The sequence below is a fragment of the Burkholderia crassaminum genome (assembly GCF_964265005.1).
Taxonomy (GTDB): domain Bacteria; phylum Pseudomonadota; class Gammaproteobacteria; order Burkholderiales; family Burkholderiaceae; genus Burkholderia.
In genome coordinates this window covers 1,025,331-1,083,001 of the sequence record NZ_OZ183801.1, presented here as the reverse complement: position 1 = coordinate 1,083,001, position 57,671 = coordinate 1,025,331, and the positions used below count along the sequence as shown (strand labels likewise).

General features: G+C 65.7%; 47 protein-coding genes, 2 tRNA genes, 3 rRNA genes and 1 pseudogene (2 of these 53 cut by a window edge). 37 read left to right on the top strand and 16 right to left on the bottom strand.

What is annotated here, in order from left to right; genetic code table 11:
* The 5 genes from ACPTTF_RS37985 to ACPTTF_RS37965 form a co-directional block, all read left to right on the top strand.
* A protein-coding gene (locus ACPTTF_RS37985; protein ID WP_423372635.1) for a hypothetical protein crosses the window boundary here: on the top strand, window positions 1–61 show its 3' end. The gene continues 167 nt to the left of window position 1, outside the view; 61 of the gene's 228 nt are visible here — the last part of the coding sequence; its start codon lies off the left edge, out of view; the stop codon is at window positions 59–61.
* Entirely contained in the window at window positions 58–213 is a 156-nt protein-coding gene (locus ACPTTF_RS37980) for a catalase (RefSeq protein ID WP_423372591.1), read from the top strand. Before ACPTTF_RS37985 ends, ACPTTF_RS37980 begins: the two co-directional genes overlap by 4 nt.
* Window positions 214–483: 270 nt before the next feature.
* Window positions 484–687 (top strand): DUF1289 domain-containing protein, encoded by a 204-nt coding sequence (locus tag ACPTTF_RS37975; protein WP_423372590.1) that lies wholly within the window; start codon window positions 484–486, stop codon window positions 685–687.
* A 375-nt stretch (window positions 688–1,062) separates the two neighbouring features.
* On the top strand, window positions 1,063–1,518 hold the full coding sequence (parS, locus tag ACPTTF_RS37970; RefSeq protein ID WP_031403156.1) for a type II RES/Xre toxin-antitoxin system antitoxin: 456 nt from the start codon (window positions 1,063–1,065) through the stop codon (window positions 1,516–1,518).
* The gene (locus ACPTTF_RS37965; protein WP_423372589.1) at window positions 1,515–1,994 is read left to right on the top strand and encodes an RES family NAD+ phosphorylase; all 480 of its coding nucleotides are present in this window, start codon (window positions 1,515–1,517) and stop codon (window positions 1,992–1,994) included. Before parS ends, ACPTTF_RS37965 begins: the two co-directional genes overlap by 4 nt.
* A 37-nt stretch (window positions 1,995–2,031) precedes the next feature.
* Here the strand turns inward: ACPTTF_RS37965 and ACPTTF_RS37960 are convergent, their stop codons facing one another.
* The 4 genes from ACPTTF_RS37960 to ACPTTF_RS37945 form a co-directional block, all read right to left on the bottom strand.
* On the bottom strand, window positions 2,032–2,970 hold the full coding sequence (locus ACPTTF_RS37960) for a site-specific integrase (RefSeq protein WP_423372588.1): 939 nt from the start codon (window positions 2,968–2,970) through the stop codon (window positions 2,032–2,034).
* A 78-nt stretch (window positions 2,971–3,048) separates the two neighbouring features.
* Entirely contained in the window at window positions 3,049–3,294 is a 246-nt protein-coding gene (locus tag ACPTTF_RS37955; RefSeq protein WP_423372587.1) for a DUF2165 family protein, read from the bottom strand.
* Window positions 3,295–3,306: 12 nt separating this feature from the next.
* A complete protein-coding gene (locus tag ACPTTF_RS37950) occupies window positions 3,307–4,668 on the bottom strand; it encodes a uracil-xanthine permease family protein (protein WP_423372586.1) in 1,362 nt (453 codons plus the stop codon).
* 59 nt (window positions 4,669–4,727) lie between these two features.
* Entirely contained in the window at window positions 4,728–5,852 is a 1,125-nt protein-coding gene (locus ACPTTF_RS37945; protein WP_423372585.1) for an aryl-sulfate sulfotransferase, read from the bottom strand.
* Window positions 5,853–5,954: 102 nt separating this feature from the next.
* Between ACPTTF_RS37945 and ACPTTF_RS37940 the strand changes: the two genes are divergently transcribed.
* The 11 genes from ACPTTF_RS37940 (at window position 5,955) to ACPTTF_RS37890 (ending at window position 19,069) form a co-directional block, all read left to right on the top strand.
* On the top strand, window positions 5,955–6,911 hold the full coding sequence (locus ACPTTF_RS37940; RefSeq protein WP_423372584.1) for a LysR family transcriptional regulator: 957 nt from the start codon (window positions 5,955–5,957) through the stop codon (window positions 6,909–6,911).
* A 234-nt stretch (window positions 6,912–7,145) separates the two neighbouring features.
* On the top strand, window positions 7,146–9,134 hold the full coding sequence (locus ACPTTF_RS37935; protein ID WP_423372583.1) for a gamma-glutamyltransferase family protein: 1,989 nt from the start codon (window positions 7,146–7,148) through the stop codon (window positions 9,132–9,134).
* Window positions 9,135–9,213: 79 nt separating this feature from the next.
* Window positions 9,214–9,582, top strand: coding sequence for a hypothetical protein (locus tag ACPTTF_RS37930; RefSeq protein WP_423372582.1), 369 nt, complete (start codon window positions 9,214–9,216; stop codon window positions 9,580–9,582).
* A 321-nt stretch (window positions 9,583–9,903) separates the two neighbouring features.
* Window positions 9,904–10,434: a hypothetical protein gene (locus ACPTTF_RS37925; RefSeq protein ID WP_423372581.1), complete on the top strand. Its 531-nt coding sequence runs from the start codon at window positions 9,904–9,906 to the stop codon at window positions 10,432–10,434.
* Window positions 10,435–10,809: 375 nt separating this feature from the next.
* On the top strand, window positions 10,810–11,580 hold the full coding sequence (locus ACPTTF_RS37920) for a hypothetical protein (RefSeq protein ID WP_423372580.1): 771 nt from the start codon (window positions 10,810–10,812) through the stop codon (window positions 11,578–11,580).
* Window positions 11,581–11,737: 157 nt separating this feature from the next.
* Entirely contained in the window at window positions 11,738–12,316 is a 579-nt protein-coding gene (locus tag ACPTTF_RS37915; protein WP_423372579.1) for a hypothetical protein, read from the top strand.
* A gap of 78 nt (window positions 12,317–12,394) precedes the next feature.
* Window positions 12,395–12,937 carry a CbrC family protein gene (locus tag ACPTTF_RS37910; RefSeq protein WP_423372578.1) on the top strand — a complete coding sequence of 181 codons (543 nt, stop codon included), beginning with the start codon at window positions 12,395–12,397 and terminating at the stop codon, window positions 12,935–12,937.
* A gap of 64 nt (window positions 12,938–13,001) precedes the next feature.
* A complete protein-coding gene (locus tag ACPTTF_RS37905) occupies window positions 13,002–14,252 on the top strand; it encodes a metallophosphoesterase family protein (RefSeq protein WP_423372577.1) in 1,251 nt (416 codons plus the stop codon).
* Window positions 14,253–14,255: 3 nt separating this feature from the next.
* Window positions 14,256–17,726: an AAA family ATPase gene (locus ACPTTF_RS37900; RefSeq protein ID WP_423372576.1), complete on the top strand. Its 3,471-nt coding sequence runs from the start codon at window positions 14,256–14,258 to the stop codon at window positions 17,724–17,726.
* Between the two features lie 122 nt (window positions 17,727–17,848).
* Complete coding sequence (locus ACPTTF_RS37895) at window positions 17,849–18,373, top strand: HD domain-containing protein (protein ID WP_166966399.1); 525 nt, start codon at window positions 17,849–17,851, stop codon at window positions 18,371–18,373.
* A gap of 9 nt (window positions 18,374–18,382) precedes the next feature.
* Window positions 18,383–19,069, top strand: coding sequence for a DUF429 domain-containing protein (locus tag ACPTTF_RS37890; protein ID WP_423372575.1), 687 nt, complete (start codon window positions 18,383–18,385; stop codon window positions 19,067–19,069).
* A 171-nt stretch (window positions 19,070–19,240) separates the two neighbouring features.
* On the opposite strand, the gene ACPTTF_RS37885 is transcribed toward ACPTTF_RS37890, so the two are convergent.
* Complete coding sequence (locus ACPTTF_RS37885) at window positions 19,241–19,678, bottom strand: ATPase (RefSeq protein ID WP_164462949.1); 438 nt, start codon at window positions 19,676–19,678, stop codon at window positions 19,241–19,243.
* A 644-nt stretch (window positions 19,679–20,322) separates the two neighbouring features.
* On the opposite strand from ACPTTF_RS37885, the gene ACPTTF_RS37880 reads away from it, so the two are divergent.
* From ACPTTF_RS37880 to rrf, 5 genes are all read left to right on the top strand, one after another.
* Window positions 20,323–21,855: ribosomal RNA gene (locus tag ACPTTF_RS37880) — 16S ribosomal RNA — on the top strand.
* A 62-nt stretch (window positions 21,856–21,917) separates the two neighbouring features.
* A tRNA-Ile gene (locus ACPTTF_RS37875) sits at window positions 21,918–21,994 on the top strand.
* Between the two features lie 87 nt (window positions 21,995–22,081).
* Window positions 22,082–22,157, top strand: a tRNA-Ala gene (locus tag ACPTTF_RS37870).
* A gap of 343 nt (window positions 22,158–22,500) precedes the next feature.
* Window positions 22,501–25,382 (top strand): 23S ribosomal RNA (locus ACPTTF_RS37865).
* 155 nt (window positions 25,383–25,537) lie between these two features.
* A 5S ribosomal RNA gene (gene rrf / locus ACPTTF_RS37860) occupies window positions 25,538–25,650 on the top strand.
* The 16S, 23S and 5S rRNA genes sit together here with 2 tRNA genes alongside, the layout of an rRNA operon.
* A 125-nt stretch (window positions 25,651–25,775) precedes the next feature.
* Here the strand turns inward: rrf and ACPTTF_RS37855 are convergent.
* The 3 genes from ACPTTF_RS37855 to ACPTTF_RS37845 all read right to left on the bottom strand — a co-directional run bounded on the left by ACPTTF_RS37855 (window position 25,776) and on the right by ACPTTF_RS37845 (window position 27,415).
* Window positions 25,776–26,240, bottom strand: a complete 465-nt coding sequence (locus ACPTTF_RS37855; RefSeq protein ID WP_423372574.1) for a GNAT family N-acetyltransferase — start codon at window positions 26,238–26,240, stop codon at window positions 25,776–25,778.
* 111 nt (window positions 26,241–26,351) lie between these two features.
* A complete protein-coding gene (locus ACPTTF_RS37850; RefSeq protein WP_423372573.1) occupies window positions 26,352–26,723 on the bottom strand; it encodes a nuclear transport factor 2 family protein in 372 nt (123 codons plus the stop codon).
* Between the two features lie 92 nt (window positions 26,724–26,815).
* Complete coding sequence (locus tag ACPTTF_RS37845) at window positions 26,816–27,415, bottom strand: hypothetical protein (RefSeq protein WP_423372572.1); 600 nt, start codon at window positions 27,413–27,415, stop codon at window positions 26,816–26,818.
* A gap of 384 nt (window positions 27,416–27,799) precedes the next feature.
* Here ACPTTF_RS37845 and ACPTTF_RS37840 point away from each other — a divergent pair, with 384 nt between their 5' ends.
* The 3 genes from ACPTTF_RS37840 to ACPTTF_RS37830 all read left to right on the top strand — a co-directional run bounded on the left by ACPTTF_RS37840 (window position 27,800) and on the right by ACPTTF_RS37830 (window position 32,485).
* Window positions 27,800–29,305 (top strand): aldehyde dehydrogenase, encoded by a 1,506-nt coding sequence (locus ACPTTF_RS37840; RefSeq protein ID WP_423372571.1) that lies wholly within the window; start codon window positions 27,800–27,802, stop codon window positions 29,303–29,305.
* 81 nt (window positions 29,306–29,386) lie between these two features.
* Window positions 29,387–30,778 carry an aspartate aminotransferase family protein gene (locus tag ACPTTF_RS37835; protein ID WP_423372570.1) on the top strand — a complete coding sequence of 464 codons (1,392 nt, stop codon included), beginning with the start codon at window positions 29,387–29,389 and terminating at the stop codon, window positions 30,776–30,778.
* A 297-nt stretch (window positions 30,779–31,075) separates the two neighbouring features.
* Entirely contained in the window at window positions 31,076–32,485 is a 1,410-nt protein-coding gene (locus ACPTTF_RS37830; RefSeq protein ID WP_423372569.1) for a purine-cytosine permease family protein, read from the top strand.
* 12 nt (window positions 32,486–32,497) lie between these two features.
* On the opposite strand, the gene ACPTTF_RS37825 is transcribed toward ACPTTF_RS37830, so the two are convergent.
* Window positions 32,498–33,748, bottom strand: a complete 1,251-nt coding sequence (locus ACPTTF_RS37825; protein ID WP_423372568.1) for an SMI1/KNR4 family protein — start codon at window positions 33,746–33,748, stop codon at window positions 32,498–32,500.
* A gap of 138 nt (window positions 33,749–33,886) precedes the next feature.
* Window positions 33,887–34,906, bottom strand: coding sequence for an AraC family transcriptional regulator (locus tag ACPTTF_RS37820; RefSeq protein WP_423372567.1), 1,020 nt, complete (start codon window positions 34,904–34,906; stop codon window positions 33,887–33,889).
* A gap of 144 nt (window positions 34,907–35,050) precedes the next feature.
* On the opposite strand from ACPTTF_RS37820, the gene ACPTTF_RS37815 reads away from it, so the two are divergent.
* The 3 genes from ACPTTF_RS37815 to ACPTTF_RS37805 are packed head-to-tail and all read left to right on the top strand — an operon-like array spanning window position 35,051 to window position 38,717.
* Complete coding sequence (locus tag ACPTTF_RS37815) at window positions 35,051–36,718, top strand: acyl-CoA synthetase (protein ID WP_423372566.1); 1,668 nt, start codon at window positions 35,051–35,053, stop codon at window positions 36,716–36,718.
* A gap of 22 nt (window positions 36,719–36,740) precedes the next feature.
* Window positions 36,741–37,508 carry a 3-hydroxyacyl-CoA dehydrogenase gene (locus ACPTTF_RS37810; protein ID WP_423372565.1) on the top strand — a complete coding sequence of 256 codons (768 nt, stop codon included), beginning with the start codon at window positions 36,741–36,743 and terminating at the stop codon, window positions 37,506–37,508.
* A gap of 18 nt (window positions 37,509–37,526) precedes the next feature.
* The gene (locus tag ACPTTF_RS37805) at window positions 37,527–38,717 is read left to right on the top strand and encodes an acetyl-CoA C-acetyltransferase (RefSeq protein ID WP_423372564.1); all 1,191 of its coding nucleotides are present in this window, start codon (window positions 37,527–37,529) and stop codon (window positions 38,715–38,717) included.
* 142 nt (window positions 38,718–38,859) lie between these two features.
* Here the strand turns inward: ACPTTF_RS37805 and ACPTTF_RS37800 are convergent, their stop codons facing one another.
* Entirely contained in the window at window positions 38,860–39,552 is a 693-nt protein-coding gene (locus tag ACPTTF_RS37800; RefSeq protein WP_423372563.1) for a TetR/AcrR family transcriptional regulator, read from the bottom strand.
* 356 nt (window positions 39,553–39,908) lie between these two features.
* Between ACPTTF_RS37800 and ACPTTF_RS37795 the strand changes: the two genes are divergently transcribed.
* The 8 genes from ACPTTF_RS37795 to ACPTTF_RS37760 all read left to right on the top strand — a co-directional run bounded on the left by ACPTTF_RS37795 (window position 39,909) and on the right by ACPTTF_RS37760 (window position 50,653).
* On the top strand, window positions 39,909–41,189 hold the full coding sequence (locus ACPTTF_RS37795) for a Zn-dependent hydrolase (RefSeq protein ID WP_423372562.1): 1,281 nt from the start codon (window positions 39,909–39,911) through the stop codon (window positions 41,187–41,189).
* Window positions 41,190–41,320: 131 nt separating this feature from the next.
* Window positions 41,321–42,658: an NAD(P)-dependent oxidoreductase gene (locus tag ACPTTF_RS37790; RefSeq protein WP_423372561.1), complete on the top strand. Its 1,338-nt coding sequence runs from the start codon at window positions 41,321–41,323 to the stop codon at window positions 42,656–42,658.
* A 64-nt stretch (window positions 42,659–42,722) separates the two neighbouring features.
* Window positions 42,723–44,039, top strand: a complete 1,317-nt coding sequence (gene preA / locus ACPTTF_RS37785) for an NAD-dependent dihydropyrimidine dehydrogenase subunit PreA (protein WP_423372560.1) — start codon at window positions 42,723–42,725, stop codon at window positions 44,037–44,039.
* 106 nt (window positions 44,040–44,145) lie between these two features.
* Window positions 44,146–45,654, top strand: coding sequence for an NCS1 family nucleobase:cation symporter-1 (locus ACPTTF_RS37780; RefSeq protein WP_423372559.1), 1,509 nt, complete (start codon window positions 44,146–44,148; stop codon window positions 45,652–45,654).
* A 61-nt stretch (window positions 45,655–45,715) separates the two neighbouring features.
* Window positions 45,716–47,173 carry a dihydropyrimidinase gene (gene hydA, locus ACPTTF_RS37775; RefSeq protein ID WP_423372558.1) on the top strand — a complete coding sequence of 486 codons (1,458 nt, stop codon included), beginning with the start codon at window positions 45,716–45,718 and terminating at the stop codon, window positions 47,171–47,173.
* A 347-nt stretch (window positions 47,174–47,520) separates the two neighbouring features.
* Window positions 47,521–48,795 (top strand): NupC/NupG family nucleoside CNT transporter, encoded by a 1,275-nt coding sequence (locus tag ACPTTF_RS37770; RefSeq protein ID WP_423372557.1) that lies wholly within the window; start codon window positions 47,521–47,523, stop codon window positions 48,793–48,795.
* 39 nt (window positions 48,796–48,834) lie between these two features.
* Complete coding sequence (deoA, locus tag ACPTTF_RS37765; protein WP_423372556.1) at window positions 48,835–50,151, top strand: thymidine phosphorylase; 1,317 nt, start codon at window positions 48,835–48,837, stop codon at window positions 50,149–50,151.
* 112 nt (window positions 50,152–50,263) lie between these two features.
* On the top strand, window positions 50,264–50,653 hold the full coding sequence (locus tag ACPTTF_RS37760) for a cytidine deaminase (protein WP_423372555.1): 390 nt from the start codon (window positions 50,264–50,266) through the stop codon (window positions 50,651–50,653).
* 26 nt (window positions 50,654–50,679) lie between these two features.
* On the opposite strand, the gene ACPTTF_RS37755 is transcribed toward ACPTTF_RS37760, so the two are convergent.
* From ACPTTF_RS37755 to msrB, 4 genes are all read right to left on the bottom strand, one after another.
* A complete protein-coding gene (locus ACPTTF_RS37755; protein WP_423372554.1) occupies window positions 50,680–51,795 on the bottom strand; it encodes a Rieske 2Fe-2S domain-containing protein in 1,116 nt (371 codons plus the stop codon).
* A 253-nt stretch (window positions 51,796–52,048) separates the two neighbouring features.
* The gene (msrA, locus tag ACPTTF_RS37750) at window positions 52,049–52,744 is read right to left on the bottom strand and encodes a peptide-methionine (S)-S-oxide reductase MsrA (protein ID WP_423372632.1); all 696 of its coding nucleotides are present in this window, start codon (window positions 52,742–52,744) and stop codon (window positions 52,049–52,051) included.
* Window positions 52,745–52,867: 123 nt separating this feature from the next.
* The gene (locus tag ACPTTF_RS37745) at window positions 52,868–54,763 is read right to left on the bottom strand and encodes a cytochrome c biogenesis protein DipZ (RefSeq protein ID WP_423372553.1); all 1,896 of its coding nucleotides are present in this window, start codon (window positions 54,761–54,763) and stop codon (window positions 52,868–52,870) included.
* Between the two features lie 35 nt (window positions 54,764–54,798).
* Complete coding sequence (msrB, locus tag ACPTTF_RS37740; protein ID WP_423372552.1) at window positions 54,799–55,329, bottom strand: peptide-methionine (R)-S-oxide reductase MsrB; 531 nt, start codon at window positions 55,327–55,329, stop codon at window positions 54,799–54,801.
* 121 nt (window positions 55,330–55,450) lie between these two features.
* Here msrB and ACPTTF_RS37735 point away from each other — a divergent pair.
* Window positions 55,451–55,681: pseudogene (locus tag ACPTTF_RS37735) on the top strand (DDE-type integrase/transposase/recombinase); the annotation flags it as partial.
* An 86-nt stretch (window positions 55,682–55,767) separates the two neighbouring features.
* Here ACPTTF_RS37735 and ACPTTF_RS37730 read toward each other — a convergent pair.
* On the bottom strand, window positions 55,768–56,028 hold the full coding sequence (locus ACPTTF_RS37730) for a hypothetical protein (protein ID WP_423372551.1): 261 nt from the start codon (window positions 56,026–56,028) through the stop codon (window positions 55,768–55,770).
* 330 nt (window positions 56,029–56,358) lie between these two features.
* Here ACPTTF_RS37730 and ACPTTF_RS37725 point away from each other — a divergent pair, with 330 nt between their 5' ends.
* Window positions 56,359–57,671 carry the 5' portion of a hypothetical protein gene (locus ACPTTF_RS37725; protein WP_423372550.1) on the top strand. 232 nt of this gene lie beyond the right edge of the window, so only the first 1,313 of its 1,545 coding nucleotides appear in the window; the start codon lies at window positions 56,359–56,361; its stop codon lies beyond the right edge, outside the window.

The window sequence follows — 57,671 nt, the reverse complement described above, 5'->3', positions numbered from 1 at the left end:
CGCCATCATCAAGATGACCGGCCCCGCGCCGTTGCTGAATGCCTGGCTGCTCGCGAAGTGATCCCGGAGCAGCGCACGCATGCGAAGAGGGCGGATGCGTACGGCACGCTTACCGTGACGCACGGCATTAGCCGATACACGAGGGCGAAAACCGTCTCGGCGATCGGCAAGCGGGCCCGGATGTTTGCACACGCTTTCGACGCTCGCCGGTGAACGTGGTGCGGAAGGCGCTGTTGTGCAACACCACGCGTCAGATCGCCGGGGTGTCGAAGAACATCCTTCACGACAAATCGGCAACTGCGAGAAGACCGGCTCGGCTTATGGTGTGGACATCACGGTGATTTGGGGGCGGCTGGCGGCGTCCTTGAAGCAAGCGGGACGGGGCGGCGGTGCGGCACCGGCCGCGTTACCGGCGAAAAGGTACCCGTGTATGGGAGCGTGATTCGTTGCGCTGCCGGATTTTCAATCGATACGGGCGCTCCAATGGCTTCCACGCTTCACGACGTACCCGATAGCCCCTGTGTCGGCGTGTGCTCGACACCGTTCGACGATGTCTGCAACGGATGTGGCCGAACGGCCGACGAGGCGTCGCACCGGGTGTTCATGAGCGGCGACGAGAAACGTGCGATATGGGAACGCATCCGATGCGAGGGCACGGCAATGCGTTTCCGTCGCGACAACCGGTGATTTGCCAGAAGCGGCGTTCTGAGTGACGGGGCCGCGCTTGACGAATATCTCCCTGTCCTAGGCGAACCTCTCGCCTTTTTGCAGAAGAATGAACCGGCAAAATGGGAGCAAATGGAATCAGTAAAAAGGTTGTTACGTGACAACCGCACGACGCATTTCCGGACTTTATATACTGAAAAAGTGCATCCCATCACCCAGGCGAATCTTCGATTCGCGACTCGGGCAACTTGCCTCCAGGCGGGCGGGTCACGTTCGTTCCCGCCTTCGCAGACGCTCCGACGCTTGCCACAGGCTCGCTCTCCCTCCCTTTCCCGCAGTCTCCCGCAAGTTTCGGCAAAACGCCTATAATGATTGGGCAAATTGCCGGGAGGCATCATGAGCACCATTGCTTTTCATCCTTCGGGCGTCGCGCATCCGCGTCAGGCCGAATTCACGATTCTCGAACAACTGCTGGCGATCCGCGTCCGATCGGGGGCCGATCTGGCCGAGCTGGCGAGCGCGCGCGTCGACGTCTCAGTGATCGACCGGCTGTCCGAGCGCGGGCTGAAATCGGACGAACTGGCCTTCATCATTCCGCGCCGCACGCTGAGCCACCGTCGCCAGGCGCACGAACGCCTGTCGCCGGAGGAATCCGACAAGGCGATCCGTCTCGCGCGCATCGTCGCACAGGCGACGGCCACGTTCGGCGACCAGGACAAGGCGATGGCGTGGCTGCGCAACGGGCTGCAGCGCTTCGGCGGCCGCACGTCGCTCGACATGGCGAGCACCGAGCATGGCGCACGGCTCGTCGAGGAAGTCCTCACGCAGATCGACGAGGGGTACTTCGCTTGACGACGCTGTGGCGGATCAGCAATTTCGCCGACCTGAAAGGCATCGGCGGGTTGCGCGCCGGCGGGCGCTGGCATTTCGCCGGGCAGCCCGTCGTGTATCTCGCCGAGCATCCGGCGCTCGCGTTGCTCGAGACGCTCGTTCATTTCGAAATCGCCACGGTCGCGCAGTTGCCGAGCGGATACCAGTTGCTTCGCGTCGAGGTGGCCGATTCGGTCGATATCGCCGAAATCGTGGAGAGCGACGCGCCGGACGACTGGCGAACCAACGTCGACTGGACCCGCAGCGCCGGTACCGAGTGGCTGCACACGCAGCCGAGCGCGCTGCTGCGCGTGCCGAGCGTCGTCGTGCCACACGCGCACAACTTCCTGCTGAATCCGCTGCATCCGGCTGCTTCCGAGGCTCGTATCGCCGAAGTCATGCAATCACCGTACGACACCCGGATTCTGCGGCTGGTCCAGTCGAAGCCGGGCGAATAGGGAACCGGGCAGCACGAGGCCCGAGCCTGACGCGGGATCAGCGCTCGTGGGCGGCGCGATCCGCGGCCGCATCGGGCGGCAGCGTCTGCCGGATGCGCGTGACCGTTCGCGTACTGACGAGACCGAGCATCGCACTGACGTCGGCATGCGCGTGGCCGGCAAGCAACTGGCGGCGCGCAACCGTATTGCGCAGCACGCGCGGGCTCATGTCCGCCGCGTGGAAGCCGATCGCGGTCAGCGCGTCGCGCACCACGAGCAGCAGGAACATGTCGTTCATCGCGCCCCCGCCGCGCGGCGCGGGAAACAGCAACGCGGATGGTGGTGCGTCTGCCGAGCGCGCGCGCCATGCGGCGAGCGGCGCCAGTGCAAATTCGGCGAGCGCGATCCGGCGCGCCGGTCGTGCCCGATCCCGCGGCACGGATAGCGCAGGCGGCCGCGCGTCGAGTTCGGGCGCGTCGTGCGTCGTCGCGCGTATCTCCGCCGACGTGATGCCGCTCGCGAGCAGCAGCGCGACGATCGCGCGATTCCGGCAGTCGGCCGGCGTGTCGCCCGGTCGAGGCTGCACATGGCGTTGCAGTGCCGCGTCGGCATCGGGCGGCAGGTAGCACGGCTCGGGCTCGCCATCCGGCCATGCGAGATCGCGCGTCGTCCGGCCGGACGGATGGATCGTGCGGATGCCGGCTTCGACCAGATGCCGGCCCAGCCGGTCGATCAGCTTCGCGTAGCGCACGCGGGTCGACGTGCCGGGCGCACAGGTGCGCTCGAGTTCCGCCAGGAAGGCCGCGACGTGGTCGGGCCCGAACGTGGCCAGCGTCACGCGGTGTGCGATCAGATGGCGCAGGAACCGTTCGAACATCGCGACGTGCTGCACGACCGAGCGCGGCGCGAACGGCCGGCGATCGGCGCCGGTCGCGGCGGTTTCCTGCCACGCCCGGAAGGCGCCGACGGGGTCGTGAATCCAGCGATTCGTGTCCATGCCCGATTTATAGCCGGAACGCGGTGGCTCAGGCAATCGGTCAGATGGCCAGCGGGCCAGCCCGACGCAACCGACGCGTCAGTGCGCGGTACGCGCGTCGCCGATGCCGTTGTTGTGCATCGTCAACCACGCGAGCAGCAGTGTTTTGAAGAAACGGAGCGCGTCTGGCACACCGTTCAATTGCTTCGGGATCCGAATCCTGAACCACCCGTGGCTGACCGACATGAACTCGGCGCGTCGCGTGAGGAGACCGAGCGTCAGGCCGGCAATCGCAAACGAACCGGCCGCGCGGAGCACAATATCGCGGCCACGCGGCACCGTCACCAGACACCACCATCAACCGTCGCGCGAAGGCGAAGAAGCCGCCACCACTGCCGCGCTTGCCTGCCCGCTAATCCGCGCAAATGCAGCGAACGCCAGTTGCGTCGCGATGGCCGCGAGCGTGCCGGCCGCCATGCCGTTGCCGAGCACGATCTGCACGGGCGCGCCGAAATGTCGATACAGGTTCGGCACGAGGATCGGTGCAAGGCCGACGACGAGCGCGGCCGCGAGCGTGTACTGGTTGGCGCGCGTATGCAAGTCGACGCCGGCGAGCAGCCGGATGCCCATCACGCCGATCATCGCGAACACGACCAGCGCCGTGCCGCCGACCACGGCGGCCGGAATCGCATACGCAAGCCGCGCGAGCGGCGCGAACAGCGCGATGACGATCAGGATCGCGCCGGCCGCAGCCGTCACGTAGCGCGAGCGCACGCCGGTCGTTTGCACGACGCCGATATTCTCGGCGCTGGTCACGATCAGCGGCGTGCCGAACAGCGCGCCGACGAGCGATGCCAGCGCATCGCCGCGTATCGTCTTCGGCACGTCGCGCCGCAGCGAGATCGGCTTGCCGCACGTTTCGCCGACGGCGACCGTTTGCGCGGTGGCCTCGGCCATCGAGATCGCGGTGAAGATCAGCAGCGGCAGCGCGGCCAGCACGTCGAAGCGCGGCATTCCGAACGGCAGCCATACCGGATGCGTGAACAGCGGGCCGCGCCACACGTCGGCGAGCGCGGGCATCGCATCGAGCGCCCAGCCGAGCATCGCGCCGGCCATCAGGCCTATCAGCACCGCGAGACGCCCGAGCGTGCCGCGGAACGCCCCCGCGACGACCACCGTGGCGACGATCGTCGCTAGCGCGAGACCAAGTGCGCGCGGTTGTGCGAAGTCGGCCGAACCGGGCTGGCCGACGACGATCGTCGCGTAGATCCGGATCAGGTTGACCGACACGAGCAGCAGCATCGCGCCGACGACGATGCGCGGGAAAAGCCGCAGGCAGCGCGTGAAGACGGGCAGCAGCACCCAGTAGAACGCGCTGGCGAGCAGCGCCGCGCCGGCTGCAGTCGGCAGGCCCGATTGCGCGGCGATGCCGGCGAACAGCATCGTCGGTGCGCCGCCGGGCACCATCACGAACGGCATGCGCGCGCCGATCGGGCCGGCGCCGAGCGATTGCAGCAGCGTGCCGATCCCGCAGGCGAAGAACGTCGCGCCGATCAGCTGGACCGTGAGGTCCGCTGGCAGCGTGAGCACTTTTGCGATCAGGAACACGGCCGTGATCGGGGACGCGGCCATCGACAGCACGTGCTGCAGCCCGAACAGCGCGAGCTGCCACGCGGGCAGCCGTGCGTCGACGGGCGTTGGGATCGGATCGTGCGACACGGCAGGCCCCTCGGAAGCGAACGGCGACGAGCGCCGGAAACCGGCGGTGAACGGCAAGGTCAGGCCCGCAGCCAGGGCAGTTGCGCGGCGCTGTATCGGAACGTCTGGAACACGCTGTTGAGCTGGCCCGGGCCGGTCTTGCGCGCGGCTTCGTCCGGGTATTCGGCGAACCACGGAATCACGTATTCCCAGACGACCTCGCCGGCGGGCGTCACTTCGAACAGCCGGCCCGTCGACGATTCGGTGACGTGCGTGTTGCCGTTCGGCAAGCGCTGCGCGTTGCCCATGAACGGCGTGTAGAACAGGTTCACGACGTCGTCCGCATACGACCACACGACGCGCTGCGTCGCAGGGTCGATCTCGACGACCCGCGAGAACACGACGTGCGCGCCGTGGCGGAAATTGCCGTTGTCGAACGCGAGGATGTTGCCGTTTGCGAGCGGCACCGGCGCATGCTGGTGCGACACGACGTCGGGCCCGATCCGCAGGTCGACGCGGCCGGTTTCGCGGTTCACGCCGATGATGCCGGACGTTGTGCGCAGGCTCATCAGCACGCGGCCGTTCGCGTCGACCGCGAGGCCGTTGACGAGTGGCCAGTGATACCGCCCGAAGCCGGCGGCGATCGGGAAATCCTCGGGCCGCAGATGTTCGCGCGCATGCCATTCCCACACGATCTGCCCGGCCCGGTTCACTTCGCGGATCACGTCCGCGTACATCACTTCGTCGTCACCGTGCGGCGTGCCGCCCGGCACGCGCTGCGCAAATGCCGCGTCGACCGGTTCGCATGCGGCGTAGAGCAGGTTGCCGTTCGGCAGCCACTGCGCATCGTGGTGGTGTGCGGGATCCTCGTAGCGCCACACGGTTTCGCCTTGCGGCGTGACTTCGTAGAAGTCGCCGCCGTGCCACATCGACCACGGCGCATAGCGCGATTCGGATTGCGGATGATTGCCGTTGTAGCCGAGGTTGCCGTTCGCGAGGATGACCGCGTGTCGGCCAGGGCGCACGGGCATCTTCCACTGATGGGCGACTTCACCGTCGATGCCGACGAGATAGACGTTGCCGTCGGCCGTCTGCGGCGCGATGAGCGTATAGCCGCCCGCGGAGAGTGCGGGATCGTGGGCGATGAGGCCGACGCCACGGCGGCGCTGGGTAATCTGGTCGACGGTTGTCACTGCGGTCTCCATTCGAATCGGATACGGGGATGCAGCGGAATCTAGACGATCCGGGCAGTCAGTAAAATCGGATTATTCTTGACGGCCTGTTCGGAAAAATCTAACGGATCCTTCATGCGTTCGATATCGCAGACATTCCGCTGTTTCGACGAAGTCGCGCGACGCGGCTCGATTCGCAAGGCGGCCGACGCGCTGCACCTGACCGCCGCAGCAGTGCACCAGCAGATCCGCAATCTCGAGGAGCAGGTCGGCGTGCCGCTGTTCGACCGGTTGCCGCGCGGCATGCAGCTGACGCTTGCCGGCGAGATCGTGATCGCGGCCGTGCGCCGCGGCCAGCGCGACTTCGACAATGCGCTCACGCAGGTCGAGGATCTGCGCGCGCTGCGCCGCGGCCACGTGAACCTGGCGGTGCCCGCATCGACCGCGGAAAGGCTCGTGCCCGACGCGATCCTCGCCGCGATGCAGCGCTATCCGGGCGTCACGTACAGCGTGCGCTCGGGAAATGGCGAGAGCATCGTGCGTTGGGTCGAGACGGGCGAGGCCGACATCGGCTATGCGCTGCGCCGGCGCACGTCGGCGGGCGTCGTCGAGGTGCGGGCGTTCGCCCAGCCGCTGGGCGTCGTCACGGCGCCCGGCCATCCGCTCGCGGTGTCCGGCGGCAAGGTGCGGGTGCGCGACTGCTTCGCGCATCCGCTGATCCTGATGACGCCCGACACGGAGCTGCGCGCGATGTTCGACCAGATCGATGCGCGACAACCGCGCAACGTGCGGCCGCTGGTCGAGACGGGTTCGGTGCCGATGGTGCGGCGCCTCGCGGCCGAAGGCGCGGGTGTCGGCTTCCTGATCGCCGAGAACGTCGCGGACGACGTGGCCGCCGGCCGGCTCGCGTGGACGCCGCTAGCCGATGCGGGCGCGCGCTCGTTCAGCTGCATCTACCAACGGGCGGACATGAGCGCGACCGTCGCCATGACGATGTTCCTCGAGTTCTTCTCCGAGGCGATCGAAGCGATGGAGGACGGTTTCGCGCGCGACGGCCGGACAGCCGGCAAGCGCCGTCGGGCTGCAAGATAACGACAGCGGCCGCGCGAGCGCATCGCATCGCACTGCGATGCAGTGCAGTGCAGCACGCGAACCCACGTGCGTGCCGCGGTGACGTTGCGCATGCAACGTCCGGCCGCATTACGTCATTTCCTTATTGCGGAAAAAATTTTGTTCATGGGACTATCGAACGCGTTGCCGGCGCACCGAGGGGGTCGCAGGCAGCGCGATGTCCATCGCAACGACCTACAAGAACATCGGCAGACAATGAACAGAACAGCGATTTTCCCGTATGCATCCGCGTTGCTCGCGGCCGCCATGATGACGGCTTGCGGCGGCAACGACATCGAAACCGACGCAGGCGCCACGACGACACCCGCGGCCGACACGAGCTGTCTCGCAATCGACAACAGCGGCTCGACTGTCGTGGTCGGGTCGAACCAGCCGGGCGATCCGTCGCTGCCGGAAGCGTCGTCCGGTTATCGCACCGGGATGAAGCCCGTCTACGCGAAAACGTATCTGGTGGCCACGTCGAACGCCTACGCGAGCGCGGCCGGTTGCGCGGTGCTGAAGAAGGGCGGCACGGCCGCCGACGCGGCGGTCGCCGTGCAGGCCGTGCTCGGCCTGACCGTGCCCGAAGCGACGGGCCTCGGCTCGGGCGGGGTGCTGCTCTACTACGATGCGCGCGGCAAGACGCTGCAGGCGTATGACGGCCGGGAAACCGCGCCGGCCGCTGCGACGGAGAACTACCTGCGCTACGTCGATGACGCGACCGACCAGTCCGCGCCGCTGCCGAATGCACGTGCGAGCGGCCGCTCGATCGGCACGATCGGTGTACCGAGGCTCATCGAGGCGCTGCAGCAGGATCACGGCCGGCTGCCGTGGCAGAACCTGTTCGGCGATGCGATCACGCTCGCGACCAACGGCTTCCCGATCGGCGGCCGCCTTGCCGACGCGATCGCGGCGAACGCCGCGAACCTGAAGCGCGACCCCGAGGCCGCCGCGTATTTCCTGAACGCCGACGGTTCACCGAAGACGCTCGGCACGGTCCTGAAGAATCCGGCGTATGCGCGCACGCTGACGCTGATGTCGCAGTCGGGTGCGAACGCGCTGTACACGGGGCAGATCGCGCAGGACATCGTCGCAAAGATCGCGACGACGAAGGGCGCCGATGGCTCGACGCTCACGCCGGGCAAGACGACCGTCGCGGATCTGGCCGCGTACCAGGCGAAGCGCCGCGAACCCGTGTGCACGACCTATCGCAGCTACTGGGTGTGCGGGATGCCGCCGCCGTCGTCGGGCGGCATCGCGGTTGCGTCGGCGCTCGGCATTCTCGAGAACTACGACCTGAAGTCGCTGAAGCCGACGGCGATCGATCTGGAAGGCGGCAAGCCGACCGTCGCGGGCGTGCACCTCGTCACCGAGGCCGAGCGGCTCGCGTATGCCGACCGCGACAAATACGTGGCCGATACGGATTTCGTGCCGCTGCCGGGCGGCACGTGGAACACGCTGCTGAACAAGCCGTACCTGAAATCGCGCGCGGCGCTGATCGACCCGACCAAGAGCATGGGGACCGCGCAGCCCGGCAATCTCGGCGCGGTGCCGCTCGGGGTCGACACGACGCTGATCGAGCACGGCACGAACCAGTTCACGATCGTCGACGGCGACGGCAACGTGCTGAGCGCGACGACCACGGTCGAGTCGAGCATGGGCTCGTTCCACATGACCAACGGCTTCCTGCTGAACAACCAGTTGACCGATTTTTCCGCGAACCCGGTCGACAGTTCGGGCAATCCGGTGGCCAACCGCCTGCAGCCGGGCAAGCGGCCGCGCAGCTCGATGGCGCCGACGATCGTGTTCGGTCAGGCCGCGGACGGCTCGCGCGGTGACTTCGTGATGGCCACCGGCTCGCCGGGCGGCGGCACGATTCCGCAATACGTGGTCAAGACGCTCGTCGGCGCGCTCGACTGGGGGCTCGACGCGCAGCAGTCCGCAGGGCTTGTCGACTTCGGCGCGAGCAACAGCCCGACGACCACGATCGGCGGCGAGCATCCGAACGTCAACACGGCGAACAACGGCGCGAACGATCCGCTGATCACGGGGCTGCTCGCGCTCGGGCACAAGGTGTCGACGTCCGCGCAGGCAAGCGGCGTCAACACAGTGATGCGCGTGACGGTCGGCCAGTCGCCTGCGTTGCAGGGCGGCACCGATCCGCGGCGTGAAGGCGTCGTGCTCGGCGATACGTTCCGGCCATAATCGGGCGGTACGCACGCGGCCCCGATGTGCCCGTATTTGCCAACGGGCGGTCGGGGCCGTGCATCGCGAAGGAGCCGCAATGACGCACGCATATCTGCTTGAAATGGACGCCATCCTGTCGGTGCCGGGATTTTTCGATTTTCTCGGAGACCTGGATTGCGACCGCGCGCTGGACAGTCGCGATGCCGAGCCGTTCGATGCGCAGTGGATGGCGTCGTTCGACGAATTCGACGGAGATCCGGGCGCAGCGCTCGAGCGGCCGGCCGTGGACGCGCTGAGGGAAAAGGCGTTCAGGCTCGCGTTCGGTGCATCGGGGAACGCCGCAGTTGCAGCGTGCGTGTCCGACGATATCGAGCTGATCGCGAGAAGCCGGTTGTCACGCGGTATCGACAGCTGGCCTAACAACGTCCTTTGGAATGCTTATAGAAGCGGTCGGTTTCCCTGCTAGCCGCTTCCAGCCATTTCGCTTGCCTGGTTTCCCGATCCGTGGCGATCGGCCGCGTCGCCGTCGCGGAATGCTCCGCGCGGCACACCTCGACGTCCGCCCCGTCTGCCGGACCACCCCGTCCCGATCCCGTTGCAAGCCCCCGATTGTCAAACTGTGTGAGTCAATCGTCAGCATTTGCAACCGAAGTAACAGTCCCCGCAAATCAATCGTTTTGCGCGTTCGCGCCGCTACATTAGCTCCACCTGCCGCACGTCGCGGCAAGGCATGCGACAAGCCGCATGAAGGCGGCCCGCAGCAACAACGTCTTTGGGGAGAATGACCATGAACAAGATTCGTACGATCCTGGTGGGTGCTGCACTGACGGCGATGGCGACTTCGGCTGCGTTTGCACAGACGGCACAAACCGGTGCCCAGGGTTCCGCAGGTGTCGGCGCGCAAGTTCAGACGCCGCTGCTCGGCGGCGGCGTGGGTGTGCAGGGCGGTGCCGGCGCGAATGCGGCAGGTTCGGGCAACGTCGTTGGCGGCGCGCTGAACGGCGTCGGCAAGACGGTCGGCGGCGTGGGTGCGGCGGCCGGCAACGCGGTTGGCGGTGCGACGCATGCGGTCGGTTCGGCAGCGGGCACGGCGAAGGATGCGGCCGCATCGGCCGCCCACTCGACGAAATCGCACGTGAAGCACGTCGCAGGCACGGCGAAGAGCCACGCGCAAGGCGCGGTGTCGACGGCGGGCGACGTCGCCGGCGGCGCGAAGGCGAAGGCCGGTGAGGCGCTCGAAGGCGCGACGAACTCGGTGCAGGGCGGCGCATCGGTCGGTGTGAAGGGTTCGGCGTCCGCGCAAGGCGGCGCGCTGTAAGCGTCACGCTTCCCGACAAGGCCCGGCCCGCTTCGATGCGGGCCGGGCTTTTCTATTGGCGCGCACGGCGCGCCGTTCATCACATCCTCGATACAGGGATGCGTCGACGTTTGCCACCGATCCGGTGACGCGACGCGCACGGGCGCCTTGCCTGATACCCGCCGGCACGCGACCGCAACAAGCGGCGTGTGCGCCCCCTGCCCATTGCCCGCCGGCCATGCTTAAATAGCGGGGCTCCCGGTTGCCGGGCCGCCGGGATCGCGGCGCCGGCCGATACGGGCAAGCATGTCCGATCGACATCGTGACGACAGACGACACCAAAACGCCGTTCCGGCCTGTCCGGCGCGGCCCGATAACATTCCGAGGCATCACGTCATGACCATCCTGTTCCGTCTTCTCGCGCTCGCCTGCGCGCTCTGGCTGGCCGCCTGCGCAGCGCCGCCTCCGCCGTCTGCCAGCACCGGCGCGTCCGCCGCCGCGCCGGACGCCAGCGAACGCCGCGGGCTCGGCACCGCGTGGGGCGAGTCGGTGCGATCCGAAACCCGCCAGGTCGAATTCGAACGCGCGGATCCGGCGAAGCCGACGGATCTCGCGTCGGTCTACTACAACGATGCATTGCCCGGACATCCGTCCGCATCCCAGGTTCGCCGGTTGCCGACCCGCGTCGCGCTCGCCAACGGCGACATCGCGCTGTCGTTTACGGACGAAAAGGGTGCGCCGCTGCGTCTCGCGCGCAGTGACGGCCGCTGGCACATGGCGGGCGTCGAAGGTTCGCGCTACATGATCGTGCTGCGCAACCAGGGGCGCCGTACGTTCGAAGTCATCTCGACCGTCGACGGGCTCGACGTGCTGTCGGGGCGGCCGGGCAGCTATACGAATGGCGGTTACGTGCTGTATCCGGGCCGCACGCTGACGATCGAGGGCTTCCGCAAGAGCCGCGACGAAGTCGCCGCGTTCCGCTTCGCGGCGGTGCCCGACAGCTATGTCGCGAACTCGAAGTACGGCGATGCCGCGAACGTCGGCGTGATCGGCGTCGCGCTGTTCGCGCAGAAGGAGAACGAAGAGGAAGCGCTGCGCCGCAACGCGAATCCGTTCCCCGGCAATGACAACGGCTATGCCCCGCCGCCGGTACCGCGCGGCGAGTGACGTTGCGTCGTGGATCGGCCGCGTGCGTTGCAGCGAACGATCCACGCGGGGCGATCCTGAATCGGGGCTGCCCGAACGGCATGCCGGCGCATACGATGGACTTCACGACAATCCTGCGCGATTCATGCGGACACGGATCAGCCCGACGAAATCACTGATGGCGCTGAAGCTCGTGGCGCTGGCGCTGCTGGCCTCGAATGCCGCCGTTGCCTTCGCCGAAACGCCGGCGCCCGAATCGGTGCGGCTCGCCAAAGGTCACGAGATCGAGTGGACGCGCCCGGGGTTGTTCGAGGTCGATGCAGCCCGCCACAGGAAATCGGCACTGATCGTGCCGGCCGCGCTTCGCCACGCATTGCGCGATGCATCGAGCGTTGCGTTCCCGTCGGATCGTACGAAGCGGATCGACGGCAACGACTATCTGCTGGTCGTCGTCAACCGCTCGTCAAACATCCGTCCGACCGGATATTGCGGCGCGGGCGAAGAGGGGGCGCTGTACGTGCTGGAACTGCACGGCACCCGTGCGGTGCCGCGTCTTTTGCTGCCGGTTCAGAGCTGCATCGACTCCGTTTCGCTCGACACCCATGATGGCGCGCAATCGCCCTACCTGGCGATTGCGTGGCGCGATGACCCGGTCGGCATCGACATCCGGTGGGAATATCTCTCTCGCGGCGGTGCCACGCATCGCGTCTATCGTTTCGTGAACGGCACGTTTGTCGAGGCTGAGGTTCCGCAGTAACGCGGCCGGGCTGCGGCACAATGGCCGTTCGAATTCGCATCGCGTGCTTCCCCACGTTCCGGTCAGACGGAGAACCTCATGTCGCTACCCGCTTTCAGGTACCATCCCGACCCGCTGGCAACGGGCAGCGTGATCCGCTCGGCCGCGCGCTGCGTGTGTTGCGGCGAGGCACGCGGTTACGTGTACGCCGGCCCCGTGTATGCGGTCGACGAGTACGAGCAATGCATCTGTCCGTGGTGCATCGCCGACGGTTCGGCGCACGCGCGGCTCGCGGCAGACTTTACCGACACGGACGGCATCGGCGGCGGCGAATGGGACGAAGTGCCCGACGCGGTCGTCGACGAAATCGCTTGTCGCACGCCGGGCTTCCAGGGCTGGCAGCAGGAACGATGGTGGACGCATTGCGGCGATGGCGCGCAGTTCATCGGCCGTGCGGGTGCCGGAGAACTGAGCGCACTCGGCCCGCAGGCGGTCGCGTCGATTCGGGAATCGACCGGACTCGACGAGGGCGCCGAGTGGGAGCGTTTCCTTGCCGCACTCGACAAGGATGGCTCACCGACCGCGTATATGTTTCGCTGTATCCATTGCGGCGAACTCGGCGGCTACCAGGATTGCGACTGACGGCCTGGCTGGCGGCATCGCACGGGGATCGCAGGCTTTATCGTCATGAAACAGAGGAATCTTCGTGAAGTTCATCCACGCGGCAGACATACACCTTGACAGCCCGCTGCACGGCCTGAGCGCGTATCCCGACGCGCCCGCCGCGCAGTTGCGCAACGCGTCGCGCGAGGCGCTGCGGCAACTCGTGGATCGTGCGATCGAAGAGGAAGTCGCGTTCCTCGTGATTGCCGGCGACCTGTACGACGGCGACTGGAAGGACCACAACACGGGCATCTTCTTTGGCCAGCAGATGGGGCGCCTGCGCAAGGCCGGCATCCGTGCGTTCGTGCTGGGAGGCAACCACGATGCCGAAAGCGAGATGACGAAGAAACTGACGCTGCCCGACAACGTCACCGTGTTCGGCCACCGCAAGGCGGAAACCCACAAGCTGCCTGAATTCGACGTCGCGCTGCACGGGCAGAGCTTCAAGGACAAGGCCGTCGTCGACAATCTCGCGATCGGCTATCCGAACCCGGTGCCCGGTTACTACAACATCGGCGTGCTGCACACGGCGCTCGAAGGTTATGCGGCGCACGCGAACTATGCGCCGTGCACGCTGGCCGAACTCCATGCGAAAGGCTATGACTACTGGGCGCTCGGCCACGTGCACGAATTCCAGCAATGGTCGGGGCCGTCCACGGTGGTGTTTCCCGGCAACCTGCAGGGGCGCCATATCCGCGAGACCGGCCGCCGCGGCGCGGTGCTCGTGACGGTCGAGCAGGGCCGCACGCAGGTCGAGCGTCTGTATCTCGACGTGCTGCGCTGGGAAGCCGTGTCGGTCGACGCGTCCGATTGCCTGACCGTCGCCGACCTGTCGAGAAAGATCGGCCAGTCGCTGGAAGCGCTGCTGACCGTCGACGGCCATGTGCCGCGCGCGGTGCGCGTGACGGTCACGGGGCGTACGCCCGCGCATGGCCTCTTTTTCGGCCGCGCGCCGCAGTTGCGCGCGGAGGTGCTGAACCAGATCGGCATCATCGGCAACGAGCGGCTGTGGCTCGAGAAGGTCCGGCTCGCGACGTCCGCGGCCGATCATCAGCCGGGCGAAAGCGAGCAACTCGAAGCGCTCGAGGACCTGAAGCAGATCCTGGCCGACGCCGCGCGCGATCCGGATTTCCTCGAGCTGCTCGAACGTGACCTGAAGCCGTTCGTCGGCAAGGTGCGCAGTGACGTGAAGGAAGAGGTGCCGTTGTTGACGATGGCGCGCGCGGGCGAGCTCACGGCACTCGTCGAGCAGGTCGGGCCCGCGTTGCTGGCGCGGCTGGCGAGGGGGGAGTAAGCGATGCGGATCAACCAGCTCGATTTGATCAAGTACGGCAAGTTCACCGACGAGACGCTGCGTTTCCCGTCGGCCGGCGAGGATTTCCATGTGATCGTGGGGCCGAACGAGGCCGGCAAGTCGACGATCCGCACGGCGGTGTCGGAGCTGCTGTTCGGGATGAAGCTGCAGACGCCGCTCGATTTCCTGCACAGCACGCCGGAACTGCGGATCGGCGGCGTGCTGGGGAGCGGCACGGGCGAACTCGCGTTCCATCGCGCGCGCGGGCGCAGCCCGCTGCGCACGCCCGCCGACGACAAGTTGCCCGACGACTTTCTGGCCGCCGTTCTCGACGGCGCCACGCGTGAATTCTTCGAGCAGATGTTCGGGCTCGATCACGGGCGTCTGGTGGACGGCGGCCGGAGCATTCTCGACGCCTCCGACAAGCTCGGCCAGGTGCTGTTCGAATCGGCCGCCGGTGTCGGCAGTCTCGGGCCGGTGCGCGAGGAGCTCGATGCGCGTTCGGTCGAGCTCTGGGCGCCGCGTCGCAGCGGCAGCGCGTTTGCACTCGCCGAAACGTCGTTCAACGAAGCCGTGACCGAACTGAAGACGGTTCAGGTGCGCACGCGCGACTGGGTCGAACGCAAGGACGCGCGCGAAGCGGTCGAACAGCAGATCGAGCAGGCGCGCGTGGAACAGCGCCGGCTCGAAGCGCTGCGCTCGAAGCTCGAACGCGTGCGACGGCTGGCGCCGTACCTCAAGGAGCTGACGGTCAAGGACGCGGCGCTGACGGAACTGGGCACGGTCGTCGAGTTGCCGCCCACCGCGTATGCGGATCTGTTGAAGGCGCAGGGCGATCTCGCGGCCGAACAGAAGGTGCTCGAGGAACGGCGTGCCGACCTGCTCGCGAAGCGGCAGGCGCGCGAGGCGATCGACGCCGACGCTGACACGCTCGCACTCGAAGCCGACATCGAAGCGCTCGATCGGCTGCGCGGCACGTGCATGAATCACGCGCAGGATCTGCTGCTGCTCGGTGCGGACGTCGAGCGGCACCTGTCCGCCGCGTTCGCAGCGGCCGCCCAGCTCGGCTGGCCGGCGGACGAAGCGTCGCTGCGTGCGTCGCTGCCGACGGCGCTGTCGTTGAAGACCGTGGCCAACCTGTTGCGCGAACACGGTGCGCTGCACCAGGCGCTGGCTGGCGCGCGCGAATCGCTCGACGAACGCACGCGCGAGCTCGCGCAGGTGCAGGAACAACAGGCGCGCCTGTTGACCGTCGAGGTGCCGGAAGCGTTACGCGCGGCGTTGGCCGATGCGCAGGGGTTTCGCAACAGCGGCCAGCGCGAGCAGACGCTCGAACAGGAAATCGCGGCCGCCGAACGCACGCTGTCCGGCGCACTCGATGCGCTCGGCCAATGGCGCATGCCGGTCGACACGCTGCGTGCGCTCGACGTGCCGTCGGCGGCGCGGCTCGGCGCGCTGCTGAAGGAAGACAGCGAACGCGCGAGCGCGGCCGCCGCTGCACGCGACGCACGGGACGGCGCGCTCGAAGAGCTCGAGCGGCTCGAACTGCAGGAGAAGCACTTCGCGGAGAACCACAAGGTCGTCACGACCGCCGACGTGCTGGCGGCGCGTGCGCGGCGCGATGGCGCGTGGGGCGATATCCGCGGCGGCGCGGTCGATCTCGTCACGGGCGCCCCTGCGCTCGACGATGCGATTCGCCTGGCAGACGAACTCGTCGATGCGCAGCTCGGCGCGACGCAGGCGGCGGCGACGTTGCAGTCGCTGCGTCAGCAAGTCGAATCCGCGCGTGCGGGCGTGACGCGCAGGCAGGCCGCGCTGGACGAGCGCGAGCGTGAACTCGCCGCGCATCGCGACGCATGGGCCGCGCTCGCGACGACGGCCGCGGTGCCCGGCATGCCGCTGGCGGCGATGGGCGACTGGCTTGCGAAGCGCGACACGGTGTTTGCCGCGCACACCGATCTCGACCGCCAGCGTCGCGAATTCGACACGATTCGTGCCGCGCGGGCCGGTGCCGAAGCCGCGTTGCGCGCGGCGCTGCGTACCGTGTCGCGAGGCGGCGAGTCGGACGGCCTGGCGGCGCTCGTCGCGATCGCCGAGACCTTCGTACAGTCGGCCGAGAAAGCGCTCGCGCAGCAGGACAGCCTCGAGGAGCGCGCGCGGGAAGCCGAACGCGGATGCGCGACGGCGCAATCTCGCGCCGGCCACGCGCAGGCGGCCTACGATACGTGGCACGCGCAATGGCGCGACGCGCTGGCCGACGCAAAGCTTTCCACGAGCGCAGCAACGTTGGCCGCGGCGGAAGGTGCGCTCGGGCTCGCCAACGCCGTGACGGCTGAGCTGGCCGATGCCGACGCGCCGCGCAACCGGATCGCCGCGATCCGCGCGGAACTGGACGCACTCGAGGCGGGCGCACGGCGGCTTGGCGCGGCGCTCGCGCCGGAATGGCTGACGAGCGGCGACTGGCCTGACGTCGCGCGTCGGCTGACGATGCGTCTCGCCGCCGCCAGGGAAATCGCGCGTGCCATCGGTCGTGCCGACGAGGCCGTGCGGCAGGCCGACGGCAAGGTCGCGGATGCCGCCGCCGCGGTAGCCGGTGCCGATGCACGCGTCCAGCCGCTGCTGCAACTGGCCGGCGTCGTGTCGATCGATGCAGCGCTGCCGCTGGCAGAACGCTCGGATCGGCAGCGCCAGCTGCGGCAGGCGGTCGATGCCGCGCACGAGGCACTGGTGCGCGATGGCGACGGCCTGTCCCGCTCCGCCGTCGAAGCCGAAGTTGCGGAGCAGGACATCGCCGACGTACCGGCGCACCTCGAAGCGGTGAAGCAATCGCTGGGCGATGTCGGCAAGCGGCTGAACGAGCTTTCACAGCAGCAGGTCGTGGCCGATCAGGCGTTCGGCGCGATCGACGGCCAGGCGAACGCGGCCGTTGCCGAGTCGAAGCGGCAGGAAGCGCTGGCGGCGATGGGCGACGCGGCCGAACAATACCTGGAGGCGGCCACGGCGAGCCGGTTGCTGAAGTGGGCGACGGATCGCTATCGCGACCAGAAACAAGGGCCGATGCTCAGGCGCGCGGGCGAAATCTTCGCCGGGCTCACGCTGGGTGAATTCGCGCGACTGACCGTCGATACCGAACGGACGCCGCCTGCGCTGTATGCACGGCGGACGCAGGGAGCGTCGGTCGAGGTTGCCGGATTGAGCGAAGGGACACGTGACCAGTTGTTTCTCGCGCTGCGGATCGCGGCGCTGGAGCTGCAGCTCGGCAGCCGGACCGCGCTGCCGTTCGTGGCCGACGACCTGTTCATCAACTTCGACGACGCGCGCGCGAAGGCTGGCCTCGATGCGCTGCGCGATCTGTCGACGCGAACCCAGGTGCTGTTCCTGACGCACCACGACCACCTGCTGCCGCTCGTGCGGGATGTATTCGGCGCGCGGGTCAACGTGGTCGAGCTGCAGCGCGCACCGGTGAGCGCGTGACGCGGGGCGCGCCGGGATGCCGGCGCACGGGCGCGGTCATCGCGTACAGGTAGTATGTGCGGTTCCGAAATGCCCGCGGCCGGTTCTGCCGGTTGCGGGTATGGCCATACGAGGGGGGAAATATGAAAAAGCTGGTAGCCGCCATCGCGTTCGCGGCGGACAAGCATCGCAATCAGCGGCGCAAGGACGAAGACGCGTCGCCGTACATCAATCATCCGATCGCGCTCGCCGACGTGCTGGCCAACGAGGCCGGCGTCGAGGACGAGCGGGTGATCGTCGCGGCCGTGCTGCACGACACGGTCGAGGATACCGAGACGACCGAGCAGGAACTGCTGCGGCTGTTCGGCAAGGACGTGGCGGACATCGTGATGGAAGTCACCGACGACAAGTCGCTGCCGAAGGAGGAGCGCAAGCGCTTGCAGGTCGAGCATGCGGCGACCATCAGCCGGCGCGCGAAGCTCGTGAAGCTGGCCGACAAGATCTGCAACCTGCGCGACATCGCACGGCATCCGCCCGCGGACTGGCCGCTCGAGCGCAAGCAGGCGTATTTCGACTGGGCGAAGTCGGTCGTCGACCCGATGCGCGGCGTGCATCCCGGTCTCGAGGCGATCTTCGACGCCGCCTACGATGCACGGCCGGCGGACTGAGGCGCCCGCATGCGATCGGCCCGATCCGTCGGATCCGCCACGCGGCAATCGCCCGCCGTGGCGGGTGTCGACGTGGGTGGCGAAAAGAAGCAATGCGATCTCGTGATCCTGCGCGGACCCACGGTCGTCTATCGCGAAGCGCGGATCGCACCCGAGGCGGTACCTGCGCTGTGTCTCGCCCATGACGTCGTGGCTGTCGGTGTCGACGCACCGAGCCTGTGGTGGTCGGGGAGCGGGCGCCGGGCGGCTGAACAGGCGCTCGCGCGCGAACGGATCTCATGCTTTCCGACGCCGTCGAGGGAGCAGGCGGTCGCGAGCACGTCAGGCTTCTTCGACTGGATGTTCATGGGAGAGCGCGTCTATCGCGCACTCGCGGACGCTTATCCGCTGCTGACCGGCGCGCGCTATGCGGGCGGCCGAGTGAGCTTCGAAACCTATCCTTATGCGATCACCTGCGCGATGCTGGGCAAGGCCGTTGCGTCGGCGAAGCAGAAACGCAACCAGCGCCGGCAGTTGCTGGAGCGACTGGCGATCGACGTGTCGACGCTGAAGTCCGTCGATGCGCGAGACGCGACCCTCTGCGCGTTGACGGCGCAATACGTCATCGACGGGAATGCACACGCGTACGGCGATACGGAGGGCGGATATATCCGCGTGCCGATCGTGAGCGAGACGATCGTTCTCGACGCACTGTAGTTGTGTCGCGCGGCCCGGGTGAGGCGCGTCGCGAAAAGGTGAGCTTTTACGGGAGGGGGTGGCCGGTGTGTCGACGAAGGCGTCAGGCTGCGATCGCCGGCCGTCGAACAGCGGAATGACCGGCGCACACGACATGACGCCGGTGCGCTACGCGATCCCGGGTGGCGTTGCTCAATCCTCGAGGATGGCTTTCGGCACGCTGGCCAGATCGCAGGCTTGCGCCTGTTCGAAGTAGCCTTCGGCGTCGTCGATCATCACGACTGCGACGTCGATCAGCTCGTCGAGCCGTTGCAGCAGCGATTCACGCCACTCGATGTCTTCGTCGCGCTCGGGCGTCTTGTCCAGTTGCTCGATGATCGAGTCGGCCGTCTGCAGGAAGGGAATCGCCTGCTGATAGTTTTCGATCGAGACCATCGCCGCGTTGCGTGCGCCGACGAGTCGCTCGCGGTGTTCGTCCGCCAGTTCGGATTCGCCGCTGATTCGCGGCAATACATCCGAGATGCGCTGCAGAAGCGGCGGAGCCTGTTCTTCCAGGATGATGGCGCGCTCGCGCAGCGCTGCATATTCGTCGCGAAGGTCGGCGTCGCCGGGTTGAGTGGTGCTGTCCATCGTGGATATGAGTGCGTGGTTCGGTCGCGGCATGATACTCGACAGCACCGGATTCCTTGCCCGTTCCGCGTCCTTCTATATAGGGGGACGAGAGGCATACGTCACATCAATGGATGGCCGCCTGCGTTGCGATGCGCGGCCCGTCGAGCCCGAAGCCCCCGTGCGTGTGAGCGCACGGGGGCTTTTTCAAAATATTTTCACAAAGGGGCTTGCGTAGATGGGGGCGGGTGCTTAGAATCACGCCTCTTTCGCGCTAACGGAAACGCAGCGCGGAAGAGGGAAGCAGGGTTGGCGGTGTGCTGCAGTCTGGAGCGCGCAACTGGCCTGGAAGTTGAGCCCCGCAGTCGCAACGATGGTGTAAAAAAGTTGTTGACGAGCTGCGAAACACGGTTCATAATCTCGCTTCTCTGCTGCTGAAAACGCAGCGCTGCTGAGAAACACGAAGTTCCTCGCAGAAATGTTCTTTAAAAATTAACAGCCGATAAGTGTGGGCGCTTGATGGCAGCGAGCTGATCCTCGGATCAGATAGCGAAAGTATCAAGAGTCTCACACTAAAGTAAGTCAGGTTTATGAAGTGATTCATATTCCTGTCAGCTTTGAGTGAGCGACCGGTTCTTAACTGAACCGAAAACAGTAACAGGTTTAAACTGAAGAGTTTGATCCTGGCTCAGATTGAACGCTGGCGGCATGCCTTACACATGCAAGTCGAACGGCAGCACGGGTGCTTGCACCTGGTGGCGAGTGGCGAACGGGTGAGTAATACATCGGAACATGTCCTGTAGTGGGGGATAGCCCGGCGAAAGCCGGATTAATACCGCATACGATCTACGGATGAAAGCGGGGGACCTTCGGGCCTCGCGCTATAGGGTTGGCCGATGGCTGATTAGCTAGTTGGTGGGGTAAAGGCCTACCAAGGCGACGATCAGTAGCTGGTCTGAGAGGACGACCAGCCACACTGGGACTGAGACACGGCCCAGACTCCTACGGGAGGCAGCAGTGGGGAATTTTGGACAATGGGCGAAAGCCTGATCCAGCAATGCCGCGTGTGTGAAGAAGGCCTTCGGGTTGTAAAGCACTTTTGTCCGGAAAGAAATCCTTGACCCTAATACGGTCGGGGGATGACGGTACCGGAAGAATAAGCACCGGCTAACTACGTGCCAGCAGCCGCGGTAATACGTAGGGTGCGAGCGTTAATCGGAATTACTGGGCGTAAAGCGTGCGCAGGCGGTTTGCTAAGACCGATGTGAAATCCCCGGGCTCAACCTGGGAACTGCATTGGTGACTGGCAGGCTAGAGTATGGCAGAGGGGGGTAGAATTCCACGTGTAGCAGTGAAATGCGTAGAGATGTGGAGGAATACCGATGGCGAAGGCAGCCCCCTGGGCCAATACTGACGCTCATGCACGAAAGCGTGGGGAGCAAACAGGATTAGATACCCTGGTAGTCCACGCCCTAAACGATGTCAACTAGTTGTTGGGGATTCATTTCCTTAGTAACGTAGCTAACGCGTGAAGTTGACCGCCTGGGGAGTACGGTCGCAAGATTAAAACTCAAAGGAATTGACGGGGACCCGCACAAGCGGTGGATGATGTGGATTAATTCGATGCAACGCGAAAAACCTTACCTACCCTTGACATGGTCGGAATCCTGCTGAGAGGTGGGAGTGCTCGAAAGAGAACCGGCGCACAGGTGCTGCATGGCTGTCGTCAGCTCGTGTCGTGAGATGTTGGGTTAAGTCCCGCAACGAGCGCAACCCTTGTCCTTAGTTGCTACGCAAGAGCACTCTAAGGAGACTGCCGGTGACAAACCGGAGGAAGGTGGGGATGACGTCAAGTCCTCATGGCCCTTATGGGTAGGGCTTCACACGTCATACAATGGTCGGAACAGAGGGTTGCCAACCCGCGAGGGGGAGCTAATCCCAGAAAACCGATCGTAGTCCGGATTGCACTCTGCAACTCGAGTGCATGAAGCTGGAATCGCTAGTAATCGCGGATCAGCATGCCGCGGTGAATACGTTCCCGGGTCTTGTACACACCGCCCGTCACACCATGGGAGTGGGTTTTACCAGAAGTGGCTAGTCTAACCGCAAGGAGGACGGTCACCACGGTAGGATTCATGACTGGGGTGAAGTCGTAACAAGGTAGCCGTATCGGAAGGTGCGGCTGGATCACCTCCTTTCCAGAGCTTCTCGCAAAATTGAGCGCTCACGCTTATCGGCTGTAAATTAAAGACAGACTCAGGGGTCTGTAGCTCAGTCGGTTAGAGCACCGTCTTGATAAGGCGGGGGTCGTTGGTTCGAATCCAACCAGACCCACCATTGTCTGACGTGTCGGTGATCGTTAGCGCTTTAGCGCTTACGAGTACCTCAAGCCGACCGGCTAACACCTGAGGATATTCTGTACATGGGGGCATAGCTCAGCTGGGAGAGCACCTGCTTTGCAAGCAGGGGGTCGTCGGTTCGATCCCGTCTGCCTCCACCAATCACCAACGCTAAGGGCTTGGTTCATATGATGAACCGAGAATTTTGCATTGGCGATTGAGCCAGTCAGAGTGATACGTAGTATGTATCGGCTGTCGTTCTTTAACAATCTGGAAGAAGTAAGTAATTTGGATAGCGGAAGCGTCTATGAGATGGACGTGAAAACTATCCGGGTTGTGATTGTATCGATGTATCTCAAGATGATTCGAACTCTATGTTTGACTCAATTGGAATACGGCACAACGCGAGAACTCAACCTGTAGCGACTGTCGTCCCCTCGGGGATGGGGTCCTCGTAAGCGCTAAAGCGCTAACGACGACCGACATGAGACAGACTCGTTATAGGGTCAAGCGAACAAGTGCATGTGGTGGATGCCTTGGCGATCACAGGCGATGAAGGACGCGGTAGCCTGCGAAAAGCTACGGGGAGCTGGCAAACAAGCTTTGATCCGTAGATGTCCGAATGGGGAAACCCACTCCTTTTGGAGTATCCATGGCTGAATACATAGGCCATGTGAAGCGAACGCGGTGAACTGAAACATCTAAGTAACCGCAGGAAAAGAAATCAACCGAGATTCCCAAAGTAGTGGCGAGCGAAATGGGATGAGCCTTGTACTCTTTATTTGTATTGTTAGCCGAACGCTCTGGAAAGTGCGGCCATAGCGGGTGATAGCCCCGTAGGCGAAAACAGTATGAAAGAACTAAGTGTACGACAAGTAGGGCGGGACACGTGAAATCCTGTCTGAAGATGGGGGGACCATCCTCCAAGGCTAAATACTCGTGATCGACCGATAGTGAACCAGTACCGTGAGGGAAAGGCGAAAAGAACCCCGGGAGGGGAGTGAAATAGATCCTGAAACCGCATGCATACAAACAGTCGGAGCCTCGTAAGGGGTGACGGCGTACCTTTTGTATAATGGGTCAGCGACTTACGTTCAGTAGCAAGCTTAACCGTATAGGGCAGGCGTAGCGAAAGCGAGTCCGAATAGGGCGTTCAGTTGCTGGGCGTAGACCCGAAACCAAGTGATCTATCCATGGCCAGGATGAAGGTGCGGTAACACGTACTGGAGGTCCGAACCCACTAACGTTGAAAAGTTAGGGGATGAGCTGTGGATAGGGGTGAAAGGCTAAACAAACTTGGAAATAGCTGGTTCTCTCCGAAAACTATTTAGGTAGTGCCTCGTGTCTCACCTTCGGGGGTAGAGCACTGTCATGGTTGGGGGGTCTATTGCAGATTACCCCGCCATAGCAAACTCCGAATACCGAAGAGTGCAATCACGGGAGACAGACATCGGGTGCTAACGTCCGGTGTCAAGAGGGAAACAACCCAGACCGCCAGCTAAGGTCCCCAAATATAGCTAAGTGGGAAACGAAGTGGGAAGGCTAAAACAGTCAGGAGGTTGGCTTAGAAGCAGCCACCCTTTAAAGAAAGCGTAATAGCTCACTGATCGAGTCGTCCTGCGCGGAAGATGTAACGGGGCTAAGCTATATACCGAAGCTGCGGATGCGTGCTTTGCACGCATGGTAGGAGAGCGTTCTGTAAGCCTGCGAAGGTGTCTCGGAAGGGATGCTGGAGGTATCAGAAGTGCGAATGCTGACATGAGTAGCGATAAAGGGGGTGAAAGGCCCCCTCGCCGTAAGCCCAAGGTTTCCTACGCAACGTTCATCGGCGTAGGGTGAGTCGGCCCCTAAGGCGAGGCAGAAATGCGTAGCTGATGGGAAGCAGGTCAATATTCCTGCACCATTGTTAGATGCGATGGGGGGACGGATCGCGGAAGGTTGTCCGGGTGTTGGAAGTCCCGGTCGCTGCATTGGAGAAGGCACTTAGGCAAATCCGGGTGCGTAATTCAAGGGTGTGGCGCGAGCTCCTTAGGGAGCGAAGCAATTGGAAGTGGTTCCAAGAAAAGCCTCTAAGCTTCAGTCTAACGATGACCGTACCGCAAACCGACACAGGTGGGCGAGATGAGTATTCTAAGGCGCTTGAGAGAACTCGGGAGAAGGAACTCGGCAAATTGGTACCGTAACTTCGGGATAAGGTACGCCCTTGTAGCTTGATGCCCCTGCGGGCAAAGGGTGAAGGGGTTGCAATAAACTGGTGGCTGCGACTGTTTAATAAAAACACAGCACTCTGCAAACACGAAAGTGGACGTATAGGGTGTGACGCCTGCCCGGTGCCGGAAGATTAAATGATGGGGTGCAAGCTCTTGATTGAAGTCCCGGTAAACGGCGGCCGTAACTATAACGGTCCTAAGGTAGCGAAATTCCTTGTCGGGTAAGTTCCGACCTGCACGAATGGCGTAACGATGGCCACACTGTCTCCTCCCGAGACTCAGCGAAGTTGAAGTGTTTGTGATGATGCAATCTACCCGCGGCTAGACGGAAAGACCCCATGAACCTTTACTGTAGCTTTGCATTGGACTTTGAACCGATCTGTGTAGGATAGGTGGGAGGCTATGAAACCGGAACGCTAGTTTCGGTGGAGCCGTCCTTGAAATACCACCCTGGTTTGTTTGAGGTTCTAACCTTGGCCCGTGATCCGGGTCGGGGACAGTGCATGGTAGGCAGTTTGACTGGGGCGGTCTCCTCCCAAAGCGTAACGGAGGAGTACGAAGGTACGCTAGGTACGGTCGGAAATCGTGCTGATAGTGCAATGGCATAAGCGTGCTTAACTGCGAGACCGACAAGTCGAGCAGGTGCGAAAGCAGGTCATAGTGATCCGGTGGTTCTGTATGGAAGGGCCATCGCTCAACGGATAAAAGGTACTCTGGGGATAACAGGCTGATACCGCCCAAGAGTTCATATCGACGGCGGTGTTTGGCACCTCGATGTCGGCTCATCTCATCCTGGGGCTGTAGCCGGTCCCAAGGGTATGGCTGTTCGCCATTTAAAGAGGTACGTGAGCTGGGTTTAAAACGTCGTGAGACAGTTTGGTCCCTATCTGCCGTGGGCGTTGGATATTTGAAGGGGGCTGCTCCTAGTACGAGAGGACCGGAGTGGACGAACCTCTGGTGTACCGGTTGTCACGCCAGTGGCATCGCCGGGTAGCTATGTTCGGAAGAGATAACCGCTGAAAGCATCTAAGCGGGAAACTCGCCTTAAGATGAGATATCCCTGGGGACTAGATCCCCTTGAAGGGTCGTTCGAGACCAGGACGTTGATAGGTCAGGTGTGTAAGCGCAGTAATGCGTTCAGCTAACTGATACTAATTGCCCGTAAGGCTTGATCCTATAACAAGTCTGCCTTGTAGATCGGCGCCGTGCGACAGCACTGGCCGCAAGATCCAGAGCGACAAGTTGGATTCTCGTGTGTGATACACACAACTCAAAATTACTGCTTCTTCCAAGATTGGTTGTGCTGCGAAGCAGCGCAACAACCCTCTTTGCCTGATGACCATAGCGAGTCGGTCCCACCCCTTCCCATCCCGAACAGGACCGTGAAACGACTCTACGCCGATGATAGTGCGGGTTCCCGTGTGAAAGTAGGTAATCGTCAGGCTCCCTAAGCCAAGAACCCCCGCCCGAAAGGCGGGGGTTTTTGCATTTCGGCGGCGGAAATACGCAGAGGATCGGGATGGGCGGCCCGGTGAGCCATATCGCCTCCTTCTCCCTCACGAATCAGAATCAGATCGTGATCCGCAAGATCGGAAAGAACCTGCCCGGGACGGTGCTCGATTCCTTTTCGCCGATTTTTTCAGCCCCGAGCGCCAGATAGAACGGAACCGCATTGGGATCGGATTCGATCACAAAGCTCCTGATCCCTCTCGCGGCGCTTTCCCTGCGGACCTCATCCCACAGTGCACGGGCGACACCCCGACCCATGTGGTCGGGATGAACGAACAGCCATCCGGGAGTCGGGCGATCCGATTCCGATGACGCCCTGACCCAGAACCCGATGATTGCCTCTCCGGATTCCGCGACGTAACCGATCGACCCATCGATCGTCTCCGGCGCAATCGTGAGATCGCTCTGCCACAAGTCGAGCCAGTCCTTCGGATAGCCCCAGTGTGCCTTCGAAATGCGAGCCAGACGCGTGAGCTCGTCCGCGTCCGCGGTACGGGCAGCACGTACGGTAAAGGGTTTGTGCATCTCGTCTCCTGTCATGGTCGACACCTTCGTCGAGGTATCGTCCGGCCCGCATCGACTCAACCACTCCGGATTCGCGGCTTGCCGACTCGAAGGGAGGCGAGCTCGACGCAGCTACATGACCTGCGATGCGTGTCCGGCGACGACGCGCCAGCCGGCGCGCGATCGGCGCCACAGCCGAGTATAGGCAAACACGCCGTCGAACGCCGTGCCGTCGAAATGGCCGTCGAGTATCGCCTTCGTCGTGGTCAGGATCATCTCGCCGATCGCGCATGCACGCGTTTCCTGCACCTCGAGCTTGTCGAGACGCAGCAGCTTCGCACGATGCGCGGCCAGGTCGTCTTCTTTCGAGATGACCTGGCCGGTCGGAACGGTGAACACCAGATCGTCGTCCAGCAACGCATCGAGTGCTTCGACATCGTTGGCCAGCATCGCGGTGCGAAGCGCGGCTTCGCTGGGTTCGATGACCGTACGGATTGCATCCATTTCGGGGCCTCGCATCATTTCTGAAGGGTTGTGGTTTCGCTCATATCGGCGAGCCATGGCAGCAAGCAACTTACCGCATCGACGGATACAGCCTACCGCGCGTTCGACAACGAGTGACGCCGGACAAGCATCACCGCGCAGATGCCGATCGACGCAACGATGTTGACGGCCGGATAGAACGCGACCGCGACACCCCATGTGCTCAACGCCAGCAACGCCAGTGCGTATTTGAGCACGCACAGCGCGAAATACGCGAGGCTCTCGCTCCACGGATCGCGGATCGTCTTGCGGACGGTCGGGCCGAGGCCGGCAAGCTCGATCAGCGTCACCAGGCAGATCGAGATCGTCGGATCGTCAGTCAGCATCCACAGCGGAATGGCCGACAGCGCCGCGACCAGGAAAAACCAGTCGACGCGTGTCCAGCCGCGTTCGCCGCGAAACATGCTGGCGACGAGCGTCAGAAAGCATGTCACGGCAATCGCCGCCGTGCACCACGCGGACGGCCCCGCACCCGCGGCGAACTGGCCGGCAGCCGCGATCGCCGTGACGACCGACCACACGAGCCATGTGAACAGATGCGGACGAACGGTGCGCCGGTAGATCGCAAGCGCGTACGGAATCGCCGCCAGCAACGACACGGCAGTTCCGATGACGCCAAAGATCGAAGCGGCGCCCTGATCGACATTCACCATCGACGCATCCTAGTTCGCACAGGCCGACCAGTATGTGGCCGGGCGGGCCGGGGCGCAATGTCGTGCCGGCACGGTGTCGCAGGGGGTGTCCCGTCGCATCGCACCGGAAAGCGGAAGAGATCGCACGCAAACAAACGGCACCGGGATCGCAACGTGGCAGGAAAACCCACTACACGACCGCAGGATGAATAGAAATAACCTCTTCAATGAGAAGAAAAACTGTTCTTTCAAATCTCTTTTTGATGACCGACAGTTTGCCAACCGGACGACTGCGGCGATTCACGGCGGTCATGGGCATCGGACGTGCCCGCTGGCGTCTTACGTCGGGTCGAGTTCAGGTGGAGAACAACGCACAAACGCCTGGTCGTCAAAACGGAGTCTTGAATGCACCCAACTTCAGCAGAAAACCATCAGCACGCGGACTGGAGACGTCTCGCGGCGCAAGTCGTACCGAGAACGCTCGCGCATATCGGCGGCCGCAGCGTGCCGGCCCGGAGCGGCCGGACGTTCGCCGCAATCAATCCGGCTACCGAGGCCGTCATCGCGGAAGTGGCGTCGTGCGACGCAACAGATGTCGATGACGCGGTGCGTGCCGCGCGTCACGCGTTCGAATCCGGCGTCTGGTCGCGCTGCGCACCGGCGGAGCGCAAGCGCGTGCTTTGCCGGCTTGGCGAACTCATCGCATCGCATGGCGCGGAGCTCGCGCTGCTCGACTCGCTCAACATGGGCAAGCGCGTGGCCGACGCGTTCAGCATCGACGTACCGGCCGCAGGAGGGCTGTTCAGCTGGTACGGCGAAGCCGTCGACAAGCTGCATGGCGAAGTCGCGTCGACCGACCCCGGCAACCTCGCGGTCGTCACGCGCGAACCGCTTGGCGTCGTCGGCGCCGTGGTGCCGTGGAATTTCCCGCTCGACATGGTTGCGTGGAAGGTGGCACCGGCGCTGGCGGCCGGCAACAGCGTCGTGCTGAAGCCGGCGGAACAATCGCCGCTGTCCGCCTTGCGTCTCGCGGAGCTGGCGCTCGAGGCCGGCCTGCCACCGGGCGTGCTGAACGTCGTGCCGGGCTACGGCGAGACCGCGGGGCGCGCGCTTGGCCTGCATCCCGACGTCGACGTGCTTGCATTCACGGGATCGACAGCCGTCGGCAAGAAATTCCTCGAGTACGCCGCGCAATCGAACATGAAGCAGGTGTGGCTCGAGTGCGGCGGCAAGAGCCCGAACCTGGTCTTCGACGATGCGGACGATCTCGACCTGGCCGCACGCAAGGCATGCTTCGGCATTTTCTTCAATCAGGGCGAGGTGTGTTCCGCCAACTCGCGACTGCTGGTTCAGCGCTCGATTCACGATGCGTTCGTCGACCGGCTGATTGCGCATGCCGCCGCGTTCATGCCGGGCGATCCGCTCGATCCGGCGAGCGGCATGGGGGCCATCGTCGACGAGCAGCAGCATCGGCGCGTGCGCGAGTGGATCGCACGCGGCCGCGATAGCGCGACGCTCGCGATCGGCGGAGGTGCGCCGCGGGTCGACGGCAAGGGCTACTTCATCGAACCGACGATCTTCATCGACGTGAAGCACGACGACGCCATCGCACGTGAGGAGATCTTCGGGCCGGTGCTGTCGGTGATGGCATTCGACACCGAGGACGAGGCCGTCCGGCTCGCGAACAACTCGATCTATGGCCTTGCCGCGTCGGTCTGGACCGGCAGCCTGTCACGCGCACACCGTGTGTCGGGCCGGCTGCGCGCCGGCACGGTGTCCATCAACACGGTCGATGCGCTGAGCGCGCAGACGCCGTTCGGCGGGTTCCGCCAGTCCGGCTTCGGCCGCGATCTTTCGCTTCATGCGATCGACAAGTACACGGGCCTGAAGACAACCTGGATCAGTTACTGATTCGACGCGGCGGGCCGCACGCGGCTGCGCTGCGCCACACGACAACGCTTTTTATCCACAAAACGAACCGGAGACTCGCCCATGAATGCGCCCAATTTTCCGCATCGTACGACGCAGGACTATCAACGCAGCGACGCCGCGCATCACCTGCATGCGTTCGTCGACCAGAAGGCGCTGAACCAGGAAGGCGCGCGCGTGATGGTGCGCGGCGAAGGTGTCCATCTATGGGATAACGACGGCAACCGTTACCTGGACGGCATGTCCGGGCTTTGGTGCACCAACGTCGGTTATGGGCGGCCGGAGCTGATCGATGCCGCCGCGCGGCAGATGAAGGAACTGTCCTACTACAACATGTTCTTTCATACCACACACCCGTCGGTGATCGAACTGTCGGAGCGGCTGTTCGCGCTGCTCGGCAATCGCTTCAGTCACGTGGTGTACACCAATTCGGGATCCGAATCGAATGAGGTGCTGATTCGCACCGTGCGGCGGTTCTGGGACGTGATGGGCAAGCCGGAGAAGAAGGTGCTGATCGGCCGCGTGAACGGCTATCACGGGTCGACGGTGGGCAGCGCGTCGCTGGGCGGCATGGCGTTCATGCATGAAATGGGCGACCTGCCCATTCCTAACATCACGCACGTGGACGAACCGTACTGGTACGCGAATGGCGGCGACATGAGCCCCGAGGCATTCGGCAAGCAGGCGGCGCTGTCGCTCGAGCGCAAGATCCTCGAGATCGGTGCGGATCGCGTCGCCGCGTTCGTCGCGGAGCCGTTCCAGGGAGCGGGCGGGATGATCTTTCCGCCGGACGGCTATTGGCAGGAAATCGAGCGCATCTGCCGTCAATACGACGTGCTGCTCTGCGCGGACGAAGTGATCGGTGGTTTCGGCCGTACCGGCGAGTGGTTCGCGCACCGCCACTTCGGCTTCGAACCTGACCTGATCTGCATGGCCAAGGGGCTGACCTCGGGCTACGTGCCGATGGGCGGGCTGATCATGAGCCGGCGCGTCGGCGACGCGCTGGTCGACAAGGGCGGCGTCTACGCGCACGGGCTGACCTATTCCGGGCACCCGGTCGCGGCCGCCGTCGCGCTGGCCAATCTCGACGTGCTCGAGCGCGAAGGCCTCGTCGAGCGGACGAAGACCGACACAGGGCCGTACCTGCAGAAGGCGCTGCGCGATGCATTCGACGGCCATCCGCTCGTCGGCGAGATCCAGGGCGTGGGCGCGGTCGGCGCGATCCAGTTCGCGAAGAACAAGGCGACGCGCGAACGCTTTGCGAACGAGGCAGACCTGACCTGGCACAGCCGGACGGTCGGGTTCGAACTCGGCGCGATCGTGCGTTCGACGAATGGCCGCCTGATCGTTGCGCCGCCGCTGGTGATCGATCACGCGCAAATCGATGAACTGGTCGACACGATGCGCAAGGCCGTGGATGCCACCGCGCGTGAAGTGCTCGGGATCGACTGCTGACCGTTGAGCGACGCGCTTTCGTCCGGCGACAGACGGGCGGGAGCGCATCGAACCAAGGGTTCCGCTTCGGAGGTAGGCCGGATTCGTACAGCCACCGGAGCCGCTACCTGACACGTTGAGGATTGGGTGTCGCAGACGGCGGTCCTATAAAGCGATGTGTTATCGACCGCCTATTGATGAGGAATGCAAATAAATAGATGACTCATTGCGGAGCGCACGCTTCGCGCGGGCCAGGCATTCCGAGTCACCGCTCAGCATCCGAACCCGCGAACACCACAACATGAACAAGGAGACGAAATGAGTCAGGGCGAGTCCATTGCTCATCTCGAGGAAAGCACCATCCAGCCGATTCCGCTGAACGAGCGGCACGGCAGCGCGAAGGATCTGTTCACGATCTGGTTCGGGTCGAACATCATGATGCTGACGATCGTCACCGGATCGCTCGCGACCACGGTGTTCAAGCAGCCGTTCTGGTGGGCGGCGCTCGCCACGCTCGTCGGCAGCCTGATCGGCGCGGTCTTCATGGCGCTGCATTCCGCGCAGGGGCCGCAGCTCGGCGTGCCGCAGATGATCCAGACCCGCGGGCAGTTCGGGTCGTTCGGCGCGCTGCTCGTGGTCGCGCTGGTCGTCGTGATGTATGTCGGCTTCTTCGCGTCGAACTGCGTGTTCGGCGGGCAGGCGCTGCACAGCCTGGGCGTCGGCATTCCGCTCGATGCGGGCGTCGTGGTGATCGGCCTGATCAGCCTGCTCGGATCGATCTATGGCTACAAGCTGATCCACGCGTATGCGCGACTGCTGAGCTGGTGCTCGGGCAGCGTACTCGTGCTGGCGTTCGTGTGGATCATTTTCGTGCACGGATTGCCCGCCGATACATTCTCGAAGCATTCGCTGAACCTGTCCGGCTTCCTGGGTGCGATGTCGGTCGCCGCGCTGTGGCAGATCGCCTATGCGCCTTACGTGTCGGACTATTCGCGCTACCTGCCACCCGATACCGGGCCGCGCACGGCGTTCTGGTCGAGTTACTGGGGCTGCGTGCTCGGCTCGTTCTTCCCGATGCTGCTCGGCTGCCTGGTTGGCCTTGCGACGCCCGACGGCAATGTGGTGGGGGGCCTCACGGGACTCACGCAAGGGATCAGCGTACTCGTGATCGTCGTGCTGTCGTTCGGCATCGCGGCCAGTAATGCGATGGAGCTGTATTGCGGCGCGCTGTCGGCCATCACGGTGCTGCAGACGCTCTTTCCGTCGTGGTCGGGCAAGGCGCGTGCGCGGGCGATCACCGCGATCGTCCTGTGCGCCATTGCGCTCGCGATCGCGCTGTTCGGGCAGGACAATTTCCTCGCCGGCTACACGAACTTCATCCTGCTGCTGCTGTACGTGCTCGTGCCGTGGACCGCGATCAACCTCGTCGACTACTACCTCGTCTGTCACGGCGAGTACGACGTCAATTCATTCTTCCGGCAGGACGGCGGCATCTACGGACGCTTCAATACGATCGCCGTCGGTTCGTATTTCATCGGCATCGTCGCGCAGGCGCCGTTCATGGCGACCGATCTCTATACGGGCGAACTGGCGAGCCGGCTCGGCGGCGCGGACGTGTCGTGGATCGTCGGTCTCTCGCTGACGTCGCTCGTCTACTACGCGGGTTGCAAGCTGTTCTCGCGGCCGCTGCCGGGTGTTGCCGCGAGCGTTGACGGGGTTTCCCGGTGAGTCCGCGCCACGTTACAGCGCGAATGTCCGCAGGCGTTCGGCGTGGGCTTCGAGTCCTTCGAGGCCGAGGTAGTGGCTCAGCTTGCCCTTGCGGACCTCGGCGATGTCGGCAGTGAACTTGCGCAGCAGCGTTGCACTCGCCGTACGGTAGGCGGCGGCCGCATCAACGCCTTGTGCCGCCAGTGCCGCGCCGATGAGGCGCGCGCTGTCGGCGCCGCCGCCGGCGACACAGCGTGCCATCGCGTCGGCATCGGGTCGTACGCCGGCGTCGAGCAGTGCGCGCATCAGCGCGACCGGCACGTTGCCGGATGCGGACTCCAGCGAATCCGGTGCGACCGGCGCGCCGGATTCGAGCAACGCGGTGGCGGCGGCAAACTTCTTGCGCCGCAGCGCGTAGTCGGTCGGGATCGAGCTGCCGGCGAGCGCCGTGCCGAGATTCGCGACGAGCGGCGCCAGTTGCATGGTGAGCGCGGTGTCGTCGTGGTCGATCGCGTCTCGCAACGCCTGGCGCGCGAGTGCTGGCCGGGCGGCGAGTGTGCCGTCGGCGAGCGGTGTGCGCCAGTCGATCATGGCCCGGCGATAGAACGCGATCAGCTTGTCTGCCAGCGGCTCCGACAGGCCATGTTCGGCGCGGCGCTCATCGACATACTCAAGCAACGTCATGCCGGTTCCACTGTCGCCGGGTTTCAGCGGATCTGCATTGAGCTGCAGTGCGCCGAATGCCGCGTACAGGTCCGGCCCGACCGTCGCGAGGCCGTCCTCGTGCATCGCGCCGCGCCACGCGGGCGGCAGCCCCTGTTTCCACGCGAGCACGTGGCCGCGATCCTTTGCGTCGGGTTCCGTCACGATGTAGATGCGGTCGCAGTACTCGAACCCGCCGAACGGCAATACATCCATCTTGCCGCTCCAGGGGCGTGAATGCTCCTCGGCGGCTTCCTCGGCCAGTTCGAGTTCGTGGTCGATCCAGCCTTCCAGGTCGCGGTAGCCGTCGCTGCCGTTGTAGAACAGCTCGCCCCAACTGATGGATTCGATGTGTCCGTTCATCTCCAGCGTCAGGTCGTAGTCGAGTCTGCCGCCGGCCGTCGTGCGCCACAGCTCGAGCAGCGCGGGAGGAAGGTCGCCGTGACAGCGTGCCTGCACGGCCGCGATCTGGTCGGCGGGCATCGGCGGCTGAGCGTCGAAGATCACGCGGTCGGCAAACAGCACGATGCCGTGTGCGCGCAGGTCGGCCAGTTCTGTGTCGGAAAAGACGATTGCTTGCATCGGAGCGGGAGCGGTGGTGGGTCGGGTGGTTGCCGTCGTTTATCGATCACGAACGGCAGTCGGCAGATCGCATCGTATCAGCGTCGCGTGAGTGTTTCCGTGTCGGCCGTGCACGCCTGTTGACGACCGCTCGCCGGATCATCCGCTTGCCCCCGCCGGCTCCACCTCTGCCGCATGCACGTCCCGCCGGAATGCGCCGGGGCTTGTGCCCGTCCATTTCCGGAACGCGCGATGAAACGCGCTCGGCTCGGTGAAGCCGAGCTCGACCGCGATCTCTGCGACGCTGAGTGCGTGCCCGCGCAGCAGCGACTGGGCCAGCGCGCCGCGCAGCTCGTCCTTGATGGCCGCGAAGCTTTGCCCTTCGCTGCGCAGACGCCGCCGCAGCGTCGCGGGCGTCGTGCCGAGGCGCACGGCCAGCGTATCGAAGTCGGGCCACTCGGCGGCCGGCAGCGTCTTCAACTGCGCGCGCGTTTTCGCGACCCACCCCGTGTCGTGGCGGTAGCGGACGAGCAGGTTGCCGGGCGCGCCGCGCAGGAAGGTCTTCAGCGCCTGCTCGGAGCGGATCGTCGGCAGCGCGAGGTAGGCGGCGTTGAACGCGAGCCGGCTGTCGGGCCGGTCGAAATGCACGGGTACGCCGAAGAACTGGTGGTAGTCGCTGCGCTGGTCGGGGCTCGGGCACGCGAAGTCGATGCGCTGCAGCGGGATGCGCCGGCCGATCAGCCAGCACGCGACGCCCAGGAGGATCAGCCAGAACGTCCGGTACGCGAACGCCGGGTAGGGCGCGCCCGTCTGCGTCAGCACGATCTGCGCCTGTCCGTCGGCCACGACGAGCTCGCCGTGCGGCTCGTCCAGCACCACGCGCAGGAACTGCAGCGCGCGCCGCAGCGCCTTGTCGAGCGTGCCGGCGTGCAGCACCGCATGGCACAGCAGCGTGAAGCTGCCGCGCCGCATCGGGCGCGCGGCGAGCCCGAAGAATTCGTCGTCGAGGGTGCCGGCGATCGCGAGCCACAGCCTGCCGTACTGCTGCGGCGTGACGGGCTCGCGCACGGCGGCCGGCAGGCCGGCGGCGCGCAGCACGGGCGCCGTTGGAAGGCCTTGCCGGCGCAGGCACGCGAGCGCGTCGTCGACGAAATCCGGCGAAATCATCTGCGGCCCCATTTTCCTACATCCTCCCGACATGGCAAAAGCGATCACGATTCTAGATTCTGTTTGTCATTGATTGCAATGTGCGGGCTGTCTACTATCGAACTATCCCCGTCGCGCCCCTGGCTCGGCGGTGGCCATAACGCACAGGAGACACGCATGCCTGATGGAGCTACCGCCCGGGTGGTGCCGGCCTACGCCGACGCCGTGGCCCGGTTCAGTATCGAGACCGCCGCGCAGCAACTGCACGGCGACCTGGAGCGCGGCCTGAATGCGTGCGTGGAATGCTGCGACCGGCACGCCTCCGCGGACGCGATCGCGCTCGACTGGATCGACGCCGGCGGCCAGCACCGCAGCTACACGTTTGCGCAGATGAAGGCGCTGTCGGCGCGCGTCGCGAACCTGCTGGTCGCGCAGGGCGTGAAGCCGGGCGACGTGGTGGCGGGCCTGTTGCCGCGCACGCCCGAACTCGTCGCGACGATCCTCGGCACGTGGCGCGCGGGCGCCGTCTACCAGCCGCTGTTCACCGCGTTCGGCCCGAAGGCGATCGAGCACCGGCTGCGCATGAGCGACGCGCGCCTGGTCGTGACCAACGTCGCGAATCGCGCGAAGCTCGACGAGATCGCCGATTGCCCGCCCGTTGCGACGGTGCGCGCGCCGGGCGAGACGCTGCCGGAACGCGACATCGATTTCCGTGCGGCGCTCGATGCGCAGTCCGATACGTTCGAACCGGTGCTGCGCAAGGGTTCGGACCTGTTCATGATGATGTCGACGTCGGGCACGACGGGTTTGCCGAAGGGCGTACCGGTGCCGCTGCGCGCGCTGCTCGCGTTCAGCGCGTACATGCGCGAAGCGGTCGACCTGCGTGCGGTCGACCGGTTCTGGAACATCGCCGATCCGGGCTGGGCATACGGGCTCTATTACGCGATCACGGGCCCGCTGGTGCTCGGCCACTCGACCACGCTCTACGAGGGCAGCTTCACGGTCGACAGCACGTACGACTTGATCGAACGGCTCGGGATCACGAGCCTCGCCGGCTCGCCGACTGCATTCCGGATGCTGATGGCGGCCGGCACGGAAGCGGCGGCGCGGCTGAAGGGCAAGCTGCGCGTGGTCAGCAGCGCAGGTGAACCGCTGAATCCGGAAGTCGTGCGCTGGTTCGACGCGGCGCTCGGCGCGCCGATCTACGATCACTACGGCCAGACCGAACTCGGGATGGTCGTGAACAATCACCACGGTCTCGCGCATGCCGTCCACGCGGGTTCGGCCGGCTTCGCGATGCCCGGCTACCGCGTCGCGGTGCTCGACGAAGCGAGCCGCGAACTCGGCCCCGGCGAGCCCGGCAACCTCGCGATCGACATCGCGCGCTCGCCGCTGCTGTGGTTCCACGGCTACTGGCAGCAGGACACGCCGGCGATCGCGGGCGGCTATTACCGGACCGGCGACAACGTCGAGCTGGAGCCGGACGGCACCGTGAGCTTCATCGGCCGCGCGGACGACGTGATCACGTCGTCCGGCTACCGGATCGGCCCGTTCGACGTGGAAAGCGCGCTGATCGAGCATCCGGCCGTGAGCGAGGCCGCCGTCATCGGCGTGCCCGACGCGGAGCGCACGGAGATCGTCAAGGCGTTCGTCGTGCTGTCGAAAGACTACGACGGCACGCCGGCGCTGGCCGAGGAACTGAGCCTGCACGTGAAGCGGCGGCTGTCCGCTCACGCCTATCCTCGCGCGATCGATTTCGTCGACGCGCTGCCGAAAACCCCGAGCGGCAAGATCCAGCGCTTCGTGTTGCGCAAGATGGAAGCCGAGAAGGTCGCTCAACCCTGAACACAACCTGTACGGACTGCGAATGGATATCAAGGATCGTGTTTTTCTGATCACGGGCGCCGGTTCGGGCCTCGGCGCCGCGGTGGCGCGCATGGTGGTCGCGGAAGGCGGCAAGGCCGTGCTGCTGGACGTCAACGAAGAGGCCGGCGCGGGCCTTGCGCATGAACTCGGTGCGGTTGCGCGCTTCGTGAAGACCGACGTGACGAGCGAAGCCGACGGCCAGGCGGCCGTCGCGGCCGCGCGTGACGCGTTCGGCCGCATCGACGCGCTCGTCAACTGCGCGGGCGTTGCGCCGGGCGAGAAGGTGGTGGGCCGCGACGGTCCGCATTCGCTCGACCGTTTCGCGCGCGCGGTGTCGATCAATCTGGTCGGCACGTTCAACATGATCCGGCTGGCCGCCGAAGCGATGTCGAAGCAGGACGCCAATGCGGAAGGCGAGCGCGGCGTGATCGTCAATACCGCGTCGGTCGCGGCGTTCGACGGGCAGATCGGGCAGGCCGCGTATGCGGCGTCGAAGAGCGGCGTGGTGGGCATGACGCTGCCGATCGCGCGCGAGCTCGCGCGGTTCGGCATTCGCGTGGTGACGGTCGCGCCGGGCATCTTCGCGACGCCGATGATGGCCGGCATGCCGCAGGACGTACAGGACGCGCTCGGCAAGAGCGTGCCGTTCCCGCCGCGGCTCGGCCGCCCGGAAGAATTTGCGGCGCTGGTGCGCCACATCGCCGAGAACACGATGCTGAACGGCGAAGTCATCCGTCTCGATGGCGCGTTGCGCATGGCACCGCGCTGACACTGGAGGAAGCGAATCATGACGACTCAGGATCCGATCGTAATCGTTGGCACGGCGCGTACGCCGATGGGTGGTTTTCAGGGCGACCTGGCGGCAGCCAGCGCGAGCGACCTCGGCGCGGTAGCGATTCGCGCGGCGCTCGAGCGCGCGAATGTGCCGGCCGAGCGTATCGATGAAATCGTGTTCGGCTGCGTGCTGCCGGCGGGCCAGGGCCAGGCCCCGGCGCGGCAGGCCGCGCTGAAGGCCGGGCTGCCGCTCGGCGCGGGCGCGACCACGGTCAACAAGATGTGCGGCTCGGGGATGAAGGCCGCGATGTTCGCGCATGACCTGCTGCTCGCCGGCTCGGCGGCGGTGGCCGTCGCGGGCGGGATGGAGAGCATGACGAATGCGCCGTACCTGCTGCCGAAGGCGCGCGCGGGGATGCGCATGGGTCACGGGCAGGTGCTCGACCACATGTTCCTCGACGGGCTCGAGGACGCGTACGAGAAGGGCCGCCTGATGGGCACGTTCGCCGAGGATTGCGCGCAGGCGTACCAGTTCACGCGCGAGGCACAGGATGCGTTCGCGATCGCGTCGCTGACGCGCGCGCAACGCGCGATCGCCGAAGGGCATTTCGTGTCGGAGATCGCGCCGGTGACCGTGAAGGCCGGCAAGACCGAAGCCGTCGTGTCGATCGACGAACAGCCGGGCAACGCGAAGCTCGACAAGATCCCGACGCTGAAGCCGGCCTTCCGCGAGGGCGGCACGGTGACGGCCGCCAATGCGTCGTCGATTTCGGACGGCGCGGCCGCGCTCGTGATGATGCGCCGCTCGGAAGCCGAGCGCCTGGGCCTCACGCCGAAGGCCGTGATCGTCGGGCATTCGACCTTCGCGGACAAGCCGAGCCTGTTCGCGACCGCGCCGATCGGCGCGCTGCGCAAGCTGTCGGAGAAAACCGGCTGGAACCTGCGCGACGTCGACCTGTTCGAAATCAACGAAGCGTTCGCGGTGGTGCCGATGGCCGCGATGCGCGATCTCGACCTGCCGCACGAGAAGGTCAACGTGCACGGCGGAGCGTGCGCGCTCGGCCATCCGATCGGTGCATCGGGCGCGCGCGTGATGGTGACGCTACTGGCCGCGCTCGAAACGTACGGGATGAAGCGCGGCGTTGCATCGCTGTGCATCGGCGGCGGCGAGGCGACGGCGATCGCGATCGAGCGCGTGGTTTGACGCGTAGCACGCACGTAACGACGCACACGCGCGATACGGCACGCTGACCGTATCGCGCCGCGGGCGAAGGGCATCGCGCAGGCCGCATCTGCGCGGCGCCCTTCGCCCGCTTTGTTTTCAGTGGCTTGCGCTTCGCGTTGGCCTACGTCTTCGCGTGCGGCGACACCGCACCGCATGCGCGAATCACGAGCTGCACGACCTGCTCGGTCCGCTCGTCGAACGCTTTCTGCGTGAACGTACGCTTGCCGCTCAGCGCGCGGATCTGCGCATCGAAATCCGCGTAGTGCTGCGTGGTCGCCCAGATCAGGTACATCAGCGCGTGCGCATCGATCGGCGCAAGCAGCCCGCGCGCGATCCACCCGTCGATTACCTGCACGCGCGTGTCGAACCATGGCTTCACGCGTTCCGCCAGGATGTCCTGCATGTGCTCTGCGCCCTGGATGATCTCGTTGGCCCAGACCTTCGAGCCGAGCGGGCGCCGCCGCGACAGCGCCATCTTCGCGCGCACGTAGCCGCCGATCGCTTCCACCGGATCGTCGTCGGCCTCGAACGAGCCGGCCGCATGATGCCAGTCCTCGAACAGATCCTCGAGCACGCGGCGGTACAGCGCGAGCTTCGTCGGGAAGTAGTAATGCAGGTTCGCTTTCGGCAAGCCGGCACGCTCCGCGATCATCGCGGTGCTCGCGCCGTCGAGCCCGCGTTCCGCGAACACGGCCTCCGCACAGGCGAGCAGGTGCGCTTCGTTGGACTCGCGGATGTGCGCCTTGCGTCGCCGCAATGGCGCGGGCGTTTCGTCGCTGTCGGTGGCTTCGGTTGCCGCCTCGTCATGTCTCATCGTTGCCCTCGCGCGGCGGGCGTGCCGCGTTGGGCTTCATTCTAGCCGCTGATTCGCATCGAACGCACGTGTGCGAACTTCGCGCATCGATCGCGATGCTGCGTTGCGATGGCACGTTTCTCGCTCTATTCATTCACGCAAGAAAGACATTGATTTGGTCATTTTGATCGTCTAAAACCTGTCCAATCGGACAGGATTCGACGCGCGGCGGAAACCTCTCGGCGCGATTCGTCGGACGAACTTCGCGAACGACCGGGGCATGCACCGCGCTTGGGCGGTATTGCCCCGAAACAGGCATGGCACGCACCGGCACAGACCGGGCTGACGACATCACCGACCCCACAGGAGCGATACGAATGAACGCGGTATCGGAAACAGTGAAGCGGGCAGCTTTCGACACGTCGATCAAGGTCGACGGCAAGCGGTTGTGGGGCAGCCTGATGGAAGTCGCGAAGATCGGCGCGACGCCGAAGGGCGGCGTGTGCCGCCTCGCGCTGACCGATCTCGACAAGGCCGGCCGCGACCTGATCGTCGGCTGGGCGAAGGCCGCCGGCTGCACGGTGACGGTGGATACGATGGGCAACGTGTTCATGCGCCGCGCGGGACGCGTGGCCGATGCGGCACCGGTCGTCACGGGCTCGCACGCGGATTCGCAGCCGACGGGCGGCCGCTTCGACGGCATCTACGGCGTGCTCGGCGGCCTCGAGGTGATTCGCAGTCTCAACGATCACGGCATCGAGACCGAGCATCCGGTCGAGGTCGTGATCTGGACCAACGAGGAAGGTTCGCGCTTCGCGCCCGCGATGGTCGCCTCCGGCGTATTCGCGGGCGTATTCCCGCTCGAATACGGGCTGTCGCGCAAGGACGTGGACGGCAAGACGATCGGCGAGGAGCTGGCGCGCATCGGCTATGCGGGCGACGTGCCGTGCGGCGGGCGCAAGCTGCACGCGGCCTTCGAACTGCATATCGAGCAGGGGCCGATTCTCGAGGCGGAATGCAAGACGATCGGGGTCGTGACCGACGCGCAGGGGCAGCGCTGGTACGAGGTCACGTTCACCGGCCAGGAAGCGCACGCGGGGCCGACGCCGATGCCGCGCCGGCGCGACGCGCTGCTCGGTGCGTCGCGCGTGGTCGATCTCGTCAACCGGATCGGCCTCGATCATGCGCCGTTCGGCTGCGCGACGGTCGGCATGATGCAGGTCTACCCGAACTCGCGCAACGTGATTCCCGGCCGCGTGTTCTTCACCGTCGATTTCCGTCACCCGGACGACGCGGTGCTCGCGAAGATGGATGCTGCATTGCGCGACGGTGTGGCGCGCATCGCAGCCGACATCGGGCTCGAGACCCAGCTCGAACAGATTTTCTATTACAAGCCGGTCGCGTTCGATGCCGCCTGCGTGGAAGCGGTGCGCGGTGCGGCCGACCGCTTCGGCTACTCGCATCGCGACATCGTGTCGGGCGCGGGGCACGATGCGTGTTATCTCGCGCAGGTCGCGCCGACGTCGATGGTGTTCGTGCCGTGTGTCGACGGGATCAGCCACAACGAGATCGAGGACGCGACGCCCGCATGGATCGAGGCCGGCGCGAACGTGCTGCTGCACGCGATGCTGTCGCGCGCCTGCGAGCCGGCTTCATGACGCAGAGACTGTAGCAACCGGCAGGCAGCGTATCGCCTGACCTGAAGCATTCCTGATAATGATGACCGCCCCGACTGTGCATTCGCAGCCGGCGGGGACGGCTTTGTCTCCACCCAGTCGAAGGAACGCGTATGACCACCAAGCCAACCGGCGATATCGCCGCGCATCGCCTGTCGTCCACGCAACTCTCGTGCGAATTCGCCGATATCGCGCCGCTGCTCGACCCGACTGCCGCCGCGGCCGCCGCCAGCCGTTGCCACTACTGCTACGACGCGCCGTGCGTGCAGGCCTGCCCGACGCAGATCGACATCCCGAGCTTCATCCGCAAGATCGGCAACGGCAACCTGAAGGGCGCCGCGACCGACATCCTGTCGGCGAACCCGCTCGGCGGGATGTGCGCACGCGTGTGCCCGACCGAGATCCTGTGCGAAGGCGCATGCGTGCGTAATCACCAGGATGCGCAGCCGGTTGCGATCGGCGCGCTGCAGCGGCATGCGACCGACTGGGCGATGACAACCGGCGCGGTGCGCTTCACGCGCACGCCCGACACGGGCCGCCATGTCGCGGTGGTCGGCGCGGGCCCGGCCGGGCTCGCGTGCGCGCACCGGCTCGCGCTCGCCGGGCACCGCGTCACGCTGTTCGACGCGCGCCCGAAGGCCGGCGGTCTCAACGAATACGGGATCGCCGCGTACAAGACCGTCGACGAATTCGCACAGCGTGAAGTCGAGTGGCTGCTGTCGGTGGGCGGCATCACGCTGAAAACCGGCGTCGCGCTCGGCCGCGACATCACGCTCGACGCGCTGCGCGAGCAGCACGACGCGGTGTTTCTCGCGATGGGTCTCGGCGGCGTGCGCGCGCTCGCGATCGATGGCGAGCAACTGGCCGGCGTGATGAACGCTGTCGACTTCATCGAGCAGGTGCGGCAGGCCGACGCGATGGAGAACGTGGCGGTCGGGCGGCGCGTGGTCGTGATCGGCGGCGGCAATACGGCCATCGATGCGGCGGTGCAAAGCCGCAAGCTCGGCGCCGATCGCGTGACGATGGTGTACCGGCGCGGCGTGGACGCGATGAGCGCGACGTGGGCCGAGCGCGAATTTGCGCAGAAGTGCGGCGTCACGCTCGTCACGCACGCGAAGCCCGTGCGCATGGCGGGCGCGAACGGGCAGGTGACGGGTGTCGAGTTCGAGGCGGCATCGGGCGAGCGTTTCATCGTGGACGCGGACATGGTGCTGAAGGCGATCGGCCAGACGTTGACGCCCGACGGCGTCGACGCCGCCTTGCTGACGGCGGACGGCACACGCATCGCGGTGGATGCGGACGGGCGCACCGCATGGCCCGACGTGTGGGCCGGTGGCGACTGCGCGGCGACGGGCGGCGTCGACCTCACGGTGCAGGCCGTGCAGGACGGCAAGCATGCGGCTGCATCCATCGACGCGGTGCTCGCGCAACGCGACGCGAAGGCCGCGTGATAGCACGACGCGCGTCACGCACCACGAGCACAACGAACACGACCCCACTCTCACGGAGCCGAACATGGCCGACCTTCGCTGCACCATCGCGGGCATCACTTCGCCGAATCCCTTCTGGCTGGCGTCCGCACCGCCGACCGACAAGGCCTACAACGTGAACCGCGCGTTCGAGGCGGGCTGGGGCGGTGTCGTGTGGAAGACGCTCGGGCTCGATCCGCACGTCGTCAACGTCAGTTCGCGCTACGGCGCCGTGCAGTGGAACGGCCAGCGCATCGCGGGGCTGAACAACATCGAGCTGATCACCGACCGTCCGCTCGACGTGAACCTGAGAGAGATCGCGCAGGTGAAGCGCGACTGGCCGGATCGCGCGCTGATCGTGTCGCTGATGGTGCCGTGCAACGAGCGGGACTGGAAATGGATCCTGCCGCTCGTCGAGGATACGGGCGCCGACGCGGTCGAGCTGAACTTCGGCTGCCCGCACGGGATGAGCGAGCGCGGGATGGGCGCGGCGGTCGGGCAGGTGCCCGAATATGTGGAGATGGTCACGCGCTGGGTGAAGGAAGGCACGAAGCTGCCCTGCCTCGTGAAGCTCACGCCGAACATCAGCGACATCCGGATGGGGTCGCGCGCTGCGTACAAGGGCGGCGCGGACGGCGTGTCGCTGATCAACACGATCAACTCGATCGTCGCGGTCGATCTCGACCACATGGCGCCGATGCCGACCGTGGACGGCAAGGGCACGCACGGCGGCTATTGCGGGCCGGCGGTCAAGCCGATCGCGCTGAACATGGTCGCGGAGATCGCACGCGATCCGGAAACGCCGAACCTGCCGATCTCGGGCATCGGCGGCATCTCGAACTGGCGCGACGCGGCCGAGTTCATGGTGCTCGGCGCCGGCAGCGTGCAGGTGTGCACCGCCGCGATGCATTACGGCTTCCGGATCGTGTCGGATCTGGCCGACGGGTTGTCGAACTGGATGGACGAGAAAGGCTACGCGACGCTCGACGACATCCGCGGCCGCGCGGTGCCGAACGTGACCGACTGGAAATACCTGAACCTGAAGTACGACATCAAGGCGCGCATCGACCAGGACCGCTGCATCCAGTGCGGGCTGTGCCATATTGCGTGCGAGGACACGTCGCACCAGGCGATCACGGCGACGAAGGACGGCGTGCGGCACTTCGAAGTGGTCGATTCGGAATGCGTCGGGTGCAATCTTTGCATGCATGTGTGTCCGGTCGAGCAATGCATCACGATGGAGCGTGTCGATTCGGGGGACTACGCGAACTGGACCACGCATCCGAACAATCCGGCGAGCGCGGATGCGGGGGCGAGTGCAGGCGCGGCGGCACCCGAGAAGCACGCGAAGAAGGCTGCCTGACGACCGGCGTCCGGCGGCGCGGGACCTCCCGCACCGCCGTTTTTCGTTACCCCCTGGGCCGGCATCGCACGATGCCGGCGCTGACGTTTTGCGTGGAGTGCGATCGATGAAATCCGCAGCGAATCCCGCCGATCCCGACAGCGCCGCGGCGCACGGCGGCAGCCTGTACAACGATGACCTCGCGCCGACGACGCCGGCGCAGCGCACGTGGAAGTGGTATCACTTCGCGGCGCTGTGGGTCGGGATGGTGATGAACATCGCGTCGTACATGCTCGCGGCCGGGCTGATCCAGGAAGGCATGTCGCCGTGGCAGGCGGTGACGACCGTGTTGCTCGGCAACCTGATCGTACTCGTGCCGATGCTGCTGATCGGCCATGCGGGCGCGAAGCACGGGATTCCGTACGCGGTGCTCGTGCGCGCGTCGTTCGGCACGCAGGGCGCGAAGCTGCCGGCGCTGTTGCGCGCGATCGTCGCGTGCGGCTGGTACGGGATCCAGACCTGGCTCGGCGGCAGTGCGATCTATACGCTGCTGAACATCCTGACCGGCAACGCGTTGCACGGCGCCGCGCTGCCGGTCGTCGGCATCGGGGGCGGGCAGCTCGCGTGCTTCCTCGTGTTCTGGGCGCTGCAGCTCTACTTCATCTGGCACGGCACCGATTCGATCCGCTGGCTCGAAAGCTGGTCCGCACCGATCAAGGTCGTGATGTGCGTGGCGCTCGTGTGGTGGGCGACGTCGAAGGCAGGCGGCTTCGGCACGATGCTGTCGGCGCCGTCGCAGTTCGCGGCGGGCGGCAAGAAGGCCGGGCTGTTCTGGGCGACCTTCTGGCCGGGCCTGACCGCGATGGTCGGCTTCTGGGCGACGCTCGCGCTGAACATTCCCGATTTCACGCGCTTCGCGCATTCGCAGCGCGACCAGGTGATCGGACAGTCGATCGGGCTGCCGTTGCCGATGGCGCTGCTGTCGGTGGTGTCGGTCGTCGTGACGTCGGCGACCGTCGTGATCTACGGCAACGCGATCTGGGATCCGATCGACCTGACGAGCCGGATGACGGGCGTCGGCGTGGGCATCGCGCTCGTGATCCTCACGCTCGACACGATGTGCTGCAACCTCGCCGCGAATCTCGTCGGCCCCGCGTACGATTTTTCGAGCCTGTGGCCGAAGGCGATCTCGTACCGCACGGGCGGGATGATCACCGCGACGATCGCGATCGTGATGATGCCGTGGAAGATCCTCGCGACGACGGAAGGCTACATCTTCACCTGGCTCGTCGGCTATTCGGCGCTGCTCGGGCCGGTGGCGGGGATCCTGATGGTCGACTACTTCCTGATTCGCGGCACGCGGCTCGACACGCGCGCGCTGTTCGACGAACGCGGCGGCTTCAGTTACGCGCGCGGCTGGAACCCGGCCGCGCTGGCCGCGCTCGCGGTCGGCGTGCTGCCGAACCTGCCCGGCTTCCTGCACACGGCATTTCCGGCGTCGTTCCCGAACGTGCCCGCGTTCTTCAACACGCTCTACACGTACGCGTGGTTCGTGGGCCTCGTGCTGGCGTCATGCGTGTACGGCACCTGGATGAAGTGGCGCGCCGGACAGCGCGCGCAGATCGCGAGCGCATGACGCGCGCGATGCATGTGACGTGTGTGATGCGGCAACCGACAGTCAACGAGGAGGCAACCCAATGGCAATCCTGATTCGTGGTGGCACCGTGGTCGATGCGGACCGCTCCTATCGCGCCGACGTCCTGTGCGCAGACCCTGAAGACGGCGGCACGATCCTGCAGATCGCCGAGCAGATCGACGCGCCGGCCGGCGCGAGCGTCGTCGATGCGCAAGACCAGTACGTGATGCCGGGCGGCATCGATCCGCATACGCACATGGAACTGCCATTCATGGGCACGACCGCGAGCGACGATTTTTATTCGGGCACCGCCGCCGGGCTCGCGGGCGGCACGACGAGCATCATCGACTTCGTGATCCCGAGCCCGAAGCAGCCGCTGATGGACGCGTTCGGCGAATGGCGCGGCTGGGCCGAGAAGGCGGCGGCCGACTACGGCTTCCACGTGGCCGTGACCTGGTGGGACGAGAGCGTGCACCGCGACATGGGTACGCTCGTGCGCGAGCATGGCGTGTCGAGCTTCAAGCACTTCATGGCGTACAAGAACGCGATCATGGCTGACGACGAGGTGCTCGTGAACAGCTTCTCGCGTTCGCTCGAACTCGGCGCGCTGCCGACCGTGCACGCGGAGAACGGCGAGCTCGTGTTCCAGCTGCAGAAGGCACTGCTCGCGCGCGGGATGACCGGGCCGGAGGCGCATCCGTTGTCACGGCCGCCGGAGGTCGAGGGCGAGGCCGCGAACCGCGCGATCCGCATCGCTCAGGTGCTCGGTGTGCCCGTGTATATCGTGCACGTGTCGTCGAAGGATGCGGTCGATGCGATCACGCGCGCGCGCAGCGAAGGGCTGCGTGTGTTCGGCGAAGTGCTGCCGGGCCACCTGGTGATCGACGAGGCCGTCTATCGCGATCCGGACTGGACGCGCGCGGCCGCACACGTGATGAGCCCGCCGTTCCGCTCGGCCGAGCATCGCGAGGCGCTGTGGCGCGGGCTGCAGGCGGGGCAACTGCATACGACTGCAACCGACCACTGCGTGTTCTGCGCGTCGCAGAAGGCGATGGGCCGCGACGATTTCACGAGGATCCCGAACGGCTGCGGGGGTGTCGAGGATCGCATGTCGGTGCTGTGGCATCACGGCGTGAATCACGGCCGCATCACGCCGAACGAGTTCGTGCGGATCACGTCGACGAACGCCGCGCAGATCTTCAACCTGTATCCGCGCAAGGGCGCCGTGCAGGTGGGCGCCGATGCCGACCTCGTCGTGTGGGACCCGTCCGCTACGAAGACGATCTCGGTGAAGACCCATCACCAGCAGGTCGACTTCAATGTGTTCGAGGGGATGACGGTGCAGGGCGTCGCGACCCACACGCTCACGCGCGGCGCACTCGCGTGGGCCGACGGCGATTTGCGTGCCGTGCGCGGCGCGGGCCGCTATCTGAAGCGCCCGCCCGCGGCCAGTTACTACGAGGCCGCGCGGATCGCGAACCGGTTGCGCGAACCACATCCGGTCGAGCGAGCCGGCTGAACGTCGCGTATCGCGCGGGGCGTGTCGGGTCGAACGGCACGCCCCGCGCGCTTGAGCCTGCCTTCACACGCGTGCGGGCATCGCTTCCGCCCGATCCTTCCGCTTCTCCGCATCCCGTCAAATCTCTCAGTATTTGGGACGGAGCGTCGCGCGATCCCGTCTTGCCGATCTCCCGGTACGTAGAAGAACTGAGCAAGTCGACGACACACGCGACGCCGCTCGAACGCGGCCATTTTGTTTGCGTTGTCGACGTGCATGCCGGCGAGTAATATCCACCGACGGCGATGCGCCGGCGTGCCGCGCCGCCCGCCGAACATTCAAACAACATTGAGAGCAAGGAGTACGAGGTGGATATTCTGCGCAGTCTCCTGGGTATGCTGTTCCTGCTGCTGGTGGCCTATCTGCTGTCGAACAACCGGCGCGCGGTGAGCGGCCGGACCATGGTCGCCGCGCTGTGCACGCAGCTGGCGATCGGCGCGCTGGTGCTGTTCGTGCCGTCGGGCCGCACGGCGCTGGCGGCGGCCGCGAACGGCGTCAATCGCGTGCTCGACATGGGCAATCACGGCATCGCGTTCGTGTTCGGCGGGCTGGTCGACAGCAAGATGTTCCAGCTGTTCGGCGACGGCGGGTTCGTGTTCGGCCTGCGCGTGCTGCCGATGATCATCTTCGTGACCGCGCTGATCGCGGTGCTGTACTACATCGGCGTGATGAAGTGGATCGTTGCGATCCTCGGTGCCGCGCTGTCGAAATTGCTCGGCGTGAGCCGCATCGAGGCGTGCTCGGCGGTGGCGACGATCTTTCTCGGGCAGAGCGAGATGCCCGCGCTCGTGAAGCCGTTCGTGCGGAACATGACGAGCGCCGAGATCTTCACGGTGATGGCGAGCGGCATGGCGTCGGTCGCGGGCTCGGTGCTGGTCGGCTACGCCGGCCTCGGCGTGAGGATGGAATACCTGCTCGCCGCGTCGTTCATGGCGGTGCCCGGCGGGCTGCTGTTCGGCAAGCTGCTGTGTCCGACGGTCGAGCCGAGCCGCGTCGTGGTCGACGGGCTCGACTTCGACGACAAGCGCGCCGCGAACGTGATCGAGGCGGCGGCGTCCGGCGCGTCGGTCGGGCTGCGGATCGCGATCAACGTCGGCGCGATGCTGATCGCGTTCGTCGGGCTCATCGCGCTGATGAACCTCATCGTCGGCGGCGTGGCCGCGCTCGCGGGCTTTCCGCAGATCACGCTGGTGGGTATCATCGGCCACCTGTTCGCGCCACTCGCGTGGATGATCGGCGTGCCGTGGCACGACGCGATGCTCGCCGGCAACTTCATCGGCGAGAAACTAATCTTCAACGAGTTCGTCGCGTACGGCGACCTGTCGCCGTACCTGAAGGGCAGCGAGCACGTCGCGGCGGCGGGCCTGCAGGTGCTCGACCCGAAGACGCTCGCGATCGTGTCGTTCGCGCTGTGCGGCTTCGCGAACTTTTCGTCGATCGCGATTCTTGCAGGCGGCTTCAGCGCGGTCGCGCCCGAGCGCCGCTCGGAAGTCGCGCGGCACGGCCTGCGCGCATTGACGGCCGCGACGCTGTCGAACCTGATGAGCGCCGCGATTGCGGGCCTGTTCTTCTCGCTGCATTGAACCGGGCAGTAGACTCCGACCGATCGAGGAGAGGCAACGATGTTTTTACCGCAGGAATTCATTCGCCGGAAGCGCGACGGGCAGCCGCTCGATCGCGACGGGATTGCCGCGTTCGTACGCGGCGTGACCGACGGCAGCGTGACCGAGGGCCAGGTGGCGGCATTCGCGATGGCCGTGTTTTTCAACGACCTGAGCACCGATGAGCGTGTCGCGCTGACGCTCGCGCAGCGCGACTCGGGCGACGTGCTCGACTGGCGCACGCTCGATCTCGGCGGGCCGGTGATCGACAAGCATTCGACCGGCGGCGTCGGCGATGTCGTGTCGCTGATGCTCGGGCCGATGGTGGCCGCGTGCGGCGGCTACGTGCCGATGATCTCGGGGCGCGGGCTCGGCCATACCGGCGGCACGCTCGACAAGCTGAGCGCGATTCCCGGCTACGACGTGACGCCCGATACCGACGCGTTTCGCCGCACGGTGCGCGACGTCGGCGTCGCGATCATCGGGCAGACGGCGCGACTGGCGCCGGCCGACATGCGCATCTATGCGATTCGCGACGTGACGGCGACAGTCGAATCGATCGCGATGATCACCGCGTCGATCCTGTCGAAGAAGCTCGCGGCCGGGCTCGACGGGCTCGTGATGGACGTCAAGGTCGGCTCCGGCGCATTCATGCCGACTGCTGAGCAGTCCGCGGAACTGGCGCGCAGCATCGTCGACGTCGGCAACGGCGCCGGCATGAAGACGACCGCGATCCTCACCGACATGAACCAGTCGCTCGCGCCGTGCGCGGGCAATGCGCTCGAAGTGGCGTGCGCGATCGACTACCTGACGGGCAAGTCGCGTCCGGCGCGCCTGCATGACGTCACGATGGCGCTGTCGGCGGAGTTGCTCGTCACCGGCGGGCTGGCGCGCGACGTCGCGGCGGCGCGCGTGAAGTTGCAGCATGCGCTCGATTCGGGGGCGGCGGCGGAACGCTTCGCGAGGATGGTCACGGCGCTCGGCGGCCCCGCGGACCTGATCGATGCACCCGCGCGTCATCTTGCGCGGGCGGAGGTGATCGTACCGGTTCCGTCGCGTGCGAGCGGCGTGGTGCAGCGGGTCGATTGCCGCGCGCTCGGGCTGGCGGTCGTGGCGCTCGGCGGCGGCCGCACGCGCGCGGCGGATGCGATCGACTACAGCGTCGGCCTGACGGCGCTCGCGGAGATCGGGCAGCGTGTCGAAGCCGGCCAGCCGCTCGGTTTCGTGCATGCTCGCGACGCCTCTGCCGCCGCGCACGCGGTGGATGCGGTCCAGCGCAGCTACGTGCTGGGCGAGACGGGCGAGGTGCCGCCGACCCTCTATCAGCAGATCGGCTGACCGATCGCACGGCGCGGACACCGGCGATCGCTTCACGTCACGGGCTTGTCGTGACGGCCGGGATGCGACCGTGACGATGCATCCCGGCACACACAATCGGAGGCACGACGAGATGGAACGACACGAACTGATCGAAGCGGCGAAGGCGGCACGCGAACGCGCGTATGCGCCGTATTCCCGCTTCAAGGTCGGCGCGGCGCTACAGGCGCGCGACGGGACGATTTTTCACGGCTGCAATGTCGAGAACGCGTCTTATGGACTCTGCAATTGCGCGGAACGCACGGCGATGTTTTCGGCCATTGCCGCCGGGTATCGTCCGGGGGATTTCACGCGGCTCGCGGTCGTGGGCGACACGGACGGCCCGATCGCGCCGTGCGGCGCGTGCCGCCAGGTGATCATCGAGATCGGCACACCCGACATTGAAGTGATCCTGGCCAACCTGAAAGGGGCCGTCGAGGTCACGACGGCCCAGGCTTTGCTGCCGGGCGCGTTCCGGTTGTAACGGCGCGCGACGGCGCGCCGCTTACGTCACGCGCCGTCGCGCGCTTCGCGGATCGGGATCACCGTGCGCGCGCCGCACTGGCGCAGCAGGTCGCGCAGCTCGTTGATGACCGGAAACACCTCGTGGTTCCAGTCGGCGCCCTGGCGATCGTGCGCTTCCTGCTCGCGCTCGACGATCCAGCGATCCTCGCGGAAGATGCGCTCGGTGAACCAGACGAGCAACGGCCACGCGAGATCGAGCGCGAACGGTATGCCGGGTTTGTGGATCGACAGCAGTCCGAACGTGCGGTTGGTGCGCTGTTCGGCGTCGAGCGGTACGTAGACGATCCACAGGTCCATCACGAGCGTGCCTTCGCTCGAGCGGATCTGCAGCGTCTGGTACGGATAGCCGGTACGCACCGTCATCACGCTCTTGTCCGCCTGCTCGCCCGGCTTCTTGCTCGCGCCGAACACGAGCGCCTCGCCGACCGGCTGCTTGCCTTCCATCCGCGCGAACGTGTAGTCGACCTCGACCCAGTCGTCGCCGCGGCGCCGGCCGACCGAGCGCGCACGCATCTGCCCCATCTGCTTGCGATGCAGGAACTGGTGGTTCATGTCCATCAGGTTCTCGTGCATGAACGAGTAGTGGCACTTGACCTCGCGGCCGAAGCGGCGCGTCTTGAACGCGCGGTCGTCCGCCGATTCGAGCGCGGGGAACGGCCGCGCGTCGGCGAGCGTCGCGTCGCCCGGGAACACGAAGATCAGCCCGTGCGCTTCGCGGCACGGATACGCGCGCACGCCGTTGGGCAAGCGCTCGCGGCCGAGGTACGGCACGTCGACGCAGCGGCCGCTGTCGCACGCGTAGGTCCAGCCGTGATAGCAGCAGCGCAGCGTCTCGCCGCTCACGACGCCCGCGTGCAGCGGCACCTGGCGGTGCGCGCAACGATCCTCGAGCGCGTACACGGCGCCGGATTCGGTGCGCACGAGCACGATCGGATCGCCGGAGAAGCGCACGCCGAGTGTCTTGCCGCGTTTCAGCTCGCGCGACCACGCGAGCGGATACCAGTGATCGGGATGAATCGGCACGCGGCGCAAATCGCGCACGACCGCGCCGGCAGAGGGTTCTCCAAGGGTGCCGCTGTCTGGGAAGGGCACTGCTCGCATGCGTGACTTCTCCGTGCTGGAGTGGGATTCCGGCCGCCGCATGATGCGGCGGGGATCTGGAGCAGTCTACGCGAAGTTGCCTGTCGCGGCGGACGCGATGCGGGTTTGCCCCGGCACGGCGGCCGCGGTTTCTTTGATGCGGCACAATTCGGGCCGAACGCGGCGCGCCGGCCGTGCGTGGCCGCTCGGGCCTTGGCCGCACGGCGGGCGTTACCCCGTCAACCCTTCACCCCGACGCGCGGCCGCGTGGCGGTCACGAGCGCGCATCGCGCCACAGCACCGCGTCGGTGCGGTACAGCGTCGGGAAGTACTGCTTCAGCCCGGTGATCTTCGGCATGTCGTTGTACGCGATGTACGGCGCATCGGGGTGCAGCTCGAGGTAGTTCTGGTGATAGGCCTCGGCCGGGTAGAACCCCTTGTAGTTCTCGACGCGCGTGACGACGGGCGCCGGAAACACGTGCGCGGTGCCGAGCTGCGCGATGTACGCGGTCGCGACCGCGCGTTGCTGCGCGTTGGTCGGGAAGATCGCCGACCGGTATTGCGAGCCCTCGTCGGGGCCCTGCCGGTTGAGCTCGGTCGGATCGTGCGCGACGGAGAAGAACACCTGCAGCAGCCGGCCGTACGTGATCTGCGTCGGGTCGTAGACGATGCGAACCGATTCCGCGTGCCCGGTCAGCCCCGAGCCGACGAGCGCATAGTGCGCGGTTTCGGATGCGCCGCCCGCATAGCCGGCCGTGACCTGCTTCACGCCCTTCACGTGTTCGAACACGCCTTGCACGCCCCAGAAGCAGCCTCCGGCGAACACGGCCGTCTCGTCGTGCGATGCGCCGGGCGTTTCGTCGAGCGTTGGCGCGGGCACGGTGCGCATCGGTTCGGCGGAGTTGACGATGCGCTGGTAGCCGAACACGGCGAGCGCCGCGACGACGATGGCGCCGATGCGGCGCAGCATCGCCGTGCGCCGTTGCGGCGCGGGACCGCGGGGAGAGTTGATGTTCACGGTGTGCTCCTTCGGAAGGCGGAATGGAAAGCGGGTGGCCCGGAGGCGGCGCTGGTGCACCACCTCCGGCCGGGATCAGCCGAACGTGAACGCATACGCATTCACGCCGGGATCGAGAAACTCGATCGCGAAGGTGCGATCGGCGATCGCGCCGGGCTGCCGCACCAGCTGGTACAGGCGTTGCCCGGTCACGGTGCCGTAGCCTTGCGCGTCGACGTCGCTGCCGTGCGCGGCGCCAGGTGCCGCGCCGTCGAGCGTCACGCGAAAGCGCACCGGCTTGCCGTCTTCGCCGGGGCCGAGCACCAGGTGCAGGTCGCGTGCATGGAAGCGGTAGACGATGCGGCCGGCCGGCGCCGCGAGCGTCGCGCGTTCGGCGCCGACCCGCCACATGCCGGCGAGACCCCAGTCGTTGAGATCGGGACGGGCCGGCTCGGCGTAGTGGTACGCCGCGTCGCGCACCACACCGCCGGGCGACACGAAATCCTCGGCGCGTGCGTAGCCGACGTAGGTCTCGGGCGAGCGGACGTCCGCGCTGTCGGCCGCCGCGAGCGCACCCTTCGCGGGCGCGCCGGCGAGCCCGAGCGGCACGTTCAGCGCTTCCGGATGGCCGGCCTCGGCGAGCAGCGACTGGATCGCGCGCTCCGATTCCGCGTATTCGCCTTCGCCGAAGTGGTGGCGGCGCACGCGCCCCTGCGCGTCGACGAAGTAGTGCGCGGGCCAGTATTCGTTGTTGAACGCGCGCCAGATCGCGAAGCGGTTGTCGATCGCGACCGGGAAGTCGATGCCGAGGTCGTGCACGGCCTTCTTCACGTTGCCGATGTCGCGCTCGAATGCGAACTCCGGCGCGTGCACGCCGATCACGACGAGCCCGTACGGCGCGTACTTGCGCGCCCACGCAGTCGTGTACGGCAGCGTGCGCAGGCAGTTGATGCACGAATACGTCCAGAAATCGACCAGCACCACCTTGCCGCGCAGGGCGGCCGCCGTCAGCGGCGGCGAGTTCAGCCACTGCACCGCGCCGTCGAGCGACGGCAGCGTGCCTTCGACGGGCAGCGCGGCAGGCGCATGCGTCGTATCCACCGCGCGCATCATCGCGCCGCCGGCCTGTGCGGCATCGGCTGTCGCGGCCATCATCGCGCCGGCTGAACCGTTCGCGGCGCCGTTTGCCGGGCTGTCCGCCGCGCTTTCTGTCGCGTTTTCCGCCGAACCGCCGGCCGTGGCCATTACCGCCGGCGCGCTGTTCGAATGCCCGCCGAGCCGGTCGACGAGCTTCGTCTCGAGCCCGCCCGTCGTGACGGTCGACAGTTGGGCGAGCGCGCCCGTATCGAGGCCGAGCGCGATCGCGCCGACGCCGGCCAGCAGCGCCGCGCCGATCCCGCGCTTGATCCATTCACCGGCGCCGAGCGAGCGTTTCATCGCGGCGAACACCTTGCCGCCGATCACGAGCGCGACGCCGAGCGACGTCGCCGCGCCGGCCGCATACGCGACCAGCAGCAGCGTCGTGCCGACGCTTGCACCGCGCAGCGCGGCGCCGGTCAGCACGAGCCCGAGGATCGGGCCCGCGCACGGCGCCCACAAGAGGCCGGTCGCGACGCCGAGCAGCAGTGACGACGCGGGGCCGGCCGGGCGGCCGTCGCGTTGCGCGAAGCCGGTGAGCCGGTTGCCGGCGGCGACCAGCGGGCGCGTCAGGTGCTCCGCGAGGCGCGGCATCAGCAGTGTCAGGCCGAATACCGCGAGCAGCACGATGGCGACCCAGCGGCCGGCCTGGTTGGCTTGCGCGACCCAGCCACCGCCGACTGCCGCGAGCGTTGCGACGACGGCGAACGTGAACGCCATGCCGGCCAGCAGCGGCAGGCCGGTGCGCACGAACGGCTGGTCGGCGCGCGCGAACACGAACGGCAGCACGGGCAGGATGCACGGGCTCAGGATCGTGAGCACGCCGCCGAGGTAGGCAAGGACGATGAGCAGCATGGTGCGTTCTCCAGTCGGTCAGGAGTGGGGCCGGATCAGGCGACGGCAGGGTGGAAGGCGAGGGCGAGGCCGTTCATGCAGTAGCGCAGGCCGGTCGGCTGCGGGCCGTCATCGAACACGTGGCCGAGATGGCCGCCGCAGCGGCGGCAGTGCACTTCGGTGCGGATCATCCCGAACGACGCGTCGGTATTGGTGGCAACCGCGTGGTCGAGCGGCTTCCAGAAGCTCGGCCAGCCCGTATGGCTGTCGAACTTGGTGGCCGACGAGAACAGCGCGAGATCGCAGCCGGCGCACGCGAACGTGCCGTGCCGGTGCTCGTCGTTCAGCGGGCTGGTGTACGGCCGCTCGGTGCCGGCTTCGCGCAGGACCGAGTACTGGGCGGGCGTGAGCCGGCGATGCCATTCGGCGTCGCTGAGGGTGACTTCGAAAGGGGTGGCTGGCTGCGGGGTGGCTGGCGACTCGGCGAACGCGCGGCCGACCAGCGCGCGGCGGCCGACGGACGACAGGGTCGCAAGCGCGGCGAGGCCGGTGGCGCCGGCGAACAGCAGATGTCTGCGGGTGGGCATGATGGGCTCCTGGCAGCAGGTCCTGAAAACATGCGCCTATCGTAGTCAGCGGCCGGTGTCGAAGTCCTCACGGAAAGTTAAATGAATCGTGAAGGTTGGGGTGTTACGTTGGGGGGCGCTGGACAAGGCGGCGGCCAAACGGTTGATGCGCAAGCTGCTCAAGCGCCACGGCCGCCCGTGCGCCGTCGTGACGGACAAGTTGCGCAGCTATGCGGCGGCTAGCCACGAACCGGGCCTGAACACCGAGCGCCGGCAGCACAAGGGGCTGAACAACCGAGCGGAGAATTCGCACCAGCCGACCCGGGTGCGCGAGAAGGTAATGCGGCGTTTAAACCGTGGATCTCAATGCCAAACAGAACCGTCCTTGCGGCACACCTTCTGAAAGAAAAACCATGCTCGGCCGAAAATCACGCCCACGGTGCGTGCAAGTTATCGCATTCATGGAAAGATGGAATTGAAGGCAACCACATAGTCAAAACCGACATTCCCTGCGTGTTTTGTTTGATAGTGCCGCAACCGGTTTCGCGTGGTATCGATGCTCCACGATCCCCATCCATACATTTCCTTGGGGAGGTTATGAAATGCATAGGCAAGATCGTGCGCCTGCTCTCCATCCAGATAGCGAAGTTCGACAAAGGCGGACGCAATCAAGTCGCAGAGCGCTTCGCGTTGTTTTTCAGTTGGCAACGTATCGTCCATGAATCAATTCACTAGTGTCTATTTATATTCGACGAGGCATGGGTGCGAATCGAGTCCACCTGACCCGGCAAGAAAGGCGGCCCTGGGCGATCCGGGACCGAAATTGGGCTAGCCTACACATCGTAGAAGCATTTTTCTTGCGGAACGAAGCTGCGGGCCTCTCTCCGACCGAAGCTGGGGCCTCCGCTCTGAATTTCATGCCTGATCCGATAGACAAAACGAAAGATCGGGCTAAAGAATTCGATTCATCTGACGATAAAGCAGTCTGAGCATTCCGTAATACCAGCGCGCCCGCACTACAAGCGGGTAACAAGAACGCATTGGAAAGCCATGTCTACTCTATCGTCCCTGAACGTCGCCACGACCGCTGCGCTTGCTCCACTCGCGGATTCTGCGGGCCCTGTCCCCGCCGGATCGGCGAACGCAATCGACCGGCCGAGTGCGGCGCTGTCTTCGCCGTCGACCATTGTCACGATTCCCTCCTCCCTCGGCGTTGCGGTGCTTGAAACCTATACGCCGGACGGGACGCTGGCCGGCGTCACGCCGACAGTCGCCACGGCCAACGACAGTGGCGACGCCGTGACGCTCCGGATGCTGGGCAATTACACCACCGCGCAGACGATGACGGCGCAGTTCTCCGGTGTCGGCAGTGCGCTGCTCGATCGTTTCAAGACGACGGACAGCGATTTTTCGCAGTCGGTCAGCACGACCGGCGGCATTGGTTTACCGTCGCTGCAAGGACCCGACGGCAAGATCCACCTCACGGTTAAAACGAACAGCGGCGTGACGGTCGACATCGAGCTCGACAGCGGGGGCGGCAGCCTCTCGGCCAGCATTACGAGCAGCGGCAAACTCAGCGACAGCGAACGCAGCGCCGTGGCCCAGCTTGCCGACGGTTTTCAGCGGGCCATCGACAGCCTGGGTGCCACACCGCCAAAACTCGACCTGAGCGGCCTGACGCAATTCGACACGTCGGCGCTCGCTTCCGTGAATTTTCAGTACAACGTCACCAACGACGGCAGCGCGAACATTTCGGCCAGCTATTCGCAAAGTCGCGCCTCTCGAAGCTTGAGCATCAAGAGTGCGGAAGGGGTCATCGACGTCAGCGTCGACACGAGCAATTCGGCGCTTTGGGGGACGAGTTCGCAACGTGCTGCGTCCGTTGCCAGCTATCTGCAGCAGTTCGATCAGGCGAATTCGCGAGGGCACGGCAATGCGGCGCTGATGTCGATGTTCGAAGACGGCTTCGCGCAGATGAACGCGGACTACGGGACGCCGTCGGGGCAAGTGTTGCCGGGTGCAGCCTACGCGCCAGCGCTGCAGCAGGCGAATCAGGCAATGTTGACGGGACTCGGCGATTTCAGCGCATCGATCAAGGATGCGACGACGTCTCCGAATCCGATGCATCCCGGCGAAGTCGACTCGTTTTCCTATCAGGTATCGCAAACCACGCAACTCACCGGCTCGCAACGCGACGGACAGATCATGCAGCGTCAGCAGTCCCATTTGAGCGCGAGCTACCATCGGGCGCTGTCGGGCGGCGGCGAACCGGTACTGACGTCGTCGCGCTTGTCGCAGAACTATCGCTACGTGCAAATCGACGATAGCGCCAGCAGCACAGTGCAGATCGCAACGAAACGCGG

Coding starts and splice junctions, on each gene's coding strand:
- ACPTTF_RS37975 (WP_423372590.1), top strand. CDS start 484: ATGGCTTCCACGCTTCACGACGTACCCGATAGCCCCTGTGTCGGCGTG.
- ACPTTF_RS37840 (WP_423372571.1), top strand. CDS start 27,800: ATGCACCCAACTTCAGCAGAAAACCATCAGCACGCGGACTGGAGACGT.
- ACPTTF_RS37885 (WP_164462949.1), bottom strand. CDS start 19,678: ATGGACAGCACCACTCAACCCGGCGACGCCGACCTTCGCGACGAATAT.
- ACPTTF_RS37815 (WP_423372566.1), top strand. CDS start 35,051: ATGCCTGATGGAGCTACCGCCCGGGTGGTGCCGGCCTACGCCGACGCC.
- ACPTTF_RS37930 (WP_423372582.1), top strand. CDS start 9,214: ATGACGCACGCATATCTGCTTGAAATGGACGCCATCCTGTCGGTGCCG.
- msrB (WP_423372552.1), bottom strand. CDS start 55,329: ATGCCCACCCGCAGACATCTGCTGTTCGCCGGCGCCACCGGCCTCGCC.
- msrA (WP_423372632.1), bottom strand. CDS start 52,744: ATGCTGCGCCGCATCGGCGCCATCGTCGTCGCGGCGCTCGCCGTGTTC.
- ACPTTF_RS37895 (WP_166966399.1), top strand. CDS start 17,849: ATGAAAAAGCTGGTAGCCGCCATCGCGTTCGCGGCGGACAAGCATCGC.
- ACPTTF_RS37825 (WP_423372568.1), bottom strand. CDS start 33,748: ATGCAAGCAATCGTCTTTTCCGACACAGAACTGGCCGACCTGCGCGCA.
- ACPTTF_RS37820 (WP_423372567.1), bottom strand. CDS start 34,906: ATGGGGCCGCAGATGATTTCGCCGGATTTCGTCGACGACGCGCTCGCG.
- ACPTTF_RS37910 (WP_423372578.1), top strand. CDS start 12,395: ATGTCGCTACCCGCTTTCAGGTACCATCCCGACCCGCTGGCAACGGGC.
- ACPTTF_RS37920 (WP_423372580.1), top strand. CDS start 10,810: ATGACCATCCTGTTCCGTCTTCTCGCGCTCGCCTGCGCGCTCTGGCTG.
- ACPTTF_RS37935 (WP_423372583.1), top strand. CDS start 7,146: ATGAACAGAACAGCGATTTTCCCGTATGCATCCGCGTTGCTCGCGGCC.
- ACPTTF_RS37795 (WP_423372562.1), top strand. CDS start 39,909: ATGAACGCGGTATCGGAAACAGTGAAGCGGGCAGCTTTCGACACGTCG.
- ACPTTF_RS37760 (WP_423372555.1), top strand. CDS start 50,264: ATGGAACGACACGAACTGATCGAAGCGGCGAAGGCGGCACGCGAACGC.
- ACPTTF_RS37890 (WP_423372575.1), top strand. CDS start 18,383: ATGCGATCGGCCCGATCCGTCGGATCCGCCACGCGGCAATCGCCCGCC.
- ACPTTF_RS37730 (WP_423372551.1), bottom strand. CDS start 56,028: ATGGACGATACGTTGCCAACTGAAAAACAACGCGAAGCGCTCTGCGAC.
- ACPTTF_RS37940 (WP_423372584.1), top strand. CDS start 5,955: ATGCGTTCGATATCGCAGACATTCCGCTGTTTCGACGAAGTCGCGCGA.
- preA (WP_423372560.1), top strand. CDS start 42,723: ATGGCCGACCTTCGCTGCACCATCGCGGGCATCACTTCGCCGAATCCC.
- ACPTTF_RS37850 (WP_423372573.1), bottom strand. CDS start 26,723: ATGGATGCAATCCGTACGGTCATCGAACCCAGCGAAGCCGCGCTTCGC.
- ACPTTF_RS37745 (WP_423372553.1), bottom strand. CDS start 54,763: ATGCTGCTCATCGTCCTTGCCTACCTCGGCGGCGTGCTCACGATCCTG.
- hydA (WP_423372558.1), top strand. CDS start 45,716: ATGGCAATCCTGATTCGTGGTGGCACCGTGGTCGATGCGGACCGCTCC.
- ACPTTF_RS37915 (WP_423372579.1), top strand. CDS start 11,738: ATGGCGCTGAAGCTCGTGGCGCTGGCGCTGCTGGCCTCGAATGCCGCC.
- ACPTTF_RS37855 (WP_423372574.1), bottom strand. CDS start 26,240: ATGCACAAACCCTTTACCGTACGTGCTGCCCGTACCGCGGACGCGGAC.
- ACPTTF_RS37925 (WP_423372581.1), top strand. CDS start 9,904: ATGAACAAGATTCGTACGATCCTGGTGGGTGCTGCACTGACGGCGATG.
- deoA (WP_423372556.1), top strand. CDS start 48,835: ATGTTTTTACCGCAGGAATTCATTCGCCGGAAGCGCGACGGGCAGCCG.
- ACPTTF_RS37800 (WP_423372563.1), bottom strand. CDS start 39,552: ATGAGACATGACGAGGCGGCAACCGAAGCCACCGACAGCGACGAAACG.
- parS (WP_031403156.1), top strand. CDS start 1,063: ATGAGCACCATTGCTTTTCATCCTTCGGGCGTCGCGCATCCGCGTCAG.
- ACPTTF_RS37835 (WP_423372570.1), top strand. CDS start 29,387: ATGAATGCGCCCAATTTTCCGCATCGTACGACGCAGGACTATCAACGC.
- ACPTTF_RS37900 (WP_423372576.1), top strand. CDS start 14,256: ATGCGGATCAACCAGCTCGATTTGATCAAGTACGGCAAGTTCACCGAC.
- ACPTTF_RS37805 (WP_423372564.1), top strand. CDS start 37,527: ATGACGACTCAGGATCCGATCGTAATCGTTGGCACGGCGCGTACGCCG.
- ACPTTF_RS37790 (WP_423372561.1), top strand. CDS start 41,321: ATGACCACCAAGCCAACCGGCGATATCGCCGCGCATCGCCTGTCGTCC.
- ACPTTF_RS37755 (WP_423372554.1), bottom strand. CDS start 51,795: ATGCGAGCAGTGCCCTTCCCAGACAGCGGCACCCTTGGAGAACCCTCT.
- ACPTTF_RS37945 (WP_423372585.1), bottom strand. CDS start 5,852: ATGGAGACCGCAGTGACAACCGTCGACCAGATTACCCAGCGCCGCCGT.
- ACPTTF_RS37830 (WP_423372569.1), top strand. CDS start 31,076: ATGAGTCAGGGCGAGTCCATTGCTCATCTCGAGGAAAGCACCATCCAG.
- ACPTTF_RS37810 (WP_423372565.1), top strand. CDS start 36,741: ATGGATATCAAGGATCGTGTTTTTCTGATCACGGGCGCCGGTTCGGGC.
- ACPTTF_RS37960 (WP_423372588.1), bottom strand. CDS start 2,970: ATGGACACGAATCGCTGGATTCACGACCCCGTCGGCGCCTTCCGGGCG.
- ACPTTF_RS37845 (WP_423372572.1), bottom strand. CDS start 27,415: ATGGTGAATGTCGATCAGGGCGCCGCTTCGATCTTTGGCGTCATCGGA.
- ACPTTF_RS37780 (WP_423372559.1), top strand. CDS start 44,146: ATGAAATCCGCAGCGAATCCCGCCGATCCCGACAGCGCCGCGGCGCAC.